At 61.1% G+C, this 57,671-nt stretch carries 47 protein-coding genes (2 of these 47 cut by a window edge); 24 read left to right on the top strand and 23 right to left on the bottom strand.

Annotated features, from left to right (window positions below):
• The 6 genes in view from J3P93_RS00260 to J3P93_RS00285 are tightly spaced (at most 3 nt apart) and all read right to left on the bottom strand, a layout consistent with a single transcriptional unit that may run on beyond the window.
• On the bottom strand, positions 1-600 hold the start of the coding sequence (locus J3P93_RS00260; RefSeq protein WP_434594089.1) for a glycosyltransferase family 4 protein. The gene continues 777 nt to the left of window position 1, outside the view; only the first 600 of its 1,377 coding nucleotides appear in the window; it begins with the start codon at positions 598-600; its stop codon lies off the left edge, out of view.
• A complete protein-coding gene (locus tag J3P93_RS00265) occupies positions 597-1,862 on the bottom strand; it encodes an ABC transporter ATP-binding protein (RefSeq protein WP_434594092.1) in 1,266 nt (421 codons plus the stop codon). The genes J3P93_RS00260 and J3P93_RS00265 overlap by 4 nt, the downstream gene beginning before the upstream one ends.
• Entirely contained in the window at positions 1,862-2,659 is a 798-nt protein-coding gene (locus tag J3P93_RS00270) for an ABC transporter permease (RefSeq protein ID WP_434594095.1), read from the bottom strand. Before J3P93_RS00270 ends, J3P93_RS00265 begins: the two co-directional genes overlap by 1 nt.
• Entirely contained in the window at positions 2,660-4,102 is a 1,443-nt protein-coding gene (locus J3P93_RS00275) for a mannose-1-phosphate guanylyltransferase/mannose-6-phosphate isomerase (protein WP_434594098.1), read from the bottom strand. It abuts the gene before it with no gap.
• A 3-nt stretch (positions 4,103-4,105) separates the two neighbouring features.
• The gene (gene gmd, locus J3P93_RS00280) at positions 4,106-5,077 is read right to left on the bottom strand and encodes a GDP-mannose 4,6-dehydratase (RefSeq protein WP_434594101.1); all 972 of its coding nucleotides are present in this window, start codon (positions 5,075-5,077) and stop codon (positions 4,106-4,108) included.
• A complete protein-coding gene (locus J3P93_RS00285; RefSeq protein WP_206414406.1) occupies positions 5,074-5,988 on the bottom strand; it encodes a GDP-mannose 4,6-dehydratase in 915 nt (304 codons plus the stop codon). Before J3P93_RS00285 ends, gmd begins: the two co-directional genes overlap by 4 nt.
• A 427-nt stretch (positions 5,989-6,415) precedes the next feature.
• Between J3P93_RS00285 and J3P93_RS00290 the strand changes: the two genes are divergently transcribed.
• Genes J3P93_RS00290 through J3P93_RS00320 form a run of 7 tightly spaced genes read left to right on the top strand, consistent with a single transcriptional unit; the run spans position 6,416 to position 15,561 of the window.
• The gene (locus J3P93_RS00290; protein WP_434594105.1) at positions 6,416-8,050 is read left to right on the top strand and encodes a glycosyltransferase; all 1,635 of its coding nucleotides are present in this window, start codon (positions 6,416-6,418) and stop codon (positions 8,048-8,050) included.
• Entirely contained in the window at positions 8,044-9,348 is a 1,305-nt protein-coding gene (locus J3P93_RS00295) for a glycosyltransferase (protein WP_434594107.1), read from the top strand. Before J3P93_RS00290 ends, J3P93_RS00295 begins: the two co-directional genes overlap by 7 nt.
• Entirely contained in the window at positions 9,345-10,220 is an 876-nt protein-coding gene (locus J3P93_RS00300; protein WP_434594110.1) for a class I SAM-dependent methyltransferase, read from the top strand. Before J3P93_RS00295 ends, J3P93_RS00300 begins: the two co-directional genes overlap by 4 nt.
• Positions 10,217-11,371, top strand: coding sequence for an acyltransferase family protein (locus tag J3P93_RS00305; RefSeq protein WP_434594113.1), 1,155 nt, complete (start codon positions 10,217-10,219; stop codon positions 11,369-11,371). The genes J3P93_RS00300 and J3P93_RS00305 overlap by 4 nt, the downstream gene beginning before the upstream one ends.
• Positions 11,365-12,192, top strand: a complete 828-nt coding sequence (locus J3P93_RS00310; protein WP_434594116.1) for a class I SAM-dependent methyltransferase — start codon at positions 11,365-11,367, stop codon at positions 12,190-12,192. Before J3P93_RS00305 ends, J3P93_RS00310 begins: the two co-directional genes overlap by 7 nt.
• Before the next feature lie 59 nt (positions 12,193-12,251).
• Entirely contained in the window at positions 12,252-13,436 is a 1,185-nt protein-coding gene (locus J3P93_RS00315; protein ID WP_434594119.1) for a DUF3142 domain-containing protein, read from the top strand.
• The gene (locus J3P93_RS00320; protein ID WP_434594122.1) at positions 13,423-15,561 is read left to right on the top strand and encodes a hypothetical protein; all 2,139 of its coding nucleotides are present in this window, start codon (positions 13,423-13,425) and stop codon (positions 15,559-15,561) included. The genes J3P93_RS00315 and J3P93_RS00320 overlap by 14 nt, the downstream gene beginning before the upstream one ends.
• Here J3P93_RS00320 and J3P93_RS00325 read toward each other — a convergent pair.
• Positions 15,558-16,187 (bottom strand): LysE family translocator, encoded by a 630-nt coding sequence (locus tag J3P93_RS00325; protein WP_434594125.1) that lies wholly within the window; start codon positions 16,185-16,187, stop codon positions 15,558-15,560. The genes J3P93_RS00320 and J3P93_RS00325 overlap by 4 nt on opposite strands.
• A 146-nt stretch (positions 16,188-16,333) precedes the next feature.
• Here J3P93_RS00325 and J3P93_RS00330 point away from each other — a divergent pair, with 146 nt between their 5' ends.
• Positions 16,334-16,807 carry an Lrp/AsnC family transcriptional regulator gene (locus J3P93_RS00330; protein ID WP_090287752.1) on the top strand — a complete coding sequence of 158 codons (474 nt, stop codon included), beginning with the start codon at positions 16,334-16,336 and terminating at the stop codon, positions 16,805-16,807.
• A gap of 127 nt (positions 16,808-16,934) precedes the next feature.
• Here the strand turns inward: J3P93_RS00330 and lpdA are convergent, their stop codons facing one another.
• On the bottom strand, positions 16,935-18,335 hold the full coding sequence (gene lpdA, locus J3P93_RS00335) for a dihydrolipoyl dehydrogenase (protein ID WP_434594129.1): 1,401 nt from the start codon (positions 18,333-18,335) through the stop codon (positions 16,935-16,937).
• Between the two features lie 210 nt (positions 18,336-18,545).
• Here lpdA and hflK (J3P93_RS00340) point away from each other — a divergent pair, with 210 nt between their 5' ends.
• The 5 genes from hflK (J3P93_RS00340) (at position 18,546) to cfaB (ending at position 25,897) form a co-directional block, all read left to right on the top strand.
• A complete protein-coding gene (gene hflK, locus J3P93_RS00340; RefSeq protein WP_434594132.1) occupies positions 18,546-20,507 on the top strand; it encodes a protease modulator HflK in 1,962 nt (653 codons plus the stop codon).
• The gene (gene hflC / locus J3P93_RS00345) at positions 20,504-21,550 is read left to right on the top strand and encodes a protease modulator HflC (protein ID WP_434594135.1); all 1,047 of its coding nucleotides are present in this window, start codon (positions 20,504-20,506) and stop codon (positions 21,548-21,550) included. Before hflK (J3P93_RS00340) ends, hflC begins: the two co-directional genes overlap by 4 nt.
• Entirely contained in the window at positions 21,547-22,596 is a 1,050-nt protein-coding gene (gene hflK / locus J3P93_RS00350; protein WP_434594138.1) for a protease modulator HflK, read from the top strand. Before hflC ends, hflK (J3P93_RS00350) begins: the two co-directional genes overlap by 4 nt.
• Positions 22,593-24,500, top strand: a complete 1,908-nt coding sequence (locus J3P93_RS00355; RefSeq protein ID WP_434594141.1) for a cation-translocating P-type ATPase — start codon at positions 22,593-22,595, stop codon at positions 24,498-24,500. The genes hflK (J3P93_RS00350) and J3P93_RS00355 overlap by 4 nt, the downstream gene beginning before the upstream one ends.
• A 209-nt stretch (positions 24,501-24,709) precedes the next feature.
• Positions 24,710-25,897, top strand: coding sequence for a C17 cyclopropane fatty acid synthase CfaB (gene cfaB / locus J3P93_RS00360; protein WP_434594144.1), 1,188 nt, complete (start codon positions 24,710-24,712; stop codon positions 25,895-25,897).
• Positions 25,898-25,923: 26 nt separating this feature from the next.
• Here the strand turns inward: cfaB and cls are convergent, their stop codons facing one another.
• Complete coding sequence (gene cls, locus J3P93_RS00365; RefSeq protein WP_434594146.1) at positions 25,924-27,363, bottom strand: cardiolipin synthase; 1,440 nt, start codon at positions 27,361-27,363, stop codon at positions 25,924-25,926.
• 131 nt (positions 27,364-27,494) lie between these two features.
• Between cls and J3P93_RS00370 the strand changes: the two genes are divergently transcribed.
• Positions 27,495-28,013, top strand: coding sequence for a DUF3617 domain-containing protein (locus tag J3P93_RS00370; RefSeq protein ID WP_042608032.1), 519 nt, complete (start codon positions 27,495-27,497; stop codon positions 28,011-28,013).
• Positions 28,014-28,022: 9 nt separating this feature from the next.
• Here J3P93_RS00370 and J3P93_RS00375 read toward each other — a convergent pair whose 3' ends face one another.
• The 5 genes from J3P93_RS00375 to J3P93_RS00395 form a co-directional block, all read right to left on the bottom strand.
• Entirely contained in the window at positions 28,023-28,898 is an 876-nt protein-coding gene (locus J3P93_RS00375; protein ID WP_434594148.1) for a metal ABC transporter substrate-binding protein, read from the bottom strand.
• Between the two features lie 11 nt (positions 28,899-28,909).
• Positions 28,910-29,776, bottom strand: coding sequence for a metal ABC transporter permease (locus J3P93_RS00380; RefSeq protein WP_434594151.1), 867 nt, complete (start codon positions 29,774-29,776; stop codon positions 28,910-28,912).
• Positions 29,776-30,444, bottom strand: a complete 669-nt coding sequence (locus tag J3P93_RS00385) for a metal ABC transporter ATP-binding protein (RefSeq protein WP_434594154.1) — start codon at positions 30,442-30,444, stop codon at positions 29,776-29,778. The genes J3P93_RS00380 and J3P93_RS00385 overlap by 1 nt, the downstream gene beginning before the upstream one ends.
• Positions 30,441-31,337 (bottom strand): GTP cyclohydrolase FolE2, encoded by an 897-nt coding sequence (gene folE2, locus J3P93_RS00390; protein WP_434594156.1) that lies wholly within the window; start codon positions 31,335-31,337, stop codon positions 30,441-30,443. Before folE2 ends, J3P93_RS00385 begins: the two co-directional genes overlap by 4 nt.
• Before the next feature lie 105 nt (positions 31,338-31,442).
• On the bottom strand, positions 31,443-31,796 hold the full coding sequence (locus J3P93_RS00395) for a glutamine synthetase (RefSeq protein WP_434598511.1): 354 nt from the start codon (positions 31,794-31,796) through the stop codon (positions 31,443-31,445).
• Between the two features lie 222 nt (positions 31,797-32,018).
• On the opposite strand from J3P93_RS00395, the gene zigA reads away from it, so the two are divergent.
• Both zigA and J3P93_RS00405 read left to right on the top strand, forming a co-directional pair.
• Complete coding sequence (gene zigA, locus J3P93_RS00400; protein ID WP_434594159.1) at positions 32,019-33,224, top strand: zinc metallochaperone GTPase ZigA; 1,206 nt, start codon at positions 32,019-32,021, stop codon at positions 33,222-33,224.
• Positions 33,224-33,868, top strand: coding sequence for a DUF1826 domain-containing protein (locus J3P93_RS00405; RefSeq protein WP_434594162.1), 645 nt, complete (start codon positions 33,224-33,226; stop codon positions 33,866-33,868). Before zigA ends, J3P93_RS00405 begins: the two co-directional genes overlap by 1 nt.
• Positions 33,869-33,872: 4 nt before the next feature.
• On the opposite strand, the gene J3P93_RS00410 is transcribed toward J3P93_RS00405, so the two are convergent.
• Positions 33,873-34,229, bottom strand: coding sequence for an NADH:ubiquinone oxidoreductase (locus tag J3P93_RS00410; protein ID WP_434594165.1), 357 nt, complete (start codon positions 34,227-34,229; stop codon positions 33,873-33,875).
• A 27-nt stretch (positions 34,230-34,256) separates the two neighbouring features.
• Here J3P93_RS00410 and J3P93_RS00415 point away from each other — a divergent pair, with 27 nt between their 5' ends.
• Positions 34,257-35,222, top strand: coding sequence for a CobW family GTP-binding protein (locus J3P93_RS00415; protein ID WP_434594167.1), 966 nt, complete (start codon positions 34,257-34,259; stop codon positions 35,220-35,222).
• 6 nt (positions 35,223-35,228) lie between these two features.
• On the opposite strand, the gene J3P93_RS00420 is transcribed toward J3P93_RS00415, so the two are convergent.
• Positions 35,229-35,642, bottom strand: coding sequence for a DUF3301 domain-containing protein (locus J3P93_RS00420; protein WP_434598513.1), 414 nt, complete (start codon positions 35,640-35,642; stop codon positions 35,229-35,231).
• 117 nt (positions 35,643-35,759) lie between these two features.
• Here J3P93_RS00420 and pdxY point away from each other — a divergent pair, with 117 nt between their 5' ends.
• Positions 35,760-36,632: a pyridoxal kinase PdxY gene (gene pdxY / locus J3P93_RS00425; RefSeq protein WP_434594170.1), complete on the top strand. Its 873-nt coding sequence runs from the start codon at positions 35,760-35,762 to the stop codon at positions 36,630-36,632.
• 103 nt (positions 36,633-36,735) lie between these two features.
• On the opposite strand, the gene J3P93_RS00430 is transcribed toward pdxY, so the two are convergent.
• Complete coding sequence (locus J3P93_RS00430) at positions 36,736-37,218, bottom strand: acyl-CoA thioesterase (RefSeq protein WP_016772447.1); 483 nt, start codon at positions 37,216-37,218, stop codon at positions 36,736-36,738.
• Positions 37,219-37,495: 277 nt separating this feature from the next.
• Here J3P93_RS00430 and J3P93_RS00435 point away from each other — a divergent pair, with 277 nt between their 5' ends.
• Positions 37,496-39,259 carry a cation:proton antiporter gene (locus J3P93_RS00435; protein WP_090287714.1) on the top strand — a complete coding sequence of 588 codons (1,764 nt, stop codon included), beginning with the start codon at positions 37,496-37,498 and terminating at the stop codon, positions 39,257-39,259.
• Positions 39,260-39,280: 21 nt separating this feature from the next.
• Here the strand turns inward: J3P93_RS00435 and J3P93_RS00440 are convergent, their stop codons facing one another.
• From J3P93_RS00440 to uvrD, 3 genes are all read right to left on the bottom strand, one after another.
• On the bottom strand, positions 39,281-39,688 hold the full coding sequence (locus J3P93_RS00440; RefSeq protein WP_003187120.1) for an SMI1/KNR4 family protein: 408 nt from the start codon (positions 39,686-39,688) through the stop codon (positions 39,281-39,283).
• Between the two features lie 141 nt (positions 39,689-39,829).
• Entirely contained in the window at positions 39,830-40,705 is an 876-nt protein-coding gene (locus J3P93_RS00445; protein ID WP_203420076.1) for a Tim44 domain-containing protein, read from the bottom strand.
• A 289-nt stretch (positions 40,706-40,994) separates the two neighbouring features.
• Positions 40,995-43,178: a DNA helicase II gene (gene uvrD / locus J3P93_RS00450; RefSeq protein ID WP_434594174.1), complete on the bottom strand. Its 2,184-nt coding sequence runs from the start codon at positions 43,176-43,178 to the stop codon at positions 40,995-40,997.
• Positions 43,179-43,434: 256 nt separating this feature from the next.
• Here uvrD and J3P93_RS00455 point away from each other — a divergent pair, with 256 nt between their 5' ends.
• The 3 genes from J3P93_RS00455 to J3P93_RS00465 all read left to right on the top strand — a co-directional run bounded on the left by J3P93_RS00455 (position 43,435) and on the right by J3P93_RS00465 (position 47,741).
• A complete protein-coding gene (locus J3P93_RS00455) occupies positions 43,435-46,305 on the top strand; it encodes a putative bifunctional diguanylate cyclase/phosphodiesterase (RefSeq protein WP_434594177.1) in 2,871 nt (956 codons plus the stop codon).
• A gap of 127 nt (positions 46,306-46,432) precedes the next feature.
• Positions 46,433-47,299: a transcriptional regulator HexR gene (hexR, locus tag J3P93_RS00460; RefSeq protein WP_007962240.1), complete on the top strand. Its 867-nt coding sequence runs from the start codon at positions 46,433-46,435 to the stop codon at positions 47,297-47,299.
• Between the two features lie 238 nt (positions 47,300-47,537).
• Positions 47,538-47,741 carry a PA3496 family putative envelope integrity protein gene (locus J3P93_RS00465; protein ID WP_203420073.1) on the top strand — a complete coding sequence of 68 codons (204 nt, stop codon included), beginning with the start codon at positions 47,538-47,540 and terminating at the stop codon, positions 47,739-47,741.
• Here J3P93_RS00465 and J3P93_RS00470 read toward each other — a convergent pair.
• Entirely contained in the window at positions 47,683-48,645 is a 963-nt protein-coding gene (locus J3P93_RS00470) for a LysR family transcriptional regulator (protein ID WP_258451118.1), read from the bottom strand. The two genes, J3P93_RS00465 and J3P93_RS00470, sit on opposite strands and share 59 nt — an antisense overlap.
• Before the next feature lie 189 nt (positions 48,646-48,834).
• Between J3P93_RS00470 and J3P93_RS00475 the strand changes: the two genes are divergently transcribed.
• Positions 48,835-50,250 (top strand): acetyl-CoA carboxylase biotin carboxylase subunit, encoded by a 1,416-nt coding sequence (locus tag J3P93_RS00475; RefSeq protein WP_203420071.1) that lies wholly within the window; start codon positions 48,835-48,837, stop codon positions 50,248-50,250.
• A gap of 101 nt (positions 50,251-50,351) precedes the next feature.
• The gene (gene oadA, locus J3P93_RS00480; protein WP_434594183.1) at positions 50,352-52,160 is read left to right on the top strand and encodes a sodium-extruding oxaloacetate decarboxylase subunit alpha; all 1,809 of its coding nucleotides are present in this window, start codon (positions 50,352-50,354) and stop codon (positions 52,158-52,160) included.
• A 658-nt stretch (positions 52,161-52,818) separates the two neighbouring features.
• Here oadA and J3P93_RS00485 read toward each other — a convergent pair.
• Entirely contained in the window at positions 52,819-55,017 is a 2,199-nt protein-coding gene (locus tag J3P93_RS00485) for an autotransporter outer membrane beta-barrel domain-containing protein (protein ID WP_434594186.1), read from the bottom strand.
• Between the two features lie 206 nt (positions 55,018-55,223).
• Positions 55,224-57,671, bottom strand: the 3' portion of a protein-coding gene (locus tag J3P93_RS00490; RefSeq protein ID WP_434594189.1) for an autotransporter outer membrane beta-barrel domain-containing protein. Its footprint extends 507 nt past the window's final position; 2,448 of the gene's 2,955 nt are visible here — the last part of the coding sequence; the start codon falls outside the window, past its right edge; its stop codon occupies positions 55,224-55,226.

The following is a 57,671-nucleotide window of genomic DNA, read 5'->3' on the forward strand; positions in this document are numbered from 1 at the left end:
GAACCAGTCGTTGAACACTTTGACCAGCCCGGCGTCGCAAAACTGCGGATGGGTCAGCGGAATCAGGTCGTAGATCACCGAAACGATACCCACGCCGTCACGCTTGAGTTGTTCGGCGAGGGGAAAGAAATTGGCGTGCCATGAGGAGTCGAGCAGCACCAATTGATCGCCAGCGCGGTGGGCCAGCGGCACGCAGCGCTCGGGTATGTGTTTGCCCTTCAGCGCGCGTTCCAGCAGGCGCATCGGCAGACTGAGACAGGCGAATGCCGTGAGCCGGCAGCCAACATAGAGCACCCTGCGGGTGAAATGCCAACGGTTGAACGGCCAGCGCCGTTCCACCGCACGATGACGCAGCCAGAACGCATTGGCCCATTGCTCCAGTTTCACCCGCAGGCCGATCAAGTCGAGCTTGAGTGATTTCAGCGGCGCCAGGCTTTTCACTTCATAGAGCCCGCCGTCGATCATCACCACCGGGATGCATTCAATGTTTTCGTCAGCAGCCGGCAGTTGCTGAATGACGTTGCGCACCACCCGTTGAATCCCCGAATTGGCGTCCGGGTGTTCAAAAACGTAGGTGCACTCGACCAACAGGCGGGTCATCGCGAGCTCTCCGTGTCAGGCAACTGGACGAGGTTTTCGCTGCATCGGGTGATGTCGGTCTGCGCCTGCAACCAGGCGCAGCCGACGAAGTCCTCCTGGCGGTTGTTGATCACATGGAAGATCAAGCCGTAGTCGCGCCATTCGAAGTTGCGGTCCAGATGTGAGTCCAGCCGGGACAGGCTCAGGGCCACCGAATAGTTACCTTTGCCCAGGCGCATGTCGAAGGCGAAACGGAACGTCACGCGCTCGCCGGCGCTTAAATCGGTGACGGCTTTATCCAGCCGATGGGTGTTGATGCCATAGATCGCCTGACCGAGGCGATCCTTGATCATGAAGCCGAGAATCAACCGTTCGATGTCTTCGCGGATTTCGGTCTGCACCTCCAGCACCACCGGTTGACCGACCTCGGCGACCTCGAGGCTGCGCCCCTGTGCATCGAGCAGGCGCACGCTGAGAATGCCCGCCTCGCCGGTACCGGAAATGGTTTGCACCTGACCGTTGGCGAGCATCTCCTGACGCACGATCTGGCCTTCGCGCTGGGCGAGCATGGCGTTGTAGTAGTCCATGACTTCTTCGGGTTTGCCGCGCATCGCCAGCCGGCCGTGTTCCAGCAGGATCGCGGTGTCGCAGATCGACTGGATGGCCGAGCGGTCATGGGACACGATCAGCAGGGTGGTGCCGGCCTTGCGGAAGCTGCGGATGCGCTCGAAGCTCTTGTGCTGGAAATAGGCGTCACCCACCGACAGCGCTTCGTCGACGATCAGAATGTCCGGACGCCGCGCCGTTGCGACGCTGAACGCCAGGCGCATCTGCATGCCGCTGGAATAGGTGCGCACCGGGTGATCGATGGCCTCGCCGATTTCGGCAAAACTCTCGATCTGCGGCATCAGCGCGGCGATCTCTTCGACCTGCATGCCCAGCAGTTGCCCAGCCATCACGGCGTTCTGCCGCCCGGTGAAGTCCGGGTGAAAGCCCATGCCCAGCTCCAGCAGCGCGGCCACGCGGCCCTGCAGATGGATCTGCCCGCAGGTCGGTTGGGTGGTGCCGGTGATCATCTTCAGCAGGGTGCTCTTGCCCGCACCGTTGACGCCGACGATGCCCACGGCTTCACCGGGCTGGATCTCGAAGTCGACGTCGCGCAGTACCCAGTGCAGGTTATGTCGAGCGCCGGAGAACGGCACCAGCCATTCCAGCAGGCGGCTCCAGCGGTTCGGGTATTGCTTGTAGGCTTTGGCCAGGCCAGTGACGCGTAGGTGTCCCATCAGAGTTCGTCCACCATTTCACCGACACGCTGGCGGAACAGGCGCAGCGCCATGGCGCAGAGCAGCAGTCCGATGACCAGTAACGGCAGCAGGGCAGGCCAGTGCGGCCATTGGTTGTAGAGGAAGATGTTCTGATAGCTGTTCATCAGCGCGGTCATCGGGTTGAGACTGATGATGTGCTGAATGCCCGGTGGCAGGATCGACAACGGATAGACGATGGGCGTCAGCCAGAACCAGAACTGCAGACAGATGCCGAACATTTGCCCGACATCGCGAAAGAACACATTGAGCATGCCCAGCAGCATCCCCAGTCCGGCGGCGAAAATCACTTGCACGATGAGCAGCGGTATCAACGCCAGCAGAGCCATACCGGGCAGGCGCCCGCTGATCAGCAGGAAGCCGAAGAACAGGCCGAGAATGATCGCGAAGTTGATCCCTGCGTTGAGCAGGGTAATCACCGGCAGGCAGATGCGCGGGAAGCTGATTTTCTTCAGCAGGTTGGCGTTTTCCAGAAACATGCTCTGGCTGCGCGTGGTGATTTCGGCGAACAGGCCCCAGGTCAACAGGCCGGCGCACAGATAAACGCTGTACGCCAGACCATCCTCCACCCCCGGCAAGCGCGCGCGCATGATCTGCGAAAAGATCACCGTGTAGACCACGATCATCGACAGCGGATTGAGCACCGTCCACAGGGCGCCGAACAGCGAGTTGCGATAGCGCGACTGAAACTCGCGCTTGACGCTGCCGAGGATGAATCCACGGTAGCTGCGCATCGAGCGGTACAGGGAAAGCAGCATTCAAACGGTCCTGCCGTATTGGTCTTCGAAGCGGACGATATCGTCCTCGCCCAGGTACTCGCCGCTTTGCACCTCGATGATGACCAGATCGATCACCCCCGGGTTTTCCAGGCGATGGCGGTGGCCGGCAGCGATGAACGTCGATTCGTTTTTCGCCACCAGATGGGTGCCCGTACCGTTGTTGGTGACCTTGGCCATACCTTCGACCACCACCCAGTGCTCGTTGCGGTGATGGTGCATCTGCAATGACAACTTGCCGCCGGGTTTGACCACGATGCGCTTGATCTTGAAGCGCGGGCCTTCCTCGAGCACGGTGTAGGTGCCCCACGGCCGGCTGACGGTGCGGTGCAGGCGATAAGCTTCGTGGGCTTTGTCTTTCAACTGCCTGGCCACGCGCCGCACATCCTGCGCGCGGTCGGCGTGGGCGATCAGCACAGCATCGGCGGTATCGACGACGATCAGGTTATCCACACCGACGGCCGCTACCAGCCGACCCTCGCTGTGGACAAAGTTGTTGTGGCTGTCGACGAAGATCGCTTCGCCGCGGGCGCGGTTGTTGTCGGCATCGGCCGGAATCAGCGCAGCGACGGCGCTCCACGAACCGATGTCGCTCCAGTCGAAACCGGCCGGTACAACCGCGACTTTTTCCGAGCGCTCCATCAGCGCGTAATCGATAGAAATGTCCGTGATCTCGGCGAACAGTGCTGGCGACAATTCCTGTTGCAGGCAGCCGACGGTTTCCACCGGGGCGCTGGCGGCCATGCAGGCGCGAGTCTGTTCCAGCAACTCAGGTGCGTGCAGCTGCAATTCGGCAATCACCGCGGCGGTGGTGAAACAGAACATGCCTGAATTCCAGAGGAAATTGCCGCTTTGCAGATAACCGGTGGCAGTCTGCAAATCAGGTTTTTCGACGAAACGCTGCACCCTGGCGGCGCCCTTGGCGTCCAGCGGTGCGCCGGTTTCGATATAGCCGAAGCCGGTTTCCGGTGCGGTCGGCACCACGCCGAAGGTCACCAGATAGCCATCCTTCGCCAGGTTCACGGCGTGCTCGACCGCGCTTTTCAGTGCGTCCTGATTGACGATCAGATGGTCGGCGGGCATCACCACCATGATCGCCTCGTCACCGTGCAGTGCTTGCAGGGCCAGTGCGGCAGCGGCGATGGCCGGCGCCGTGTTGCGCCCGCTCGGCTCCAGCAGGAAATGCCCGCGATGGCGCGACGCCTGCGCGGCGCAATAGTGATCCTTGCTCTGGAAGTAGTATTCGCGGTTGGTCACCGTGACGATGTCGCCCCAGCCGTCCAGCAACGCGGCCGCACGCTGATAGGTCTTGCCCAGCAGCGACTGGCCGTCGGGCAGGGTCATGAACGGCTTCGGATGGCCCTCGCGGGACACCGGCCACAAACGGGTGCCGGCACCGCCGGACAGAATCACGGGGATCAGCATGGCCTACTCCTTGGCGACGCGTTTCATGTCCGCATCCATCATCATGCGGATCAAGCCATCCAGATCGGTTTTCGGCTTCCAGCCCAGCACCCGCTGAGCCTTGGCCGGGTTGCCGAGCAGCACTTCGACTTCGGCCGGGCGGAAGAACGCCGGGTCGATCTTCACAAAATCGCGGTAGTCGAGGCCGACGTGATCGAAGGCGATCCGGCACATTTCCCGCACCGTGGTGGTGACGCCGGTGGCGACCACGAAATCGTCGGGTTTTTCCTGTTGCAGCATCAGCCACATGGCTTCGACGTAATCACCGGCAAAGCCCCAATCGCGTTTCGCATCGATGTTGCCCAGAGCCAGCTCCTGCTGTTTGCCCTGCTTGATGCGTGCTGCGGCGTCAGTGACCTTGCGCGTCACGAATTCGATGCCGCGCAGCGGTGATTCGTGATTGAACAGAATGCCGCTGCTGGCGTGCAGGTTGAAACTTTCGCGGTAGTTGACGGTGATCCAGTGGCCGTAGAGCTTGGCCACGCCATACGGGCTGCGCGGGTAGAACGGGGTGTTTTCGTCCTGCTGCTCCGCCTGGATCAAGCCGAACATTTCGCTGGTCGAGGCCTGATAAAAGCGCGTGTGCGGACTGAACTGGCGGATCGCTTCGAGCAGATGGGTGACACCCAGACCGTCGACGATGCCGGTCGTGACCGGTTGATTCCACGAGGCGGCGACGAAGCTTTGCGCGGCGAGGTTATAGATTTCGTCGGGTTTGGCTTGAATGACTGCACGCTGTACCGAGCACGCATCGGCCATGTCACCGTCCAGATAGACGATGTCGGCTTCGACGCCCATTTCGCGCAGACGCCAGCGTGAGTCGCTGCTGCGTCGGGCGACGAAGCCGTAAACCGTGTAGCCCTTGTCGAGCAACAATTTGGCCAGATACGCGCCGTCCTGGCCGGTGATCCCTGTGATCAGTGCACTTTTGGTCATTCTTGTCGTACTCGCGTCTCCCAGTCGGACAGGATCGTCCGCAGGGATTGTTGTGTGGTAATGGCCGGCGCCCATCCGGTGGCTGCGGCCAGTTTTGCGTGGTTGCCGCAAACGCGACGCTGATCGGCACGGCGCATCCGCGCCGGGTCCTGAACCAGTTGCAACTCGACCTCGGCAAGGTCGCCCAGCTGTTCGATCAGGCTGCGAATGCTTTGCTCGCGGCCCGAACAAATGTTGTAGACCTGCCCGGGCGTACCGCTTTCAAGCAGCGCCAGATAGGCCGAGATGACATCGCCAACATCGAGAAAATCACGGGTCACGTCGATGTCGCCGACTTCCAGTTGCGGCCCTTGCAGACCGAGTTTGATGCGGTTTATCTGGCGCGCGGCACTGGCGATGACAAAGCTGTCTTTCTGCCCGCTGCCAATGTGATTGAACGGCCGCGCGACCAGTACCGGCCAGCCTTCGCTCAGGCCCCATTGCAGGCTGAGAAACTCGGCGGACAATTTGCTCACGGCATACGGGTTGCGCGGGCAGGGCGGGTGCTGTTCGGTGATCGGCAGAGCGCTTTCGCCGACCTGTCCGTAGACATCGCCGGAGCTGACATACAGAAAGGTGCCAGTGAAGCCCCGGGCCTTGAGCGCCTGCAACAGATTGAGGGTGCCGAACAGATTGATGGCGAGGGTGCGTGCCGGATCGCGGAAGGCTTCAGGAACGAAGGTTTGTCCGGCCAGATGAATCACCGCGTCGGGCATTTGCGGCCAGAGGTCACTGAGGCTCTCGGCGTCCGTCAGGTCATAGGGCGCTGCGGCAGGCAGCAACTCCCATGTCGAATCAGGCGAGGCCAGACGAGACTGAAGATGTTGTCCCACGAAGCCGGTCAGGCCCGTGACGAACAGACGTTTTTTCAAGCAGCGACCCCTTGGTCTTGAACTTGCGCACTTTCCCACAGAGTTTAAGGAGAGGTCTGTCAGACCGATGGAAAAACCGGCTGAAAGACGGGCGAAGTCCGTTGTTGTAGTTGTTTGTGCCCAATCTGTGCCAATTACGCGGCAATTTCAACAGGGCAAACCGTGACCGGTCAGTTCTCGTCAGCGTAGCCGGATTTATTCTCGGCGGGCGGTTCCCGGAGCTGCGATGGATGTGTTTAGAATGGCCCTCGTCGCCATTCCCCAGGTTCGCTGCGGGTATTGCGCAACAGGGTGAAACCGACCACTAAAACAAGAACGAAGACGTGTCTGAGGTAGTTGGGGATCAGCAGCGGCAATGCCGGCTGAAACCCGTGCCCGGCCGTCACAGCATGAGGTTGCCGGGACGGCTGCTTCATCGTGGGATGCCATGAATTTCATTCTTTACTCGGACGTCAACGATCGCTCCATCAGTCAAAGTCTGGGGCGGCCGGAATACAGTTACTACTTCGTGCTCAAGGCCTATCGCCCGGTGCTGGAAAGCCTTGGCCAGGTGCATGTGGTGGCCTCGCCTGACGACGTCGATCCGTTGTATCTGCAATTGCGTCAGGGCGGTGAAGACTGCCTGTTCCTGTCGTTTGCGCCGCCACACAAAACCCCGACCGGGCTGCAATGCCCGATGGTCTGCGTGATTGCCTGGGAGTACGACTCGATCCCCAGCGAATTCGCCGCCGGCGATGAACGCCAGGACTGGCGCCCGATGCTCGCACGCCATGGCCGGGTAATCACCTTGTCCACCCACACCGCGCAGGCCATTCGCCGCAGCCTCGGTGCAGATTTCCCGGTACTGGTATTGCCCACGCCGCTATGGGAGCGCTTCGCTCAAGTGCGCCAGGACTACCCCAGTGTCCCGGTAAACCCCGGCAGTACCTTGCAGATCAAGGGCTGCATCATCGACAGCCGCGCATTGGGCCTGTCGGCCGATGGCTTGATCGCACCGATTCACAATGAACAGGAGCTGGAGATCCGGGGCCTCGCGGAACCAGCCGATGAGCCGCCGCCCGAGCCGGAACCCCCGCCCGAGCTGACCCTGCGGCGAAGGCTTTTGATCAGCAAGCATTATTTGCGTGAGGGCTACCGGGCGCTGACGACGCCTTCCGAGCACAGACCGCTGTTTCTGCTCAAGCACAACCTGTTGCAGTGGTATCGCGAGGCGCTCAGTGATCTATTCACCGGGGCTGACCCGCAGGCGCTCGCCGCTGCGCCCGCACCTGCTGTCGATTGCTTGCCCGTCACGGTGGAACAAGCACAAGCGCAAGAGCAGACCGAACACCCGCAAGCCGTACTGCCCGACACCAACGCTCAGGTGCAGATCGACGTCAGCGGTGTGGTGTATGTCAGCGTGTTCAATCCAGAGGACGGGCGCAAGAACTGGCATCACTTGATCACGGCGTTCTGCTGGGCCATGCGCGATGTCGAAGACGCCACGCTGGTGCTGAAAATCACCCAGAACGACCTGTCGAGTTACTACGTTCATCTGATCACGTTGCTCTCGCAACTGTCGCCGTTTGCCTGCCGGGTGGTGGTGATGCACGGCTATCTGGAGAACGAGGAGTTTGCCCGCCTGTATGGCGCCGCCAGTTTTTACGTCAACGCATCGCGCTGCGAAGGGTTGTGCCTGCCGTTGATGGAATTCATGTCCTGCGCGCGACCGGTAATCGCGCCTGACCACACCGCCATGGGCGATTACATCGACGAACGTGTCGGCTTCATCGTCAAATCGAGCCGCGAGCCGACCATCTGGCCGGAAGACGTGCGCATCCTCTATCGCACCCTGCGCCATCGTCCTGACTGGGGCTCATTGAAAGCCGCTTATGAAAACAGCTACGCCATGGCCAAACACCGTCCAGAGGCTTATCAGGCGATGGCGGCCGCGGCCAGTGAACGCATGCGTGAATATTGCGGTTTCGCTCCGGTGCAGCAGCGCGTAAAGACATTTTTCGACCAGCAGGCGACAAGTGAAATTACGCCCGTAGCAATCAAGAGCGGGGCGGCCTCATGCTGATCATCATTCATTCGGAAACCAACAAGAGCAACATCCAGCAGAACCTCGGACGGCCCGAGTACAGCTATTACTTTGTGCTCAAGGAGTTCCGCCCGGTGCTGGAGCGCATCGGTCAGGTGATCGAAGTCAGCAATCCTGACGAACTGGTCGACCGCTTGTATTTCGACTGCCAGAGCCGCGGCGAGGACTGCGTTTTTCTGTCGTTCTCGCCACCGCATCGCACGCCGATTCATTACGCATGCCCGACCATTCCAGTGTTCGCCTGGGAGTTCAGCACCATCCCCACCGAGAGCTGGCAGGGTGAACCACGGCATGACTGGAGGGTGGTCTTGCAAGCGTGCGGTCGGGCGATCACCCATTCGACGTTCACCGTCAACGCGGTGCGCGATGTGATGGGGGCCGACTATCCGGTGTGCGCGATTCCCGCACCGGTGTGGGACCGTTTTGCCGCGCGCGGTGAAGCATTGCTCAAGCGCCCGGTGGTGGAGGGCGTGACGCTCAATCTGCGTGGTTTGCTGATCGACAGTCGCGAGACGGATCTGCGTCCATATGGCCCGCCGGGGTTGTGCGAGGGCACGCCCATATCCTTTGACGCCCCGGCGCAGGATTGCCCGTTGCAGTTGGACGGCGTGGTCTACACCTCGGTGTTCAACCCTTACGACGGACGCAAGAACTGGCAGGACATGATCAGTGCGTTCTGCACCACGTTTCGCGAGGTCAGCGATGCGACCCTGGTACTGAAACTGACTCACCACGACATCGCCAATGCACTGACCGACATGCTCCATCACTTGTACAAAAACCAGTTCTACAAATGCCGGATCGTGCTGATCCACGGCTATCTGGCCGACGCCGACTACGAAGCGCTGGTGCAGGCCACCAGTTACGTGGTCAACAGTTCCTATGGCGAAGGCCAATGCTTGCCGTTGATGGAGTTCATGTCCTGCGGCAAACCGGCGATTGCCCCGGTCAACACGGCGATGGCCGATTACATCAGCGGCGACAACGCCTTTCTGGTCGATTTCACTGAAGAACTCACGGCTTGGCCGCATGACCCGCGCGCGGCCTACCGCACCCTGCGTTACATGACGGACTGGGATTCATTGTGCGTGGCCTATCGCGACAGCTACGCGGTGGCGAAAAACGATCCGCAGCGTTACGCCGCCATGTCCGCCGCAGCGGTGCAAAGCCTGCAACGCTTCTGCAGCCAGGCCAGCACCGAGCAACGCTTGCGCGCCTTCCTCGAGTCGCCGTTGCCCGCCGTCGCGCCGTTGCCTGCACAAGCTTCGCTCGCATGATCCGGCGCCTGCTCGCGCGATGGCTGCCGACACGCGCCGCGCAACCTGTGGCGGAACCGCCGGCAACGCTGTCGCCGCGCGATGTCGGTTTGCACGACGCGGTGCTCGACGGCTGGTTCCTCAACGACAGCGGCGAGTTGCTCAAGGGCTTTGCGATCACTGCCGACGACAGTGTGCTTGACGTCGGTTGCGGCGAGGGCGTGGCAACGCTGTTCGCCGTGCGTCAGGGGGCTTCGGTGATCTTCACCGACAGCGAACACGACAAGGTGCGTGACCTTGCGCAGCAGGTCGAGGCACACGGCGCAAAAGCCAGTCTTGGTCTGGTCAGTAACAGTTTGCCGTTGCCGCTGGCGGACGGCTGCGCGAGCAAGGTGGTGTGCATGGAAGTGCTGGAACACATCGCCGAACCCGAGCCGTTCATGGCCGAGCTGGTGCGCATGGGACGTCCCGGCGCGCAGTATCTGCTCAGCGTCCCGGCACCGGCCGGTGAACATCTGCAGAAAGGCATCGCCCCGGCCAGCTACTTCCAGTCACCCAACCATGTGCAGATTTTCAGCGCAGAGCGCTTCGCCGCGCTGGTGCAGGAGGCGGGTCTGGTGATCGAGCATCGTCAGGCCAGCGGCTTTTTCTGGGTAATGGGCATGATCTTTTTCTGGGCCGGCGAACGCGCCGCCGGGCGTGATCCGGGTGGTGCGGTGCGAGACCGCATCCAGCCGCCGTTCATGCCATTGATGGAAAGCTGGGCGCGAACCTGGCAGGACTTGCTCACGCAGCCTGGCGGACTGGCGATCAAACAGACCCTTGACAGCTTCTTGCCCAAGAGCCAGGTGATCATTGCTCGAAAGCCACTCGATGTCGGGGATGCGCCATGAGCGGCAAACGCATCATGGACATCGAAGTGCTGCGCGCCATCGCGGTATTGGGTGTGCTGTTTCACCACTTGCAGGACAGTCTGTTCACCGATGTGGTGCCGCTGCTGGCCAAGATTCATGTATGGGCGCAGCCGTGGTGGGGCGTCGACCTGTTTTTCGCCATCTCCGGTTTTGTCATCGCGCGCAGCCTGATCCCGGCCTTGCAAGGCTGCACCAGTCGCCAGCAATACTGGCAGCAGACGCGCAATTTCTGGCTGCGCCGGGCCTTTCGCTTGTTGCCGTCGGCCTGGCTATGGCTGGCGCTGATGTTGCTGGCGTGCCTGTTCGTCAACCGTTCGGGAGCGTTCGGTACGCTGTCAGCCAACTTGCAGGCGAGCCTCGCCGGGGTCTTTCAATACGCCAACTTTCGCTTCGCCGACAGCTTCTTCCGTTACGAATACGGCAGCAGTTTCGTCTACTGGAGTCTGGCGCTGGAGGAGCAGTTCTACCTGCTGTTTCCGCTGCTGATCGTGCTGTTTCGCAAGCGTCTGGTGTGGGTGTTGCTGGCGCTGGTCGCGGTGCAGATTTTTACGCTGCGCACGCCGTTGCTGATGGTGGTGCGTACCGACGCGCTGGCCCTCGGCGTGCTGCTGGCGATGTGGAGCGTGCAGCCAGGCTATCAGCGCTGCCGACCGGACATTCTGCGCCGGCCGTGGCTGGGGATTGGTGCGTTGATCGTGATCGCTGCGTTGCTGAGTTTCATGGCCGCCGACCGCTTCACCTTCGCCTGGTATCGCATCGGTTCCATCGCCGTTCTCAGCGCGGTTCTGGTGTGGATCGCCTCGTATGATCGTGACTATCTGATGCCAGCCGGTGCGGTGCAGCGCCTGCTGGGATGGATCGGCAGCCGTTCCTACGGCATCTATCTGATCCACATACCTGCCTATCAACTGGTGCGAGAGTTGATCTTTCGTTTGCAAAGCGCCGGTCTGCCCAGCCCTGCCGGCCACCCGATCCTGACGCTGCTGATCGCCTTCGGCCTGATCGTGCTGCTCAGTGAGCTGAATTACCGTCTGGTCGAAATGCCCATGCGCAACCGCGGTGCCGCACTGCTGCGACGCCTCGGTACCGCGCGATCCGCCGTCCCTGCCACTGGAGCCACCTCATGTTGAGCCTGTTGAAAAAACTCACGGCGGCGACGCCAGCCCCGGCGTCGACGCAACCGGTTGCGCCAGCCGCCAGCAAAGTCGATCCGTACATGCTCGGCTTGTACGATGCCAAGCTCAGTGGCTGGTTCAACCAGGAAACCAACGAGCTGTTCAAAGGCTTCATGGTGTCTGCCGACGACACCTTGCTCGATGTCGGTTGTGGCGACGGCGGCAACGTGCATTTCTGCGGCATGCGCGGGGCGAAAATCATCATCGCTGACATTGATGCTGCCAAGGTCGAGGCGACCCGTCAGCGCCTGAGCGATACCCCGGCGCGGGATGTCGAATGCCATGTCACCGATTGCAACCCGCTGCCAATTGCCGATGCGACGGCCACGCGCGTGGTATCCACCGAGGTGATCGAACACGTCGACGACCCGGCGCAGTTTCTCGCCGAGCTGGTGCGCGTCGGTAAACCGGGTGCGTTGTACCTGTTGAGCGTGCCGCATCCCAGCTCTGAAGATCTGCAAAAAGACATCGCCGCGGCCGAGTATTTCCAGAAGCCCAACCACATCCGCATCCTCAGCGAAGAGCAGTTCAAGACGCTGGTCAGCGACGCCGGGCTGGAGATCATCAGTCACAGCCAGTACGGTTTTTACTGGTCGATGTGGATGCTGCTGTTCTGGGAAGCCAAAGTCGATTTCAGCAATCCGGACCATCCGTTGCTCAATCACTGGGCCGAAACCTGGCAAGCGCTGCTGGACTCGCCGCGCGGCGCACAGATCAAGCAGGCACTGGATGCGGTCGTAGCGAAAAGCCAGGTGATCATCGCGCGCAAGCCCTGACACATCCCTACACGGGTTTTGTGTAACCTTGCGGCCTCGTTCTCCAGGATCTGCAAGGTATGCGGCGTCCCGTCGGCCTATGTATTTTGATGCTGCTGTGTGCCTGCAAACCGCAGGATGCGCCGCCCCTCGACCAGCAACTGTATGTCTGGCAACGCCAGTGGACACCTGCCCACGAGGTAGCGTTGCGCAACAGCCACGCTGATTTTTCGACGCTGCGGGTGCTGGCACTGCAAGCCTTTCCGAACGCGGGCTGGAGCCGGGCGCGGATCGATGCGCCGTTGCTGAAGGCCGATGGCCGGGCGTTGATCGCGGTGATACGGCTCGACGGCCAACTCAAGGCGCTGGATCAGCAACGGGTTACGGGGCAGATTCTGCAAGTGCTCGCCGATTGGCAGGCGCAAGGCTTGGCAGTGAGCGGCATCGAGATCGACCACGATGCCGGTAGCGCGCGTTTGCCGGCCTACGCTGAATTCCTCCAACAGCTGCGCTCGGCATTGCCGGCGACGTTACCGCTGAGCATCACCGCGCTGCCGGCCTGGCTCGACAGTCCGCAACTACCTGTGCTGCTGCAAACTGTCGACAGCAGCGTGCTGCAAGTGCATGCGGTCAGCGATCCTCGGCGCGGTCTGTTCGATCCCGAGCAGGCGTTGAAGTGGTCCAGGGCCTGGGCCCGCATCACTGACAAGCCGTTCTATCTGGCGTTGCCGGCCTATGGCGTGGCGTTGTTGCCGGATGACGGTGGTGCACCGGTGGTGGAAAGCGAAGTGCAACTGGAGCGGGGCGGTCAGCGTCGGGAACTGCTTGCCGATCCGCTGCAATTGAGCCGGCTCGGCCAAACATTACGTGATGATCCGCCGAAGCATCTTGCGGGGCTGATCTGGTTTCGCCTGCCGCTGGCCAATGATCGCCGCGCCTGGAGCCTGACCACGCTGGCGGCGGTTGCCCGTGGCGATCAACTGACCAGTCGGCTCGGCGTGACGCTCAGCGAACACGCCGGCCTCTACGACATCCAGCTCGTCAACACGGGCAATCTCGACAGCACCTGGCCTGCGCAAATTACCCTGAAGGCAAAAAACTGCGAGGGCGCCGATGCGCTCGCCGGTTACTCGTTGCAACAAAGTGCCGATCTGCTTACCTTCACCCGCCTGCGCGACGGCCGCTTGCCGGCGGGCGGACGACGCGCCATCGGTTGGGCGCGTTGCGCCAATATTGATCAAGGAGGTTCGCATGTTGTCCCGTAACTGGTCGCGTCATCTGCTTTGCGTGAGCCTCAGCCTGCCGCTGGGTTCGGCGCTGGCCTGCGGGCCGGATTTTCCGATGCGCCTGCTCGACGATCGCGGTCAGACCCTGGCCGATCTGCCTGAAGGCAATTTCAATTTCGAGCTCAGTCGTCTGGTTAAAACCATCGCCGGGCTGAAGAACGCAACCGCCGTCACGCACAATCCCAACGATCTGTACGGCGAAGAAAACGCTGCCGCCATCGCTCGGGAGCAAGCCGAGCAGGCAGGCCTGAGCGCCGAGCAGCAAGCCTTGGTCAAACGACTGCGCGGGCTGACCGATGCGCATCAGGTCGAAGCGCAGGGCGCCAGTCTGCCCGAGGAAATCCGATGGTATGTTGCCGGCGCCGTAGCCTTTGCGACCGGTGATCATCAACAGGCAATCGAATACTTCAACAAAGTGCTAGCGCTGCCGGCCGATCAGCGTCCGCTGCGCAGCACTTGGGCGGCGTATTCGCTGGGCCGCACATGGCTGGCGGCGAGCGCCGAGGTCACTGATGCGATCTCCGCACTGGAGCAGGCACGCGCAGCGTACCGCCAGACACGGCAGCTGAGCGTCGATGGCTTCAGTGATCCGCTGGAGCTGGGCGTGGCCAGCCTCGGCGAGGAAGCGCGGGTGTTGCGCAGCGCCGGTGACTGGAGCGGCGCCATCGGATTGTATGAGGCGCAGAACCTGCACGGCTCGGCGGTGGGTTACACCTCGCTGAAACAATTGATGAATGAACTGGCGGAGCTGCCCGAGGCTGAGCTGGCGAAACTGCTTGAGCATAAAGCGGTGCAGCAACTGGTCACGGCGTCGCTGGTCAGCCGCCAGGGCTGGTCATTCGGTGATCAGCCGCCGAACGAAAAGAAACTGGTGAAGCTGCTGCAAAACAGCACCCGTGGCAGCCTCGACAATGCTGATCGTCTGGCGGCGATCAGTTATCAACAGGGGGATTACGCGAGCGCCAAAGCCTTTCTGAAAAATGCTGGAGACGGCGGACTGGCCTGGTGGTTGCGGGCCAAACTGGCCGTGCGTGACGGCGACAAGAATGCCGCTGCGGCGGCGTATTCGAAAGCCGCGCAAGCCTTTCCGCAGACTGAGGACTGGGGTTACCGACGCACACCGGACTGGGCCTATGAAACCGTGCAGCCGAAGTGCCGGGTCGAGGGCGAGAGCGCGATTCTCGCCTTGCAACGCGGTGAGTACCTGCAAGCGTTCGTGCAGTTGTATCGCAGCAACAACGTCTATTGGTTTGACGCCGCGACCGTGGCCGAGCGCGTGCTGACGGTCGATGAGCTAAAACGCTACGTCGACGAAAACGTCCCTGCGCCGCCAGCGCTGACCCCGCAGGAGCGCGACAACTATGTGCCGCTGCCGGTGGCGGCCAGCTTGCGCAATCTGCTCGGTCGGCGCCTGCTGCGCGAAGGCCATTACCAGGAAGCGGTGGCTTATTTCGACAACCCGGACCTGCAGAACAAGGCGCGCCTCTACGGCGAACAACGCCTGAAGGCTGACGCCGCGTGGTGGCCGACCAAGCGCGCGAGTGCCTTGTACAACGCCGCGTGGACGGCCCGCGAATGGGGCATGGACATTCTCGGCTACGAAATGGCCCCGGATTACGCCACGTTCGGCGGCAATTACAGCCTGGAAAGCGCCGAGCTGAAAGTCGGACAGCTGGTGTCCGAGGCGGAAGTGCAACGCCAGCAGGCCAGCGCCGCGAAGCCGGATCAGCGTTACCACTATCGGTTTGTCGCTACCGAACTGGCCGGTCGCGCCGCCGATAACCTGCCGCATACCAGTCAGGCCTTTGCCGCGGTGTTGTGCAATGCGGCCGGCTGGAACAGCAGCCTGCAAGACCAGAGCGCGCTGTATCAGCGTTACGTCAAGCAAGGCCCGTACGTGCCATGGGCGGTGGATTTCGGCAACCAGTGTCCGTACCCGGATTTCGAAAACGCCGACAAGCGTTACGTGACGCAGGTCACCGATGCCGTGCGCGCGTCGCTGCGGCCGTACAAGTGGCCGGTGCAGATCGGCGCGCTGGCGCTGCTGGTCGCTGCGGCGTTGTTGTTGATCAGTCGTCGCCGACACAAGGCGGGCAAAGGCTAGGCCTGCTGGACAAAGGTCAGGCGCACGGCGAAGCCGATCAACAGGCTGCCAAACAACCACTGCTGCACGCGCTGGGCCGTTGGATGATGCTGCAGCCAACGGCCCAGCGCGGCCCCGGTCAGGGCATAAGCGCTGTCGAACATAAAGCCGATGCCGACCAGCAATCCGCCGAGCACGGCAAACTGGCTGAGCACCGGCGTGCCGTCGTTGACGATGAACTGTGGCAACAGCACCGAGCAGAACAGCAAGGCCTTGGGGTTGAGCAGGTTGGTCAGCAGACCTCGGCGAATGGCCGTGCGCCATTGCCTGTGGCTGTTGCTGACGGCTTCAGCGTTCAGCGGCGGCAACAATGTGCTGCGCAGGCAGTGCAGGCCGATCCATAGCAGATACGCCGCGCCGGCCAGGCGCACCGCCTCGAAGGTCCACGGTGCTGCCTTGAACAGCGCCGCCAGTCCCAATGCGGCGAGCGCTACATGGCAAGCGCGAGCGACGCCCAAACCAATGGCGGTGGCCAGTGCCGGGCCGCGACCCTGACGGGCTCCAGTCTGCAGCAGCAGGATCATGTCCGGGCCGGGCAATAAAAGCACCACGGCCAATGCGAGGAAAAACAGCCAGAAATTGGTCATGTTTGCAGCCCTTGTGCAGCGGATTCGGTGGGCCAATTCTAGGGCCGAAGGCGGGCGCAGGTGCTTGCGTAGTCAGCTTCAAAAGCGCTCGATTTTGGCATAACCTACTGGCTTTCCACGTCCAGACCATCGGAATCATGCCAACCATGAAACTCGACGCTTTCGATCGCAAGATTCTCGCCGCGCTGCAACGCAACGGCCGCTTGAGCAATGTCGAGTTGGCGGAGGAAATCGGCCTGTCGGCCTCGCCGTGCCTGCGCCGCGTGCGCATGCTGGAAGAGGCGGGGGTGATTCGCGGTTATCAGGCCAATCTCGATCGCGATGAAGTCGGACTGGGGCTGACGGTGTTTGTCGGGGTCAAGGTCGAGCGGCACAACGAAGAACGGGCCAATGCGTTCTACGCCGCCGTTACCGCATTGCCGGAGGTGATTTCAGCGTTTCTGGTGTCGGGCGAGTCGGATTTCCTGCTGCAAGTGGTGGTGCCGGACCTGCGTGCCTATGACCGTTTTGTCAGCAGTCATCTGCTGAAACTGCCGGGAGTCAGCGACATTCGCAGCAACTTCGCCATTCACACGGTGAAGACGCCCGGGCCTTTGCCGCTGGGGCATCTGCCGGCTTGAAAATGGGGTGCCTTCATCGCTAGCAGGGCTAGCTCCCACAGGGTTTCGGTCAACCACAAAATGGCTGTTCGCTTGATAACCACTGTGGGAGCCAGCCTGCTGGCGATGGCGACAGCCCGTTCAACGCTTACATCTGTGTCGCCATCCCCTCAACATTCATTGCCGCCTGGCGTAGCGCCTCGGAACGGGTCGGATGCGGGTGACAGGTCAGGGCAATGTCTTCAGCCGAGGCGCTGAATTCCATCGCCACGCAAAACTCGCCAATCATCTCGCTGACACTCGGCCCGACCAGATGCACGCCGAGCACTTCATCGGTGCGCTCATCGGCGAGGACTTTGGCAAAGCCCTCGGTTTCGTGATTGATCTTCGCCCGGCTGTTGGCGGTGAAGGGAAATTTGCCCACCTTGTAGGCGCGACCTTCAGCTTTCAGTTGCTCTTCAGTCTTGCCGACGCTGGCCAGTTCCGGTTTGGTATAGATCACGTTGGGGATCAGGTCGTAATTGACCTCGCCGGCCTTGCCGTGGATTTGCTCGACACAGGCCATGGCTTCGTCCTCGGCCTTGTGCGCGAGCATCGGTCCGGACGTCACGTCGCCGATTACCCAGATACCGGGGGCTTCGGTGCGGTGTTGTTCGTTGGCAAGCATGCCGCGCTTGTCAGTACTCAGTCCGACATTTTCCAGCCCCAGACCTGCGGTGTAGGGACGGCGACCGATGGCCACCAGCACGTAATCGGCCTCCATTAACTCGGCGCTGCCGCCCGCGGCGGGCTCGATGTTGAGCTGCACGCCACTGGAAGAGGACGTGGCGCTGGTGACTTTCGAGCTCAGTTTGAAGTTGATGCCCTGTTTGCCTAGCGCGCGCTGCAAGGTTTTACCGGCCTCAGCGTCGACACCGGGGCAGATGCGGTCGAGGTATTCGATCACCGTCACCTGCGCGCCTAGCCGTCGCCAGACTGAGCCAAGCTCCAGCCCGATCACGCCGGCACCGATGACCACCAGATGGCGGGGCACTTCACTCAGGGACAGCGCACCGGTGGAATCGAGGATGCGCTGGTTGTCGATTTCGACGCCGGGCAGGGGAGTGGGCTCTGAACCGGTGGCGATGATGATGTCTTTCGCGGCCAGTTCGACCTTGTTGCCCTGAGTGTCGGTCACGCTGACTTTGCCGGGGCCATCGATGTGGCCCCAGCCCTTGATCCAATCGACTTTGTTTTTGCGAAAGAGAAACTCGATGCCCTTGGTCAGGCCAGCGACGCTTTCGTCTTTCTGTTTCATCATCTGCGTCAGATTCAGCGTCGGTTTGACCTCGATGCCGAGGTTGGCGAATTCCGTACCCATCGCAGCGTCGTACAGTTCCGAGGCATGCAGCAAGGCTTTGGAGGGCATGCAGCCGACATTCAGGCAAGTGCCGCCGAGCGTTGCGCGCCCTTCCACGCAAGCAGCCTTGAGGCCCAACTGACCGGCGCGGATCGCGGCGTTATAGCCACCGGGGCCGCCGCCTAGAATCACCACGTCATAGTTGCTCATGCGCTTGCTCCTGCTCGATGGATGCGGATCGTTGACGTTAGTCATCAATTAAAATTACGTACGTAATATGTGCGCATTCGGACATTTCGGTCAAGGCTTCAGGCAAGCGACAGGTCTGGCATCTTTGAATAAGCGCAATTGTGGACGAATATTTCACGCTTTTCGTTATATCGTAACGACACGAACGCGGGCCAATCAGTTTGGGGTGATATGCAAGTCGATCTGCAGGTTGAGGGCACGCAAGTGGCCGGACTGCCACGGTTCCAGCAGGCAGCCGTACAGGGCCGGCGGCTACGACGTTGGGCGTTGGGTCTTGGCGGGTTGGCAGGGGCGGGCGTGGTGCTGGCGCTGTTTGTCGGGTTGTTCGCACCGCAGTCCTTGTGGCAACCGTTATTGCTCAATCAAAGTGCCGCGTTGCTGGTGTTGGTCGCGGGGTTGCAATCGGCGTGGTGGCTGACGCAATGGCGAGCACGAGCGATCAATCCAACGCCCTCGACTGCGCTTGCAGACGAAGAAGTTTCACCAGCAGATGGCTGGTACGAACGATTGCTCGATCGCCTGAGCCAGCGCGGCCTGCATCTGCTCGGCCAGATTGGCGCAGCGACGTTGTGGCTGGCCAGCTGGGCGTTGCTGACGCTGCTCAGCGTTGAACAAGCGTGGAACCTGACATTGCCGAGCGCGGCGATGGGCCTGTCCGCCACCGTGGCAGCAGCGCTGGGGTTGCTGTTGGCGTTCGGTTTGCTGGTGTTCGAACGGCAACTGGCCCAGGAGAACCCGGCACTATGGCCGGAAGCGGGATCGGTGGCGCAACTGACGCGGGTGGCGATCATCACGCTGATATTGAGCGCGCTGTGTTTGTTGTTCGCGGGCGAAAATGCGGTCTGGCCGGTGCGTGTCGCCGTGCTGAGCGGGCTCTTGCCGGGCCTGGTCGCGGTGGAATTTTTATTGCGTGCCATGCTTTCGCTGTTCAGCCCGCGCCGCGAGCAGCTCGAACCGACGCTGCTGGCGCGCAGCTTTGTCGCCGACATGCTGCGCTGGCCACCGCAACCCTTGCTCGCCTTGCAGCACGAATTGCACAACCGTTTTGGCATCGATCTGCGGCAAATCTGGGCGTTCAGTTTTATGCGCCGGGCATTGTTGCCGGTGTTGGCGCTGGTGGCGGTGATGGGTTGGCTGCTCACCGGCATTCATGAAATTCCCTTACAGGGCCGGGGTATCTACGAACGTTTCGGCAAACCGGTGCAGGTGTTCGGCCCCGGTTTACAGGTGGGGTTGCCTTGGCCGCTGGGGCGCGTGTTGAGCGTTGAAAACGGCGTGGTGCATGAACTGGCAACCAGCGTCGGCGAGAACCCGGCACCGCTGCAAGCCGATCCTGCCGAAGGTCCGGCACCGGCGACAGCCAACCGCTTGTGGGACGCCAGTCACGTCAATGACAAGTCGCAAGTCATCGCCAGCCGTCGCGGTGAGCAGCAGAGCTTCCAGATCGTCAACATGGACGTGCGTTTCGTCTATCGCATCGGCCTGAGCGATCAGGCCGCGTTGGCCGCTACCTATAACAGTGCCGATGTGCCGACGCTGATTCGCAGCACCGCCAGCCGGATTCTGGTGCACGATTTCGCCTCGCGTACGCTGGACGGTTTGCTCGGAGAGGACCGCGTCGACCTGGCCGAGGAGATCGGTCGCGCGGTGCAAAGCGATCTGGATTCACTCAACAGCGGCGTAGAAATTCTCGCCACGGTGGTCGAAGCGATTCATCCGCCGGCCGGTGCAGCCAATGCCTATCACCGCGTGCAAGCCGCACAGATCGGCGCGCAGGCGTTGATTGCCCGCGAGCGGGGTGCCGCCGCCGAAGCAAGCAATCAGGCGCAATTGCAGGCCAGTCTGGCGCGCGATCTAGCTATCGCCAACGCGCGGGAAACCAGTGCCACAGCGCAGGCAGCGGATTCGAAATTCAGCGCCGAACAAAAGGCCTTCGCGAATGCCGGTCAAGCCTTTGTGCTCGAGCAATATCTCGGTCAGCTCAGCCAAGGCTTGAGCAAAGCGCGGCTGCTGATCCTTGATCACCGACTGGGCGGCACCACCAACGCGCCGACCATCGACCTGCGAAATTTCACGCTGCCGGCTGACCTGACGCCCGCGCGCACCAACGCTCAACCAGGAGTTGCCCATTGAGCCAGTCGCCTACTCACGATTCGCATGACCACAGCGGCCACGATCACGGCCATGGCGGGCATCACCACCCTCACGGGCATCACCATCACCACCACGGTGCGCCGCAAGAGGCTGGACCGTTTCCGTGGCGACGCATGGGCTGGGCTGCGTTGCTGGTTGCATTTGCGGTTGCAGCGGCGAGCCTGGTGCAAGTGCGCTCCGGCGAAGCCACAGTGATCACACGCTTCGGCAATCCAGCGCGAGTGTTGCTGGATCCGGGCCTGAGCTGGCGCTGGCCGGCGCCATTCGAGGCGGCCATTCCGGTGGATCTGCGTTTGCGTACCACCTCCAGCGGTTTGCAGGATGTCGGTACCCGCGACGGCTTGCGCATCATTGTCCAGGCTTACGTGGCGTGGCAGGTGCAGGGCGACGCGGACAATGTGCAGCGTTTCATGCGCGCCGTGCAAAATCAGCCGGACGAAGCAGCGCGGCAGATTCGTACCTTTGTCGGCTCGGCGCTGGAGACCACGGCAAGCAGTTTTGACCTGGCAAGTCTGGTTAACACCGATGCCAGCCAGGTGCGCATCGCCGATTTCGAGGCGCAGTTGCGCCAACAGATCGATCAGCAGCTACTTGCTACTTATGGCGTACGCGTCGTGCAAGTCGGCATCGAGCGTCTGACCTTGCCGTCGGTCACGCTCACGGCCACCGTCGATCGCATGCGTGCGGAACGTGAAACGATTGCCACCGAACGCACGGCGATCGGTAAACGTGAAGCCGCGCAGATCCGTTCCGCTGCCGAACGCGACGCACGCATCGTGCAAGCTGACGCGACGGTAAAAGCTGCCGACATCGAAGCGCAATCCCGCGTCGAAGCAGCGCAGATTTATGGCCGCGCCTACGCCAGTTCACCACAGCTCTATAACTTGCTGCGCTCGCTCGACACCCTTGGCACGATCGTCACGCCAGAAACCAAACTGATTTTGCGGACCGATGCGGCGCCGTTTCGCGTGTTAATCGACGGGCCGCCGGCACTCGACAATAAAGCCGGATTACAGCCATGACTGATGACGTTCCACGTGGAACACAAACATTGAACAGTCCATGGATTCAGGCTGGACGCCTGGCATTTCTTGCCTTGTACGCGGTGACGGTGCTGGCCGCGCTGGCTTGGGCGTTTTCCAATGTGCGGCAGATCGATCCGCAAGATCGCGCAGTGGTTTTGCATTTCGGTGCGCTGGATCGCATTCAGAACGCCGGCCTGCTCATGGCCTGGCCACAGCCGTTTGAACAAGTGATCCTGCTGCCGGCAGCGGATCGGGTGATCGAACGGCGCGTGGAGAACCTGTTGCGCAGCGATGAGGCGTTAAGGGCAGATCGGGTCGCTTCGTTTGCCACGCCGTTGAGTGATGCGCTGGCGGGCTCTGGTTATTTATTGACCGGGGATGCCGGTGTCGTGCAATTGGACGTGCGAGTGTTTTACAAAGTCAGCGACCCGTACGATTTCGTTGTGCAAGGCAATCATGTCTTGCCGGCACTGGATCGACTGGTGACTCGTAGTGCGTTGGCACTGAGCGCCGCGCGCGACCTGGACACCATTCTGGTTGCACGTCCGGAGCTGATCGGTGCGGACAGTCAGGCCGCCGAGCGCCGTGAGCGGTTGCGCGGTGATCTGGTCAGAGCGATCAATCAGCGCCTGGCTGAACTGAAAGCGGGCGGGCAGGGCATTGGTGTCGAAGTGGCGCGGGTCGATGTGCAATCGAGTCTGCCTGAGCCTGCGGTGAGCGCTTTTAACGCAGTCCTGACCGCCAGCCAGCAAGCCGATAAAGCTGTCGCCAACGCGCGCACCGAGGCGGAAAAACTCACCCAGACCGCCAACGAACAAGCCGACCGTACGCTGCAGATTGCCCACGCCCAGGCCGGCGAGCGCTTGGCCAAAGCGTCGGCAGATACCGCCACGGTTGCGAGTCTGGCCAAGGGTGCCGACCCGCAGTTGCTCTTGCGTCTGTACCGCGAGCGCATGCCGAAGATTCTCGGCCAGGCCGGTTCGGTGACCACGGTCAATCCGAAAGACGATTCCCGCCTGATCATTCAGGGAGCCAGCCAATGACTACGACCGCCGCCACGCCGAGCCTGTTGTCCTCGGCCGAACAACGCCGCGCCGCACGGCAACTGACCCTGGCCATGCTTGCGCTCGGTTTGCTCGGGCTCGGCCTGGTCTGGCGTTGGTGGCTGCCGGAGCAAACCGGGGTCAGCCAATTGCTGCTGGGCTTTGCCTCGTTAATGGTCGGGGTGTCGGTGATGCGCTCGGCGTGGTACAGCCTGCGCTATCCGAGCCTGCATGGCATTACCGATCAATTGATTGCGCTGGCCATGCTTGGCGCTTGGGCAACCGGCGATCTGCTCACCGCAGCGTTGCTGCCGATCATCATGATTTTCGGCCATGTGCTGGAGGAACGCAGTGTCATCGGTTCGCAGGAAGCGATTCACGCCCTCGGGCAACTGACACGTAGCCATGCGCGAAAAATCCAGGCGGATGGCTCGGTCATCGAAGTCGACAACGGCATCCTCAAGCCCGGCGATACCGTCGAGGTGCGGGCCGGTGATCGGGTGCCAGCGGATGGTCGGGTTCTCTCCGGTCAGGGCAGTCTCGATACCGCGTCGATCACTGGCGAATCAGTGCCGGTCGAGGCGGGCGTCGGCATGACTGTGTTTGGCGGTGCGATCAACCTCGACGGCTTACTGCGTATCGAAGTGACGCGCACCGGTGACGAGTCGACCCTGGGCAAAGTCATCGCACTGATGCAAAACGCCGAACGCTCGAAACCGCCGATCACCCGACTGCTCGAACGTTACGCCGGCAGCTACATGATCCTGGTATTGCTGCTGGCAGCCGTGACCTGGTTCATCACCAACGACGCACAAGCGATGCTTGCAGTGCTGGTTGCCGCTTGCCCCTGCGCGCTGGTGTTGTCGGCACCCGCCACAGCGATTGCCGGTGTGGCAGTCGCGGCGCGTCACGGCATATTGATCCGCAGCTCGGCGTTCCTTGAGGAACTGGCTGATCTGACGTCCCTGGTGGTCGACAAGACCGGAACGCTGACCTACGGCACCTTGCGTCTGCAATCTATCACCGGCGCAGCAGCGGATCACGCGGCGGCGAAGACCTTGGCGGCCAGCCTCGGCGCAGCCAGCAGTCATCCGGTCAGCAGCGCCTTGGCCGGCCTCGTCACTGCGCAAGACTATCTGCCTTTGAGCGGGATTCAGGAGCGGCAGGGGCTCGGCGTTGTTGCTACGACCGCGCAGGGCGAAGCGGCACTCGGACGCCCGGAGCTGTTCGCGCAGTTGGGCATCAGCACCACACCCGTCCCAGACCACGATGGGCCGATTGCCGGGCTGGCCTCGAACGGTGAGTTTCTGGCCTGGCTGCTGTTGGCCGACAGCGTCAAACCGGAGGCTCGCTTTGCCCTCAGTGAATTGCGTGAGTTGGGTCTCGGCCGGCAGCTGTTGTTGACCGGCGATCGTCAGAGCGTCGCGAACTCGCTGGCACAGGAGGTCGGCTTGCACGAGGTCGAGGCGCAAGCCTTGCCGGAAGACAAGCTCAATCGCGTACTCAATGAAATCGACAGCGGCTTCCGGCCAATGGTGGTTGGCGACGGTATCAACGACTCGCTCGCACTCAAGGCTGGCGTAGTTGGCGTGGCGATGGGCGCGGGCGGCGCGGACATCGCGCTGGCCTCGGCCGATATCGTGCTGATCGGCAGCGACCTGCGCCGGCTCGGCACTTGTGTGCGCCTCAGCCGTCAGTGCCGCAGGACATTGCAGGTCAACGTGATCATCGGCTTGGGCTGGACGCTGGCAATCGTCGTCTTCGCGGCATTTGGCTGGCTTGGTGCAGCCGGGGCGATGATTGCTGCACTGCTGCACAACCTCAGCACCTTGCTGGTCCTTGGTAATGCCGGTCGCTTGCTGCGGTTTCAGGAACCGTTGTCGAAAATGGATGATGAGCTTTGAAACGATTTGTAACGAACTGCTGGCCAAGTTAGCAGTCATTGGAAAAGAGGGCGCTCCATTTCAAGCCGTCATCGGTTGGAAGTCGTGGGTGCAGGATGGCCTGTTGGAGCGTCTGCGACGATAGCTTCGGTTAATCAATTCGATAGCCTGCTATTTTTCCGCGATGGTCTACCCTCAGATCTGACGTCTGAAACAAGGGGGGAATTTCCATGCTCGCGCAACTTCCACCGGCCTTACAGAACCTGCAGCTTCCGCTTCGCCTGCGACTCTGGGACGGCCATGAATTCAATCTGGGGCCGACGCCCAGCGTCACCATCGTGGTCAAGGACCCACAGATGGTCACCCAGTTCACCCATCCAAGCCTCGATGCGCTGGGAGCGGCTTTCGTTGAAGGTAAACTTGAACTGGAGGGCTCGATCAGCGAGGTCATCCGCGTCTGCGATGAACTGAGCAGCGCCTTGCTCGACGAAGACGAAGGCAGTCAGCCGGTGCGTGCAGTGCACGACAAGGAAACCGACGCCAAGGCCATCTCGTACCATTACGACCTTTCCAATGCCTTCTACCAGCTGTGGCTCGACAGCGACATGGTCTATTCCTGCGCGTATTTCGAGACCGGCAGCGAAACCCTCGAGCAGGCGCAACAAGCCAAATTTCGCCATCTGTGCCGCAAGCTGCGCTTGCAGCCGGGCGAGTATCTGCTGGATGTCGGCTGCGGCTGGGGTGGGTTGGCGCGATTCGCCGCACGGGAATTCGGCGCCAGAGTCTTCGGCATCACGCTGAGTCAGGAGCAACTGAAGCTGGCACGCGAGCGGGTCAAGGCTGAGGGGCTGGAAGATCAGATCGAACTGCAATTGCTCGACTACCGCGATCTGCCTCAGGACGGTCGTTTCGACAAGGTCGTGAGTGTCGGCATGTTCGAACACGTCGGCCATGCCAATCTCGCCGAATACTGCAAAACCCTGTTTGGTGCGGTGAAGGAGGGTGGCCTGGTGATGAACCACGGCATCACCGCCAAGCACACCGATGGCCGGCCGGTTGGGCGCGGCGCGGGCGATTTCATTGAGAAATACGTGTTCCCCAACGGCGAGCTACCGCACCTGTCCATGATTTCGGCGCAGATCAGTGAAGCCGGGCTGGAGATTGTCGACGTGGAAAGCCTGCGCCTGCATTACGCGCGTACGCTGGACCATTGGAGCGAGCGACTGGAAGACAACCTCGAAGCCGCTGGCAAACTGGTACCGGAACAGGCGTTGCGTATCTGGCGCCTGTATCTGGCCGGCTGCGCTTACGCGTTTGCCCGTGGCTGGATCAATCTGCACCAGATCCTCGCAGTGAAAGCGCATGCCGACGGCAGCCATGAACTGCCCTGGACCCGCGACGACATTTATCACCCGTGAGGTCGAAGGCGTCTTCTCCAGACGCCTTACAGGATCGGTGATATCAGCCGGGCGATCCGCATGCCGACTTGTTGCAGGCGGTGGATCTCCCGGCTTTCTTCCTTGGCGACTTCGTAGGCCTGGGCAAAGTCCGCTTCGAGCATGTGTTCCACACTGGCGGCGAAGGCGCTGTCGACGGCCAGCAGCATGACCTCGAAATTCAAACGGAACGAGCGGTTATCCAGGTTGGCGCTGCCGATCGCGCTGATCTCGCTGTCGATCAACACCACTTTCTGATGCAGGAAACCGGGCTCGTACCGAAACACCCGCACGCCGGCGCGCACTGCTTCAAACGCATAAAGACTTGAGGCTGCGTAAACGATGCGATGGTCCGCGCGCGACGGCAGCAGCAGGCGCACATCGACGCCGCGCAGCACGGCCAGTCGCAGTGCGGCGAACACCGCTTCATCCGGAATGAAATACGGGCTGGTGATCCACACCCGCTCGGTGGCGGCGTGAATCGCCTCGACGAAAAACAGCGAGCAGGTTTCATAGGCATCCGCGGGGCCGCTGGCGAGCAACTGGCAGAGCACACCATCCTCCGGATAGGCATCCGGGAGGATCAGCGGCGGCAGCGATCGTGCGGCCCAGAACCAGTCTTCGGCGAAGGATTCCTGCATGCTCGCCACGACCGGTCCGCGGACTTGCACATGGGTATCGCGCCATGGTGCCAGCGGTGGTTTCTCGCCCATGTACTCGTCGCCGACGTTGTGTCCGCCGACAAACCCGACGATGCCGTCGACCACGACAATCTTGCGGTGGTTACGAAAATTGACCTGAAAGCGGTTGAGCCAGCCACTGCGCGTGGCGAATGCTTTCACCGCAACGCCGCCGTCGCGCAATGCCTGCACGTAACTATGGGGCAGGGCGTGGCTGCCGATGCGGTCGTAGAGCAGATGTATCGTCACGCCTTCGGCGGCTTTCTTCAGCAGCAGATCGCGCAAGCGTTGCCCGAGCCGATCGTCGTGGATGATGAAGAACTGCACCAGCACGGCTTCTTTGGCTTGTTCGATCGCACTGAAGATTGCCTCGAACGTGGCTGCACCGTTTATCAACAGCCGCACTTCATTGTTGGCCAGGCACGGCATGCGCCCGAGTTTGGGCATCGCACGCAACGAGGCATAGGCGTTGGAAGCACGCGCGGCGAGGGCTTCCTCGACCCACGGGCGCCAGTTCAGCTCGGAGATGGCCACGCGCATCTGTTCGTTGGCCTGGCGCCGCGCCTTGATGTAACCGTCGAAGGTGCTACGGCCGAAGACCAGATAGGGAATCAGCGTGAGGTAGGGAATGAAGATCAGCGACAATGCCCAGGCAATCGAACCCTGCGCAGTGCGCACGGTGAGTACCGCATGTATCGCGGCGATCGATCCGAGGGTGTGAATCAGCGCGATCAGATAACCGAAAATGTGCGGTCCAAAATAATCCATGGGGCAGCCTTGCTCCGGAAGATGCAATGCTTAACAGACCATGTTCGGCGGCGAATGTCGCTATTTAATTGGTCCATGAACCGAAGCAAGCGGCCGGCGTCTAACGGCCACTACTGATCAGGAGTTTGTCGATGAACGTTCGTCTGCTGGGTTTGGCACTGGGCCTGGGTTTGGCATTGCCGGTGGTTGCGCAAGCGCAGATGCTGCAGCCGGGGCTGTGGGAAATGACCTCGAGCAATTTGAAAGTCGACGATCAAGCGATGGATGTGCAGTCGATCCTTGGGCAGATTCAAGGCCAGATCACGCCGCAACAGCGTGCGGCACTGGAGAAGAACGGCATTAACATCGGCGGCAAAGGCATCCGCGCCTGCCTCACGCCGCAGCAAGTGGCGACCAACGATATCCCGCTGGCCGATCCACAATCGGGCTGCAAACAGCAGATCACCGAGCGCACCGGCAACCAGTGGAAATTCCGTTTCAGTTGCCCGAAAGCGCAGGGCACCGGGGTCGCGACCTTCCTCAGTGATCGCGAATTCACCACCGTCGCCAACGGCACGTTCAACGCCATCGGGATCAATCAGAAGGGTAGTCTGGAAACCCGCGCGGTGTGGTTGGGTCAGGATTGCGGGACGGTGAAGCCCCGCGCTTGATGCTTCACGTCATGGCTGGCTCAACGCCTTGTACAGCGTGTTGAGGTTGTACTCGAACAGGCCGGTGAACGTGCTCGCCGGCCCGCTCGCGGCGAGCGCGTCCGAGTACAACGTGCCGCCGATATGCGCGCCGCTCTCATCGGCGATCTGCTTGAGCAGGCGCGCGTCCTTGATGTTTTCCATGAACACCGCTTTGACCTTGGCCTGACGGATCTGGGTAATCAGCGCGGCAACTTCAGCGGCTGACGGCTCGCGCTCTGTAGACAAACCCTGGGGCGCGATGAAGTCGATGCCGTAGGCCTGACCGAGATAACCGAACGCATCGTGACTGGTGACGATCTTACGGTTGCCCGCTGGCAGTGAGCCCAGTTTGCTTTTGGCCTCGGCGAGCAGGGCGTAGATCTGCTTCAGATAGGTTTGGCTGTTGCGCTCGTAGTCGGTCTTGTTAGCCGGATCAGCCGCAATCAATGCCTTGGTGATATTGGCGACGTACAACTCCGCGTTCGCCAGGTTGTGCCAGGCATGCGGATCAGGCACGGTTTCGCCATCCTCGTCCAGAGATCGCGGAATCACCCCGCGGCTGGCATTGATCACTGTTGCCTGAGTGGCGGTGCTGCTGACCAGGCGATCCAGCCATGGCTCAAAACCCAAGCCGTTTTTAATGATCAGTCTGGCTTTGAGCAGGGCTTTGGCATCGGCCGGCGTTGGCTCGTAAGTGTGCGCGTCGGCATCCGGACCGACCATGCTGGTGACCTGCACGTGCTCGCCGCCAATCTGGTGAACCATGTCGGCGAGGATGCTGAAGCTGGTGACCACCGGCATTTTTTCCGCCGCCGACAATGACATTGACAGCAACAAGCTGAACAGCACGAGTAGAGCGCGCATCGGGAAACACCTCATTGGGATGTGAGCAAAGGCGGGCGGCGCAGCAGACCATGGACCGGCCCGACGATCACCGACAACAGATAACCGGCGCCGGCGACCAGCACGATTGCCGGACCGCTGGGCAGCGAGTAATAGAACGACAGCAACAACCCCAGCCACACCGACAGGCAACCGATCACAGCCGCAACGGCAATCAGCACCGGAAGACGTCGGCTCCAGAACCGCGAAGCTGCAGCGGGCAGCATCATCAGGCCGACGACCATCAAGGCGCCGATGGCCTGGAAACCGATGACCAGATTGAGCACCACCAAGGTCAGGAAAACACCGTGGGCCAGCGGGCCGAGACGGGTGACGGTTCGCAGGAACAGTGGATCGAGGGTGTCGAGCACCAGCGGTTTATAGATCAGCACCATGGCGATCAGGCTGCACACCGAGACCCACAGCATGCCTTGCAAGGTGGGTCCGTCGACGGCCAAGGCTGAACCGAACAGCAGATGCAGAAGGTCCAGGCGCTTTCCGGCGATACCCAGAATCAGCACGCCGATGGCCAGCGAGATCGGGTAGATCGCGGCGAGGCTGGCGTCCTCGCGCAGGCCTGTGCGTCGAGTAATCCAGGCCGCCAGTCCGGCCATGCCCAGACCTGCACCAAGGCCGCCGAAAGTCAGTGCCGGCAAACTGAGCCCGGCAAACCAGAAGCCCAGTGCCGCGCCGGGCAGGATTCCATGAGCGACCGCATCGCCGATCAGGCTCATACGCCGCAGGATCAAAAACACCCCGAGCGGCGCCGTACTGCAGGCCAGCACCAAACCGCCGAACAAGGCGCGACGCATGAACATGAATTCGTTAAACGGCTGCCAGAGTTGGCTGATTGCGAGCATCAGGCCACCTGGGTATAGGGCGTTTGCTGAATCAGCTCTGCACTCGCCGCCAAGCGGCACTCGCGATGCTTGATCAGCAAGGTGCTGGGAATGTGCTGGCGTACCGCAGCGAGGTCATGACACACCACAACGAGTGTCCGGCCTTCGCCGTGCCATGTATGGATATGCTGCCAGAGCAGTTGTTGACCGAGTTCATCGAGTGCCGCGTGGGGTTCATCGAGCAGCAGCACGGGCGCGTCGGTCAGGCTCAAACGGGCAAGCAGAGCGCGCTGCAACTCGCCGCCGGACAGCGCCATCAAAGGGCGCTGTTCGAGTCCGTGCAAGTGCCAGTTCTCCAGCGCGGCTTGCAACCGTTGCACGCGCAGTTGCGTTGATAACCGGCGCCCCCAGAATCCCGCGGCAACCAGCTCTTGCAGGTTGATCGGAAACTGCCGATCGAGATGCTGCTGCTGCGGGAGGAAGGACAATCCGCTTTGCCGTGGAACACCGAGCGAGACTTTGCCAGCCAGTGGCTTTTGTAGGCCGGCAATGACTTTCAGCAAACTGCTCTTGCCGCAGCCATTGGCACCGATGATTGCTGTGAGTGAGCCGCTGTCGAGTTGCAGGTTCAGCGGCGAAGTCAGCGGTTGGCCCGGGGCTCCCCAGCTCAAGGATTGGCAACGAATCATGCCGACTCCCGCTGCCATTGGCTTTCGGCAACAGCGTCGTGAGCGTGCAGGCTTTCGGCGTGAACAACGCGCAGGCGGAAAGCGCTGACCCCAGGGATGCGGCGCAGCGCCAGATTCAAGCGGCGTGCAGCGTCTTCACAAAACATCAGATTCTGCCCATTGGCGAGTGCGAAGGCTTGCTCGTCGGCGCGCTTCACGGCGGTCTGCACGGCTGTGCCGAGCGCAGCTTCGGCAGCGTTGATGAGCGTATTCAGCGGTAACTCGTCGATGGATTCATCTAGATGAAAATGCAGTTGTGCAGTACTGCGCTGGCTATGAGGCGTGGCGACGATGCCGCGAGGAGAGCCGAGCCATGCCAGCACATCGGCGTGTTGCAACGTTTGGTTGGCGAAGTCATTGATGAATTGTTGCTGGATCAGTTGTCTGGCTAGCGCCGCTGAGCAAGGGCAGGTCGAGGAATAGGGCAATTCAAGTTTTAGTTCCACGTGGAACATTTGCCTTATCAGCGTGGCCGAAATGCACACTGGATAGGCTTTCCAGCCAGCCAAAGGGCTGACCAGCGCGGGGCGTTTCAGCAGTAATTCAGTGTGCAGATTGAGATAAGCGCAGTCAGATAAATCCTCATGGCTATCGAGGAATTGGCGGAGTACATGGCGCAGTAAAAATGGCGAAAGCTCCTCTTGCCCAAGTGCGTCCAACGCCAGGTACAGGCGCGACATATGTATGCCCCGGGATTCGCCATCATCAAGGCTTACACCAGCGTCTGCCTTGGCGCTTAAAGGCTTTCCTTGCAGGAGGATCGGCAAAGCGATGCCCTGCATGCCTACCCATTCAAGCGTCACATTTTCGCGCAGCACCTCTGCGGCAATATCCGGCAGTGTCATTGAGTTCATGGTTGTAACCGTCGATTTGAACGAATCTGATGTTACAGTATAACAATGCGCGCGCCATTGCTTGTTTCATGAATGAATTTTTACCCAAGCAAGAAGCGGGAGCGCTCAGCACCCGGTCATTCGGCTACAGGTGAATTTCGCGCTACCTCCGCCAGAGCTCGAAAAACGGTTGATCGTGGTCCAGCCCACCCGACGGGTGTAACCCACCCAAGCCTCTCCGTCCGAAGCGATCCCCGTGAAAAAGGTGAGCTGACCGAAGCGGCTGTTGGTTTGCGCCCAATAGCGATGCCCGTCTTTTTCGAAGCCGCGCAAATAAAGCGTGTTGCCCACGGTGTTCACGCTGTAGCTATTGCCGTCAGCGTCCGCGCAAGCGAGAAGATTCGCACTCCGCGTGCAAGTAGCAGGTGGCCCCGGCTGCGCCAGAGTGCTTACGGCGGGCAGCAGTGCACAGCTCAGCACAACCCCGCGCAGGGCGTTTTTCGTCTTGGACCGTTTCAAGCGAGCACCTCAGGGCGAAACAAAAGCTGGTTTGTTTTTATGGTTATAACATAACATAAAAGCAACCCGTCCTCAGCCTCCATGATTTTGATTTTTTCAGATACCTACGCTGATTCAATGCAGCGATGGGATGTATGGCACTGAGGAATTCGCCCATTGCTGGCCCAAAGACAGGATTATCCAATGTCAGAAAAATTGCCCGTTACCGTGCTTTCAGGATTTCTCGGCGCCGGGAAAAGTACGCTTTTGAATTACGTACTACGTAATCGAAGCGGAATGCGCGTAGCTGTAATTGTAAATGATATGAGCGAGATCAATATCGATGGCAGCGAAGTCCAGCGTGATGTCAGCCTTAGCCGCGCCGAAGAAAAAATAGTCGAAATGAGCAACGGCTGTATCTGCTGTACGTTACGCGAGGACCTGCTTGAAGAAGTCAGCAAACTCGCCCGCGAAGATCGCTTCGATTACCTGCTCATCGAATCCACCGGCATTTCCGAGCCGCTACCCGTCGCGGAAACCTTCACCTTTCGCGATGAACACGGCCAAAGCCTGTGCGATATTGCCCGTCTCGACACCATGGTGACGGTGGTCGACGGCGTGAACTTCCTTCCCGATTACCAAGCGGCAGAAAGCCTGGCCTCTCGCGGTGAAATCCTGGGTGAGGACGACGAACGCGCAATCACCGACCTGTTGATCGAGCAAATCGAATTCGCTGACGTGTTGTTGATCAGCAAGATCGACCTGATCAGCCAGCCAGAACGTGAAGAACTGATCGCCATCCTCAAGCGCCTGAACGCGCAGGCCGAGATCATCCCGATGGTGATGGGCGAGGTGCCGTTGGAAAAACTCCTGAACACCGGCCGTTTTGACTTCGAAAAAGCCGCACAGGCGCCTGGTTGGCTCAAGGAGCTACGGGGGGAGCACATCCCGGAAACCGATGAGTACGGCATCGCCTCGACGGCATACCGCGCGCGGCGGCCCTTTCACCCGCAACGCTTCTTCGACTTCATCAACCGCCCATGGCTGAACGGCAAACTGCTGCGCTCCAAAGGTTTTTTCTGGCTGGCGAGCAAGCCCACCGACGCCGGTAGCTGGTCGCAGGCCGGTGGCTTGATGCGTCACGGTTTCGCCGGGCGCTGGTGGCGGTTCGTACCGAAAGACCAATGGCCACAGGATCAGGAAAGCAGTGCAGCCATCCTGGAAAACTGGAAACCGAGCGTAGGAGATTGCCGCCAGGAATTGGTATTCATTGGCCAAAACATCGATTTCCCACAGCTCATTGCCGAGCTGGACGCCTGCCTGCTCACCGATGATGAAATGGCGCGCGGTGCCAAGGGTTGGCGTTCGCTCGCGGACCCATTCGGTCCTTGGCACGAAGAGGCCGCCTGATGCCTGCACTCCATTTGCCGGCAAACCAAACCCGCCAACAGCATCAAGGCCCGACCCCACAGGCACTGACGCGCATTCTCGAAGACGAGGTGAATCTGGCCGTCTGGCAGCGACAGTTGCCACTGCACATCAGCGAGTTTGCCGATGTGCTGCTATCGCTCAACCAGCCTTTGGCGCAGTCGCTGTGTCTGGAGTTGCCCGAAGAGGACGCCGAGCCGGATCTCACCGGGCTGGCTACGGAGTTTCGCGATGTGCAGGGTTACGAAAGCTTTGTGGCCGACTTGCAATGGCTGGTCAGCGCCTTTGCCTGCTTGCTCGGTGCGCGGCGGATCGGCCTGCGCCTGCGGGTGCTGGACAAAGCCATGTGCCCGCGCTTCCACGTTGATCACGTACCGGTGCGGCTGATCACGACTTACGCCGGCGTCGGCAGTCAATGGCTCGCGGAGGGTGCGATGGACCGCCGTCAACTCGGTCAGGCCAACGCCGAACCCCAAGCGGATGTTCAGCAACTCAGCAGCGGTGACGTTGCGTTGTTGAAGGGCGAGAAATGGCACGGCAACGAAGGCTTTGGCTTGATCCACCGCTCGCCGCAACCGCCAGCGGGCGCGCGTCGCTTGATGCTGACCCTCGACTGGCTCGGCTGATGCCTCAAGGCTTGCGCCAGGACCCGTGGCTCTGAGCTTCACAGTACGGCTTCAGGTACGCCGCATCAGTGCCCACACCGTAATAGTGGATATCCTGGCGATAGGGCATATTGGTAACTTGCGCGTTGCTGCACACGCCAAACGCACCGCTCGGGCATTGATCGACGTATTGCACCTCGACTTTTTGCCCGGCCAGGGTCGGCTGGCAGAAGCCGTCATTGAACAGTTTCTCGGGAATGTTGCGGTTCTGCTGACAGACTCTGACGTCGAGCCGCTCGCCCTGACTGTGCACCACACAGGCCTGGGCCCACGCTTCGCTCGACAGCAGCGCCAACAGCAACGACCATCCCATGCATCGCATCTTCTAATCTCCCAAAAGCTTGCCGCCATGTTGCAGAACATTCCCACCCATGTCATTGCTGGCCCTTTGGGCGCTGGCAAAACCAGTCTGATTCGCCAACTAATGGCCCAGCGTCCCGTTGGCGAACGCTGGGCGGTGTTGATCAATGAATTCGGCCAGATCGGTCTGGATGCCGCGTTGCTGAGCCGCGACGCAGCGGGTACCGACCTGGCTGAAGTCGCCGGCGGCTGCCTGTGTTGCGTCAACGGCGCGCCATTCCAGATTGGCCTCGCCCGGTTGCTGCGCAAAGCGAAGCCGGATCGCTTGTTCATCGAACCGTCCGGACTGGGCCATCCGCTGCAGTTGCTCAAGCAACTGCGCGAGGCGCCTTGGCAGGGCGTGCTGGCGGTGCAGCCGAGTGTGCTGGTGCTCGATGCTCAGGCACTGCACGCGGGAAAAGCATTGCCAGCGGCGCAACAACTGGCGTTGATCAGTGCCGGACTGGTCTTGATGAACAAAGCCGAAGGCCTCGATGAGGAGCAACGGCAGAAAATCGCCGGACAATTTCCGCCGGTCAAGCTGATCTGGACCAGCCAGGCGCAATTGTCCTTGAGTGAATTGCCGGGTTTGGCTGCGCAAGCGATGAGTGGCGCAGAGAATCTGCTCATGCCTCGGGGACCTGCGCAGCTTCCGGCAGTCTGGAGCGATCCGGCAGTGCCGATTTGCCTGAGTCAGGCGCAGGAGGGCGGCTGGAGCATCGGTTGGCGTTGGCATCCCGGCCAGACGTTCGGCAAACAGCCCATCGCCGACTGGCTGCAGGCGCTTCAGTGGAAGCGGGCGAAACTGGTGATCCGCAGTCCGGATGGCTGGGTGTCGGCGAACGCACTGGATGACGCCAGTCTGGAATGGCAGATCAGCGAATGGCGCAAAGACTCGCGAATCGAGCTGATCTTTGCTGAGCCGCAAAACATCGATCAATTGCAGGCAGGACTGGCGCGCTGCCGGTTGCCCTGAGTCAGCTCACGGCTTCCACTTGGTGTGTTCCTGACGCCACTGACTCAGCTCGATCACTTCGGCGCGCGGCTTGCTGACTTCCACGACTGGCGGGGTATCGTCGAACGGCGCGGGGTAGGGCGCCAGTTCGATCTGCGCACTGTGCGCACCGAACTGAGTGATGGTGCCGTTGTGCCGGGTTTCGCCGGTCACGGTGAACTCGAAGTTATAGACCCGCGCCAGGCGTCGGCGACCGCTGGCATCCTTGATCAGGCCGATCTTCTTCAACGCGACGTTGCCGTCGAGCAATTCGACGCCGACATTGGTGCAATGCTGCTTGACCCGCTCCAGCGCGCGCTCGCGCAAGCCGTGGTTATGCCATAACCAGGCGCCGGCAGCGGCGAACAGCATCAGCACGAAGATGTTTTCCAGGGTCAGCATCAACATCGAACTCCAAAAGATGGCGCCAGCTTAACTGCGTCGCCGGTCTGTCGTACAGGCTGCGTTTCGTCGCATACTGCGCGGCTTGAATTTCAATCGTTTTACGGAATGACCCGAATGAAACGTACGCCTCATCTGCTCGCCATCCAGTCCCATGTGGTGTTCGGCCACGCCGGCAACAGCGCCGCGGTTTTTCCGATGCAGCGGGTCGGGGTCAATGTCTGGCCGCTCAACACCGTGCAGTTTTCCAATCACACCCAGTACGGCCAGTGGGCCGGCGAAGTGCTGGCGCCGCAGCAGATTCCCGAGCTGATCGAAGGTATCGCCGCCATTGGTGAGCTGGGCAACTGCGACGCGGTGCTGTCCGGCTACCTCGGCAGCGCCGCGCAGGGGCGAGCGATTCTCAGCGGCGTGGCGCGCATCAAAGCGGTCAATCCGAAGATGCTGTATTTGTGTGACCCGGTGATGGGGCATCCGGAGAAAGGCTGCAGCGTACCGACCGAAGTCAGTGATTTCCTGCTGAATGAGGCGGCAGCGGTGGCAGACATCATGTGCCCGAACCAGTTGGAGCTGGACAGCTTTTCCGGACGCAAGCCGCAATCGCTGTTCGATTGCCTGGCGATGGCCCGGGCATTGCTGGCACGCGGGCCGAAAGCGGTGCTGGTCAAGCATCTGGACTATCCGGGCAAACCGGCCGATGGCTTCGAAATGTTGCTGGTGACGGCTGAGGACAGTTGGCACCTGCGCCGTCCGCTGCTGGCGTTTCCGCGTCAGCCGGTGGGCGTGGGCGATCTGACGTCCGGTCTGTTTCTGGCGCGTTTGCTGCTGGGCGACAGTCTGCTCGCCGCGTTCGAGTTCACCGCGGCGGCGGTGCATGAGGTGCTGCTGGAGACTCAGGCGTGTGCCAGTTACGAGTTGCAACTGGTGCGGGCGCAGGACCGGATTGCGCATCCGCGGGTGAAGTTCGAGGCGACGGCGATCAGTCTGTAGGACTGCGTTGCCCCATTCGCGAGCAGGCTCACTCCTACAGTGAAACGCATTCCATTGTAGGAGTGAGCCTGCTCGCGATAGCGATTTCTTAACGCTACAAGTATCAGGCGTCGCCCTTGATCTCCTGATAACGCTTTTCCAGCTCCTGACGAATCTGCCGACGTTGCTGCGCCTGCATGAAGCGGCGCTTGTCTTCGCTGTTCTGCGGTTGCAGCGGCGGTACCGCGGCGGGTTTGCGCTGGTCGTCCACGGCGACCATGGTGAAGAAACAGCTGTTGGTGTGGCGCACCGAGCGCTCGCGGATGTTCTCGGTGACCACTTTGATACCGACTTCCATCGAGGTATTGCCGGTGTAGTTGACCGACGCGAGGAAGGTCACCAGCTCGCCGACATGGATCGGCTCACGGAAAATCACCTGATCCACCGACAGGGTCACCACGTAGCGGCCGGCATACCGGCTGGCGCAGGCGTAGGCCACTTCGTCGAGGTATTTGAGCAGTGTGCCGCCGTGGACATTGCCAGAGAAGTTGGCCATATCGGGGGTCATCAGTACCGTCATCGACAGCTGGGCGTTTCCGGGTTCCATAACGTTCTCACGGGTCAGGCGGGTGGCTGAAAGCACTTCTGCGGGTGCTTGGTCGCTTATCGAAAGCACCGTTATCGGGACGCCGGGCGCAGGCTCGCCGTCACGCCGGAATCGATCTGTTTCCTTATATTGCACCGGCTTTCAGAAAGAAGTCGCGGTGTTAACCTGCAAAAGCCCTGCCCAAGGGCAATTCCTACAGCCGAAGCGGATTTTTACCTAGCCTGCGCAGACACTTCTGACGTCTGTCCGCGGCCTCGTCATCAAGGAGCCCCACACCATGCATGCCATCAGCTTCATTCAGGATCTGGCAGTGATCATGTTGGTCGCAGGTGTGGTGACCGTGCTCTTTCACCGTTTCAAGCAACCGGTGGTACTCGGCTACATCGTGGCCGGCTTCATCATCGGCCCGCATACGCCACCGTTCGGCCTGATCCACGACGAAGACACCATCAAGACCCTCGCCGAGCTGGGGGTGATCTTCCTGATGTTCTGCCTCGGGCTGGAGTTCAGCCTGCGCAAGCTGTTCAAAGTCGGCGCCACGGCGTTCATCGCGGCGTTTCTGGAAATCATCCTGATGATCTGGATCGGTTACGAAATCGGCCGCTGGTTCGACTGGAACACCATGGACTCGCTGTTCCTCGGCGCGATCCTGGCGATTTCGTCGACCACCATCATCGTCAAAGCGCTCAATGATCTGAAGATGAAGAACGAGCGCTTCGCGCAATTGATCTTCGGCGTACTGATCGTCGAAGACATCCTCGGTATCGGCATCATTGCGCTGCTGTCGAGCATTGCGGTCAGCGGCACGGTGAGCTCGGGTGAGGTGTTTTCTACCGTCGGCAAGCTGTCGCTGTTCATGATCGTTGCGCTGGTCATCGGCATCCTGCTGGTGCCGCGCCTGCTGGCCTACGTGGCGAAATTCGACAGTAACGAGATGCTGCTGATCACCGTGCTGGGCTTGTGTTTCGGCTTCTGCCTGCTGGTGGTCAAACTTGAATACAGCATGGTCCTCGGCGCCTTCCTCATTGGCGCGATCATGGCCGAGTCGCGGCAACTGCTGAAGATCGAACGGCTGGTCGAGCCGGTGCGTGATCTGTTTAGCGCGATTTTCTTCGTTGCCATCGGGCTGATGCTCGACCCGATGATCCTGCTCGAATACGCCTGGCCGATTGCGGTGATTACCGTGGCCGTGGTGCTGGGCAAGATGTTGTCCTGCGGCCTCGGTGCGTTTATCGCCGGCAATGACGGACGTACCTCGCTGCGAGTGGGGATGGGCCTGTCACAGATCGGCGAATTTTCCTTCATCATCGCCGCATTGGGCATGACCCTGCAGGTCACCAGCCATTTCCTCTACCCGGTCGCCGTGGCGGTATCGGTGATCACCACGCTGCTGACGCCGTATCTGATACGCGCGGCCGATCCGCTGTCGATCAAGTTATCCGCGGCCATGCCCAAGCGTCTCGGCCGGGTGCTGGGCATGTACGGTGAATGGCTGCGCAGCATCCAGCCGCAAGGCGAGGGCGCGATGCTGGCGTCGATGATCCGGCGAATACTGTTGCAGGTCGGGGTCAACCTGGCGCTGGTGATTGCGATTTTCATCGCCGGGGCGTATTTCGCCGAACGTCTGTCTGTCTGGCTGCAGGACTGGATCGGCGATCCGAGTTGGCAGAAAGCGTTGATCTGGGGCGGCGCGTTGCTGGTGTCGCTGCCGTTCCTGATCGCGGCTTATCGCAAGCTCAAGGCGCTATCGATGCTGTTGGCGGAAATGGGCGTCAAGCCGGAGATGGCCGGGCGGCACACGCAGCGAGTGCGTCGGGTGATCGCCGAGGTGATCCCGATTCTCTCGCTGCTGGTGATTTTCCTGCTGCTGGCAGCCTTGTCGGCCAGTATCCTGCCGACCAACAAGTTGCTGGTGCTGATCGCCGTGGTGGCGGCCGCGGTGGCGGCGCTGCTCTGGCGCTGGTTCATCCGAGTGCACACGCGGATGCAGGTGGCGCTGCTGGAAACCCTCGACAATCACAAGGAATCGTCAGGGCACTAAGCCGCCGGGGCGGCTGGCCGATCAGCTTTCCAGCCAGACGTCCCGCGCCCAGTGCCACACCGATTCCCAGGTTTCTTCGGCAATCAATTCTTCTTCGGCCTGCCAAAGCACCACGGTGCCGTCTTCTTCGACACAGTAGTAGTCATCGCCGTCCTGACAGATCGGGATCAGGCTGCGATCAACTCCGGCATCCCATGCATTGGCTGCAACATCCGGCAGATAGGTGTGGGATTGCGGGTCGGTGACGGTGACGGGTTCGAGACTGCCATAGACCACATCGCTGACGGTCAGCAAAAACTCCCTGAAGACAAATGGAATGTCGATGAACAATTGTTCTTCGATTTCGACCAGCAGGTCTTCGTCAGGCAATTCCAGGGGAACCGGTACGGGTTCGTTGGCTTCGCGTAGTTGTTCGATGATTTCTTCCACGTCCGGGGATCCTCTTGCTTGAATGGCGCGGTTTATAGGGGCCGGTTTATACAGTAGCTCGCTATAGATGCAACTGCGAAATAGAAAACCCCAGCCGAGGCTGGGGTTTTTTTATTACCGCAAGTCAAGCGCAGCAGGCAATCAGCCGTTCTGGCGGATACCGGCGACCAGCCAAGGCTGGTTGTCGCCCTGCGGACGTTCCATGTTCCAGCTTTCGCTGAACACTTCGCCCTGGTCGAAGCGCGAGGTCTTCGATACGCCGGTGAAGGTCAGGGTGGCGATGGTCTTGTCGGCACGATCATCGACGCCGTCCAGTTGCACTTGCAGGTTGTCGATGTAGGTCGACTGGAAGCCATCACCCAGGTCGGCGCGCTCACGCTTGAGGAATTCAAGCATTTGCGGGGTCACGAACTCGGCGATCTTGTCCATTTCGTTAGCGTCCCAGTGTTGCTGCAACGACTGGAAGTGGCTGCGCGCAGCTTCGAGGAAGCGCTGTTCGTTGAACCAGGCCGGAGCGTTGATCACCGGGCGGGCAGCGGCCGGAGCGGCCGAACCACCGAAGATCGAACCCATGGCAGCAGGCTTCTGTTCGAACACTTCACGCTGCATTGGCGCGCCAGCCGGAGCGAACTGCTCCTGCTGCTTGCGACGACGGGCGGCAATGAAGCGGAAAATCACGAACGCGATCAGCGCCATGATCAGGATGTCGAAGATCTGCATGCCCTGGAAGCCGCCGCCCATGAACATGGAAGCGAGCAGGCCACCGGCGGCGATACCGGCCAGAGGGCCGAGCCACTTGGAAGCACCGCCGGCCTTGGCCGCAGCGCCCGCAGCACCGGCAGCGCCAGCGGTCGCAGCTGCGCCGCCCACGCCTGGAGAAGAAGGAGCCATCTGGCTGGTCTGGTGCGTCGGCGCAGCGCCGGCGCTTTTGCCACCACCAAAGCGCTTGGCGTTGGCGTCGAGGCTCATCGTCAGGCCGATGCACAACGCCATGGCGATGCTAAGAAAACGTTTCATAAAGGGTATTCCCGTTTTGTGGAGACACGCGCGCCATGTTGCACAGCTGAAGTGTTACTGGCTAGCGAGAGAGTGTTTCCGGCTTTTGCCTGACAGGTTGCGTTCAGCTTGGCGAGACAATCAGCCGATGTACTTTTGTGTGTAGGAAAAGGCGATAGGTTCAGCTGGATTTGGGTCTTCTGTAGGAGTGAGCCTGCTCGCGATGAGGGTGTGTCAGTCAACACATTGATGACTGACAGACCGCTATCGCGAGCAGGCTCACTCCTACAGAAAGCAAGCGAAACCAGCGTCAGATGGCTTCGAGCTTGGCGTAACCAAGCATCAGCCACTTGCTGCCTTCGCCGAAGTTCACCTGCACCCGGGCCTGCGCGCCGGAGCCTTCGAAGTTGAGGATCACGCCTTCGCCGAAGATCGAATGGCGCACGGCCTGGCCGAGGACGAAACCGGTCTCCGGTATCTCGCTGCCGCTGAACAGGTTGCTGCCGCTCATCGACTGGTTGCCGCCGAAGGGTCGGCTGACGCTGTTCGACAGACGCACTTCCTGAATCAGGCCTTTCGGCACTTCGCGGACGAAACGCGAAACCTTGTTGTAGGTCTCGCTACCGTACAGGCGGCGAGTTTCCGCGTAAGTCATCACCAGATTCTGCATCGCTCGAGTGATTCCCACATAGGCCAGACGCCGTTCTTCTTCCAGACGCCCCGGTTCTTCGAGGCTCATCTTGTGCGGGAACAGGCCTTCTTCCATGCCCACGAGGAACACGTAAGGGAATTCCAGGCCTTTGGCGCTGTGCAGGGTCATCAACTGAATGCTGTCTTCGTGCTCATCGGCCTGGGTGTCGCCGGCCTCCAGCGAAGCGTGGCCGAGGAACGCCGCCAGTGGCGTCAGCTCTTCGTCTTCTTCGGTGTTTTCGAAGTTGCGCGCGGCGCTGACCAGTTCCTCAAGGTTTTCTACCCGGGCCTGACCTTTTTCGCCTTTTTCCGCTTCGTGGTAGGCGATCAGGCCGGACTGCTCGATGACAGTCTGGGTCATCAAGTGCAACGGCATCTCGGCGCACTTGGCGGCAAGGTTTTCGATCAGCTCGATAAACGCGCCCAGTGCGCTGGCCGCGCGACCGGTCAGGCCTTTGTTGGCGACCAGCAGGCGCATCGCTTCCCACATCGACACATCGCTGTGCCGGGCGTGCTCACGAATCGCTTCGACGGTTTTTTCGCCGATACCGCGGGCCGGCACGTTGATCACCCGCTCCAGTGCCGCATCGTTGCCGCGACCTTCGAGCAAGCGCAGGTAGGCCATGGCGTTCTTGATTTCGGCGCGTTCGAAGAAGCGCTGGCCACCGTAGATACGGTACGGAATGCGCTCGCGCAACAGGGCTTCTTCGAGCACCCGCGACTGGGCGTTGGAGCGGTAGAGGATCGCAATCTCGCTGCGCGCCAGGCCGGTTTTCAGCGCACTCTCGATGGTTTCGACAACGTAGCGTGCTTCGTCGTGTTCGTTGAACGCGGCGTACAGATTGATCGCTTCGCCGTCGCCGCCATCGGTCCACAGCTCTTTGCCCAGACGCCCGGTATTGTTGGCAATCAGCGCGTTGGCCGCCTTGAGGATGCCGGCGGTGGAGCGGTAGTTCTGCTCCAGACGAATGGTCACCGAATCCGGGAAATCGGACGAGTACTGGTGGATGTTCTCGATCTTCGCGCCGCGCCAGCCGTAAATCGACTGGTCGTCGTCGCCGACTACCATCAGGCTGTCGCCGCCCTTGCCGAGCAGGCGCAACCAGGCGTACTGCACGGCGTTGGTATCCTGGAATTCGTCGACCAGAATGTGCCGGAAGCGCTTCTGATAGTGCGCCAGCAGGCCGGGGTGATCGCGCCACAGGTCGAGGGCGCGCAGCAGCAATTCGGAGAAATCGATAACCCCGGCGCGCTGGCACGCCGCCTCGTAGGCCTCGTAAATGCCCCGCATGGTCGCCAGGTACAGATCGCCGCTGGCCTGGATATGTTGCGGCCGCAGGCCTTCGTCTTTCTGCCCATTGATGAACCACTGCGCCTGACGGGCTGGCCAGCGTTGTTCGTCCAGACCCAGCTCGCGGATCACCCGCTTGACCAAGCGCTGCTGGTCGTCGCTGTCGAGAATCTGGAAGGTCTGGCTCAAGCCGGCTTCCTGCCAGTGCGCCCGCAGCAAGCGGTGCGCCAGGCCGTGGAAGGTACCGACCCACATGCCGGCCGGGTTGATGCCCAGCAACTGCTCGATGCGGTGACGCATCTCGGCAGCGGCCTTGTTGGTGAAGGTCACCGACAGAATGGAGTGGGGCGAGGCGTTTTCGACCTGGATCAACCAGGCGATACGGTGCACCAGCACTCGGGTTTTACCGGAGCCGGCACCGGCCAGGACCAACTGACGGCCAACGGGGGCCGCTACGGCCTGGCGTTGGGCATCGTTGAGAGAGTTCAGCAGAAGGGAGAGATCATCGCGCATCAGGGCATTCTAGGGTGCGCCGCAGGCCCGGGCAAACCGCGTGTTGCATTAGCCGATGAAAGTGCTGCCGATGACGACCGGTCGGTCACCGCTGCAGGCTTCGGCCCGTCTCGCTTGAGCGGTTGCGACGGTGCCGGGATACGCGCAAATTTCGCTGCGATTCTGACCTGCAGCAGTTTGGCAACCGGAGCGGCTTGTGTATGCTCCGTCGACGTTTCGGGCGCACGCCCCCCTTATAAGAACAAGAACGTAGCCCATGATCCTCAGCGCCGAACTGTCGGGACCCTCTGTGGAACCCCGGGTCATCCGCAAGCACTATGCCGTCGAAATGGCGGTCGAGCGCACGCGTCTGCTGTATCAGGGCTCGTTGTTGCCGACGCTGTTCATGTTGATCAATGGCCTGGTCTGCGCGGCATTGCTCTGGAGTCCGCAGCGTTACTTCGTGGTCAGCGTCTGGCTGGTGTGGCTGTTGTCGCTGGTGGCGCTGCGGGTGATTCAGGTCGCGGCGTTCGATTCGGCGATACCGGATCGCCAGGCCCAGCCGATCTGGCGGCGCATGTTTCTGCTCGGTTCGACCATGACCGGCCTGACCCTCGCCGGCGCCGGTATCGCGCTGGTGCCCGCCGACAACTTCATGCAACAAGCCTGGGTGTTCGGCCTGATCGGCGCCGCAACCTTGTCGGCCAGCGTCGCCTACGCCGTGAGCCTGCCGGCGTTTCTGTCGTTCACCTTGCCTTGTCTGCTGCCAGCGATCGGCTACCTGTTCTGGGGCGGCGATGAGCAGGCGCGCGGTTGGGGCTGGCTCGGCTTGATTCTGCTCGGCTCGCTGAGCGTGGTCGCCTGGCAGGTCAATCGGTTGATCGATCGCGGTTTGCTGCGGCGCTTCCAGAACCAGCACCTGATCGAACACTTGCAGCAGACCCGACTGCGCGGCGAGCAGCTCAATCAGGAACTGGGCAAAGAGATCGAGCAGCGCCGCTGTGCCGAGGGCAAGCTGCGCGAGGCTCAGGTCGAACTGGAAGACCGCGTCGCCCAGCGCAGCCGCGAACTGGACGCGGCCAACCATGCACTGAGCAAAAGCGAGGCGCGTCTGGCGCTGGCGTTGAAGGCCAGCGAGCTGGGGCTGTGGGACTGGAATCTGCAGACCGATGAAGTCCATCACACGCAGATTCAGGAGTTGTTCGGCCTCGCCCCGGAATACGTCACCGCGCTGCTGCGCGACCTCAAGCCACGCTTGCATCCCGAGGATCTGCCGACGCTCAAGTACGCGTTGATCGAGCATTTGAAAGGGCGCAGCGAGGACTACCAGATTGAATATCGCGTGCGTCACGGCGACGGCCATTGGGTCTGGATTGAAGACCGTGGCCGCGCGGTAGAGCGCAGCGCCAGCGGGCGGGTGATGCGCATGGTCGGCACGCGCCGCGACATCAGCGCCAGCAAAAGTCTGGAAGAACAGCAACGGCTGGCGGCGACGGTGTTCGAAGCGGCCAGTGAAGGCATTGTGATTCTCGACCCGAACTACGCGCTGATCGCGATCAACCAGGCCTTCAGCCGGGTCACCGGTTATGACATCGACGACATGCTCGGGCGCAATGTCGTCGAGTTGCCGTGCAGCCGCGATGCCCGCCGCCATTACGTGGCGATCCGTCACGCGCTGGAACAGCACGGAAGTTGGCAGGGCGAACTGGTGGAAACGCGCAAGAACGGCGAGCTGTATCCGCAATGGCTGCAATTGAATGCGGTGCGCGACAATCGCGGCAATGTCAGCCATATCGTCGGCTTCTTCGCCGATCTGTCGGCGCGGCGCGAATCCGAAGAGCGCATGCGTTATCTGACTCACTACGACGAACTCACCGGCCTGGCCAACCGCTCGCTGTTTCGCGAACGCCTGCACGAAGCGCATCAGCGTTCACGGCAGAGCCGGCGCAGTCTGGCCCTGCTGCACATCAATCTGGACCGTTTCAAGTTGCTCAACGACAGCCTCGGGCATGAGGTGGCGGACCAGTTGCTGCAGAAAATGGCGCGGCGGCTGGTCAACGCCTTGCCGGAAGCCGACACCATTGCGCGCTTGTCCGGTGATGAGTTTGCGGTGCTGTTCGATGCCTACGGCAGCCTGTCGAGCCTGGCCCGCGTTGCTACGCGCTTGTCATCGAAGCTGCGTTTGCCGCTGACGGTGGAAGGGCACGAGCTGGTGGTCAGCGCTTCGATGGGCATCAGTCTGTTGCCGGACAACGCCCGCGAGATTTCCGCGCTGGTCAGCCAATCGAACATGGCCATGCAGCACGCCAAGCATCTGGGCGGCGACAATTTTCAGTTTTACACCGACAGTTTGCAGGCCAGCACGCTGGAGCGCCTGCAGCTGGAAAACCATCTGCGCCGGGCCATCGAAGAGCAGCAGCTGAGTGTTTTCTATCAGCCGAAACTGTGCCTGCAAACCGGCCGCCTGAACGCCGCGGAAGCACTGGTGCGCTGGGAGCATCCGGGCATGGGCCAGGTGCCGCCGGCCGATTTCATCGGACTGGCCGAGGAAACCGGGTTGATCGGGCCGATCGGCGAGTTCGTCCTGCGCCAGGCGTGCTGGCAGGCCTGCGAATGGCAGCGTCAGGGGCTGGCGCCGATTCGCGTGTCGGTGAACCTGTCGGTGCACCAATTGCGCCAAGGCAAACTGGTCAGTCTGGTGCGACAGGTGCTGGAAGAGACGGGACTGGCGCCTGCCTGCCTGGAACTGGAACTCACCGAAAGTCAGTTGCTCGACAGCGTCGAGCACATCATCGCGACATTCCAGCAACTGCGCGATCTGGGCGTGAAACTGGCGATTGACGATTTCGGTACCGGCTATTCGTCGCTGAGTTATCTCAAGCGCATTCCGGTGGATTACGTGAAGATCGATCAAGCGTTCATCCGGGGGTTGGGCGAGGGCAGCGAGGACGCGGCGATTACTCGCGCGATCATTGCCATGGCCCATGGCTTGTCACTGAAAGTCGTCGCCGAGGGCGTCGAGTGCCCGGAACAACTGGAGTTCCTGCGCAGCGAAGGTTGTGACGAAGTGCAGGGTTATCTGATCAGTCGTCCGGTTGACGCCGGCGCGCTGGCCGGGCTGTTGCGCGAACAGGGAAAACCACTTTAAGGGCTACATGCAGGCCATCGCGCCAGATAGCGGGACATCGAGTTACGCATTGAGCAGGCAAAATGCCCATTCATGTAGTATAACTACAAGCTTGCTACATCCTTGCCCACAAGAAGAGTCCAGCCCCTTGAATCTGCTGCAACACATTGCCCAGTCACGTCACCTGTTACGCAAGTCGGAGCTCAAGGTCGCCGACCACGTGCTGCTTGACCCTGCGGCGGTGATGCACAGTTCCATGGCCGATCTGGCTCACAGCGTCGGCATCAGTGAGCCGACGATCGTGCGCTTTTGCCGCGCCATCGGTTGTTCCGGTTTTCAGGATCTGAAACTCAAACTGGCACAAAGCCTGGCTGCCGGTGCCAGCTTCGGTCAGTTCGCGATCCATGAAGACGACTCGGTCGCCGATTACAGCCTGAAGATTTTCGACACCACCCTGCACACGCTGATGGAGGTGCGCGAGAAGCTCGATCCGGTGGAATTGCAGCGCGCGGTCACGTTGATGTCCCAGGCGCAGCGCGTCGAGTTCTATGGCTTTGGCGCGTCCGGTGCAGTGGCGGCGGATGCCCAGCACAAGTTTTTCCGTCTGCTACTGACCGCGGCGGCGTATTCCGACCCGCACATGCAGGCAATGTCGGCGGTGACCCTGAAGCCGACCGATGTGGCGATCTGCATTTCCCAGTCGGGGCGTTCCAAGGATCTGCTGATCACCGCCAACCTCGTTCGCGAAAGCGGCGCCTCGTTGATCACCCTGTGCCCGAGCCAGACACCGCTGGCCGAGCTGTCGACGGTCAATCTGGCGATCGATGTGCACGAAGACACGGAAATCTACACGCCGCTGACCTCACGTATCGCCCATCTGGTGGTGATCGATGTGCTGGCAATGGGCGTGGCCATGGCGCGCGGGCCGAGCCTGGTCAATCATCTCAAGAGCGTGAAGCGCAGTTTGCGCAGCTTGCGCTTGTCGCCCAAAGCCGTGAAAGCCCTGGATGACTGAAGTCGTCCAAGGTCGTTCCGACCTTGATCGCGAGCAGGCTCGCTCCCACATTGGATTTCGGTGCGACGCACGATTTGTGTTGCTGTAGTTCCCTTGTAGGAGTGAGCCTGCTCGCGATGGCGCCCTGAAAAGCACCGCAACCCTGAGCAAGTTTCATCGCACTGTCATCCCCGCGCAGCCAAACCGTCATCCCCCACGCCTATCGTGAAACTCCCGTACTCGCCTTGGGAGAATCGAAATGGCTCAGCCCTACGAAGAACGCAACAGCGCCGCGAAAACCCGTCGTCAGCAGGAAGACCAGCGCCGCATGGAATTCCGTCGCGCCATCGAAGATCGCTTCGAACTTCGCCAGCTTCAAGCCGAGATCGGCGATTTTCCCGAGATCAATCTCTGGCAGGCAGCGCCCGCAGCTTCCCGTCGAAACGCTCAACCAGCGCGCTGATCTGTGCACGCTCGCTGCGGATAAACGCCAGGAAGGCGTGCGCCACCGGTGACAGGCGTTTGGCTTTGGCCTGCACCAGGCACCAGCTACGCAGCAGCGGCAATTCCTCGACCGGCAACTCGACCAGCCCGCCGGTCGCCAGCTCCAGGTTCAGGGCGTGACGCGTCAACAGCGCCACGCCCAGACCCGCCAGCACACATTCGCGCTGAGCCTCGGCCGAGGCCACTTCCTGGGTCTGGGTGAAGTGCACGCGTTTCTCTTTGAAATACTCTTCGCACGCCAGCCGCGTGCCCGAGCCCGGCTCGCGAATCAGCAATGTGTAGGGTTCAAGATCCTGCAGGCGCAACGGGCCCAGGTGTGCCAACGGGTGATCCGGACGCGCCACCGCAACAATCGGATTGTTCAGGAACGGCAGAAATTCGAGGCCCATGTCTTGCGGTACCATCGACATGATCACCAGGTCATCGCGGTTGTCCGACAGCCGTCGAATGACCTGGCCGCGGTTGACCACGGTCAGTTGCAGATTGACCTCGGGGTGCTGGCGCTTGAACGCCGCAAACAAGTGCGGGACGAAATATTTGGCGCTGGATTCCACCGCCAGTTTCAGCTGGCCCTGCAGCGAACCTTGCATGTCCGACAGTTGCATATCGAGGTTTTCCAGGCGCCCGAAAATGTCGCGGCTGGCGCGTTGCAGGGCTTCAGCAGCCTCGGTCATGTAGAGTTTTTTACCGACATAGTCGAACAACGGCTGGCCAATCAGCTCTTCGAGCTGTCGAATCTGTAGGCTAACGGCCGGTTGGGTGAGGGACATTTCATCGGCTGCGCGGCTGTAAGAGCGCAAATCACACACTTCGTTGAAGATCTGTAGTTGGCGTAACGTCATACGCATCAAGGACTTACGCATTTTTCCAGGCTCTGAAGTACGGTCGATGTTTCAACTATAAGTCTTTACTTATGCCTGACCCAATTTTTATTCATTTTTGTTAATCCCTTGCGAGCGCTAGTGTGGACCTGCGACCGAATTGAAACATTTGGTCACGCGTCGACCTGGGTCTAGCAGGTCGTGGTGCCACCGGCTCAAGGGAACCTCCAAGTGATAAAAAAGATCCTGATCGCCAACCGTGGTGAGATTGCCGTACGAATCGTACGAGCCTGCGCCGAGATGGGCATTCGCTCGGTAGCGATTTTTTCCGACGCCGACCGGCATGCCTTGCATGTCAAGCGTGCGGATGAAGCTCACAGCATTGGCGCCGAGCCATTGGCCGGTTACCTCAACCCGCGCAAGCTGGTGAACCTGGCTGTTGAAACCGGCTGCGATGCGCTGCATCCCGGCTACGGCTTCCTCTCGGAAAACGCCGAACTGGCGGAGATCTGCGCCGAACGCGGGATCAAATTCATCGGCCCGTCGGCGGAAGTCATACGCCGCATGGGCGACAAGACCGAAGCGCGCCGCAGCATGATCAAGGCGGGTGTGCCGGTCACGCCGGGCACTGAAGGCAATGTTTCGGGCATTGAAGAAGCCTTGGCCGAAGGTGACCGCATCGGTTACCCGGTGATGCTCAAGGCCACTTCCGGCGGTGGCGGTCGCGGTATCCGTCGTTGCAACAGTCGCGAAGAACTCGAACAGAATTTCCCCCGGGTCATTTCCGAAGCCACCAAGGCCTTCGGCTCGGCGGAAGTGTTTCTGGAAAAATGCATCGTCAATCCCAAACACATCGAAGCGCAGATTCTCGGCGACAGCTTCGGCAACGTCGTGCACCTGTTCGAGCGTGACTGCTCGATCCAGCGCCGTAATCAGAAGCTCATCGAGATCGCGCCAAGCCCGCAACTGACCCCGGAACAGCGCGCCTACATTGGCGACCTGTCGGTGCGCGCGGCCAAGGCGGTGGGTTACGAGAATGCCGGCACCGTGGAGTTCCTGCTCGCCGAGGGCGAGGTGTACTTCATGGAGATGAACACTCGCGTGCAGGTGGAACACACCATCACCGAAGAAATCACCGGCATCGATATCGTTCGCGAGCAGATCCGCATCGCCTCCGGCCTGCCGCTTTCGGTGAAGCAGGAAGACATCCAGCATCGTGGTTTCGCTTTGCAGTTCCGCATCAACGCCGAAGATCCGAAGAACAACTTCCTGCCGAGCTTCGGCAAGATCACCCGTTATTACGCGCCCGGTGGTCCAGGCGTGCGCACCGACACGGCGATCTACACCGGTTACACCATTCCGCCGTTCTACGACTCGATGTGCCTGAAACTGGTGGTCTGGGCATTGACCTGGGAAGAGGCGATGGACCGTGGCTTGCGCGCGCTGGACGACATGCGTCTGCAAGGGGTGAAGACCACTGCTGCCTACTACCAGGAAATCCTGCGCAACCCGGAATTCCGCAGCGGCCAGTTCAATACCAGCTTCGTTGAAAGCCACCCGGAACTGACCAACTACTCGATCAAGCGCAAACCCGAAGAGCTGGCCCTGGCCATCGCCGCCGCCATCGCCGCCCACGCAGGCCTATGAATGAAACAGCTGCGAGCTTTTAGCTGCAAGCGGCAAGTAAAAGCAGATTGGCTTTTTCTTGCAGCTTTTAGCTTGAAGCTTGCCGCTATGAGGAGATACCAATGAGCAAGAAGATCTTCGTTACCGATACCATCCTGCGCGACGCTCACCAATCGCTGCTCGCCACCCGCATGCGCACCGAGGACATGCTGCCGATCTGCGACAAGCTCGACAAAGTCGGCTACTGGTCGCTGGAATGCTGGGGCGGTGCGACGTTCGACGCCTGTGTACGTTTCCTCAAAGAAGACCCGTGGGAGCGTCTGCGCCAACTGCGCGCGGCGCTGCCTAACACGCGTCTGCAAATGCTCTTGCGCGGGCAGAACCTGCTGGGCTACCGCCATTACAGCGACGACGTGGTCCAGGCCTTCGTCGCCAAAGCCGCAGAAAACGGCATCGACGTATTCCGTATCTTCGACGCGATGAACGATGTGCGTAACCTGCGCGTGGCCATCGAAGCGGTGAAGGCTGCCGGCAAACATGCGCAAGGCACCATCGCTTACACCACCAGCCCGGTACACACCATTGAGGCTTTCGTCACCCAGGCCAGGCAAATGGAAGCCATGGGTTGCGACTCGGTGGCGATCAAGGACATGGCCGGTCTGCTGACTCCGTACGCTACCGGTGAACTGGTGCGTGCGTTGAAAGCCGAACAGTCGCTGCCGGTGTTCATCCACTCCCACGACACCGCAGGCCTGGCCGCGATGTGTCAGCTCAAGGCCATCGAAAACGGCGCCGATCACATCGACACCGCGATCTCCAGCTTCGCCTCCGGTACCAGCCACCCGGGCACCGAGTCGATGGTCGCGGCGCTCAAGGGCACCGAGTTCGATACCGGTCTCAACCTTGAACTGCTGCAAGAGATCGGTCTGTACTTCTACGCCGTGCGCAAGAAGTACCACCAGTTTGAAAGCGAATTCACCGCGGTCGATACCCGTGTGCAGGTCAACCAGGTGCCGGGCGGGATGATTTCCAACCTGGCCAACCAGTTGAAAGAGCAGGGCGCCTTGAATCGCATGGGCGAAGTGCTGGCGGAAATTCCGCGGGTGCGTGAAGACCTCGGCTTCCCGCCGCTGGTGACGCCGACTTCGCAGATCGTCGGTACCCAAGCGTTTTTCAACGTGCTGGCTGGCGAGCGTTATAAGACCATCACCAATGAAGTGAAGCTTTATCTGCAAGGCGGTTATGGCAAGGCGCCGGGCGTGGTCAACGAAAAGCTGCGCCGTCAGGCGATCGGCAGTGAAGACGTCATCGACGTACGTCCGGCCGATCTGCTCAAGCCGGAAATGACCAAGCTGCGGGCCGATATCGGCGCTCTGGCGACCTCGGAAGAAGACGTGCTGACTTTTGCCATGTTCCCGGACATTGGTCGCAAATTCCTTGAAGAGCGTGCCGCCGGCACCCTGACGCCGGAAGTGCTGTTGCCGATTCCTGAGGCAGGCGCTGTGGCCTCGGCGGGCGGTGAGGGCGTGCCGACCGAGTTCGTCATTGATGTGCACGGCGAAACCTATCGCGTCGATATCACCGGTGTTGGCGTCAAGGCTGAGGGCAAGCGGCACTTCTATCTGTCGATCGATGGCATGCCGGAAGAGGTGGTGTTCGAGCCGCTCAACGAGTTTGTCAGTGGTGGCAGCAGCAAGCGCAAGCAGGCGTCGGCGCCGGGGCATGTCAGCACGACCATGCCGGGCAATATCGTCGATGTGCTGGTCAAGGAGGGCGACACCGTCAAGGCCGGTCAGGCGGTGTTGATTACCGAGGCGATGAAGATGGAGACCGAGGTTCAGGCGGCGATTGCCGGGAAGGTGGCGGCGATTCATGTGGTCAAGGGCGATCGGGTGAATCCGGGTGAGATTTTGATTGAGATCGAAGGGTGATTTAGCGCTTCGATGTGATGGTTTAAACCTCGGGGGGGCATGTGCTCCCCTTTTTTTTGTGCCGTGGCGGCCTGTGGGCCGACCAGCTCTTGGGGTTTTGGGTGAATATCCGTTGCTTTGGGTGTTGCTTCTGGCGGTTCCGCTTTTACAGCGGGTCACTTTGGCAAACGCCCCAAAGTAACCAAAAGTCTTGCTCCTACGTACGGCCCTCGCAGGCTCGGGTCCCTTCGCTCCGGGATCGATCCGGGCGCAGCGGCTACGGTTTGCTTCGCTGCACCTACGTCCGCTGTTTCTGGCTGCGCCAGACGGTCGCTGCGCTCCCACGCCCGGATCAATCCCTCCGCTCAGCCTTCCGATGTCGCCGGTCAGGCAAGATCAAGATCAAGGGCACGCGAGCTAACGCTCATTGTTGAGTGGTGAGAAGCGGTTGTTCGGCTTGGATTTCGTGGTGGTTTTCCCCTCACCCCAGCCCTCTCCCCCTGGAGAGGGAGCCGATTTTGGTGGGCTTTGAAATATGCATTCGACTCGGTATCGCATGTTGGCATACGTCTTCCAATCACCGCGATCAGTCCCCTCTCCCTTTGGGAGAGGGCTAGGCGGGCGGCGTTCCGATGAGGGGCTTTTTACTGAATCACCGATAAGGGGCTAACAACTCTAATCAAAACGCCATCCGCCACTGCCCCATCACGCCATGAGTCCGGCTGTCATTGCCTGCTTCGGCTGTGAGGCTGACGCCGACGGTGTGGTTGGCGGAGAGGCCGAGGTCGAGTCCGGTGTCGATGGACAGGCTGTTGCGGTCCAGTGCGGCGCCGGCGATTTCGAAGCGGTTGCCACCTTTGATCAGTTGTTGGTGCGTGTGGTTGTCGATTTCACCGTAGGTGTGTTTCCAGCCGACGCTGAAGCGCGGGGTCAGGTGCATGCCGTTGTCGAGGCGGGTGGTGTGGGCGGTGCGCAGGCCGAAGGTGCTGCTGAGGTTGTCGCGGGTTTGTCCGAAGACTTTGAGGGCTGCGTCGCCGCCTTTCTCGCGATAGCTGTCGCGCTGGTAGCGTTGATAGCCGAGGCTGGCGAAGGGTTCGAGGGTGGCGTGGCGGCCGAAGTTGTAGCCGAGTTCGGCGAAGGCTTGTTGGGTATTGGCGTTGTAGTTGCCTTGCAGGCGGTCGCTGAAGCCGTTGAAGGCGACGCGGCGTTTGCTGCTGCCTTCGTGGCTGGCCCAGGTTGCGCCGAGGCGCAGTGCCAAAGGGCCGTCCTGGCGTACGGCGTAGGCGCCGAGGTGCCAGCTGTCGAGGTCGCCGTCGTACTGGCGGGCGTCGAGTCGGGTCTGTGATTTGCCGCCGAGCAGGCCGACATGCCATTGCTCATCGAGCCGCCAGTCGGCGCCCAGGACCAGACCGTTGGTAGCGTGCTTGAGGTTGCTGTCGACAGCGCGATCGACCTTTCCGCCATAGCCGAGAGCCTGAATCCATACCCGGCCGGTGTCGGCTGCGGCGGATGCCTGGCGAGGCGAGTTGGCAGATGTGTACGTCGAGTCCGGATGATTGCTCAGTTGCTGCATCGCCGAGAGCATGCTCGCGCTTACAGGCGTGATGCTGCTGAGGGTGGCTTTGGCGAGGTTGGCGTTGCTGCCGGCGGCGAGTTGTTCGAGGGCGATGGGGGCGGTGGTCTTGTCGCTGGACAGGAGTGCGGCGACTGCGGTGTTTGCCGGTTTGACCAGCGCAGGCACGGGCTGTTCGATAGCTTGCTCTGCCTGTGCGGTGACGGTTTCTTCGTTGATAGCGACGGGCAAGGATTCGGCAATGGGCATTGACACCAAAGCTGAAGCCGCTATCGAGGCCTGTTCCGGTGCAATCGAAGCGGTAGAGGTAGAGATAGAGGCCGGGGTTTGAGTTGGGGTTGCAGAAGGCAATGGCGCGACAGGCTCGACAATGCTCTCGGCGACCGCCCGGCTGTTGTCACTCGTAGCCACCTCTTCCAGCGCCACGTCATTACGGGCATAAGTCAGTCCGACCGATTTCTTGTTGTATTGAGGTGTAGCGGTCATGAACGCAAGGTTGTTGCGAATGCTGCCGAATTCACCTTCCACGGCGCCCGCTTCGATGATCTTGTACTGGCGGCTCTGCGGATATTCCCCCGACGCTGCAACGATATTCAGGGTAGCGCCGGCGAGCGCGGCAGTGCCATCGACCTTGATCGTTTGACTGCCGGAAGGCGTGACTTCATACGCCAGCTCGGCGGTTGGCGTCAGGCGCAGATCGCCTTTGACCCTCGGCGCCCCAAGCAATCCGTTGACGGTGAGCAGGCCGTCGACATGCAGATTGGTCACCGCGCCTTTGCCAGCAAAGCTGCCGCCGTTATCGACATAGACATCGCCTTTGATACTTCCCAGGTTGGTCAGGGCCGTGCCGCCTTGAACCAGCACACCTTCCTTGAAATCACCTTTGGAACTCGACGTCCAGGCGCCATTGGCGACGACCAACCCGTTGAAGTTGCGCGTGTCTTTCAGCGCGCCTCCCTCAGTCGCATCGAGAAACAGGAAATTGTCGCCCTCGCTACCGTCCAGTCGGCCGGTGAAGCTGGCGCCGTCCTTGAGGCGGATCAGATCGTTGACCGCGGTGCCCTTGAAGGTTTTTTCCGCGGTTTCGAAACCGATGGGCACCGTCCCTGGGTCACTGAGAAAGCGCTGAAATCGTTCAGCAACCTTCGCCTTGGCGCTGGCTTCGGTCGGCTGCGGTGCCGCGATGGTTGCAAGCGGTTCAGCGGCCTCAGAGGGTTGCTCGGCGTTGGCAAACTCTACGCAACCGAGTGCCAGGGAAATGGCCAGCGCCAGGTGTTCTGGTTTACATCCGTGTTGAGTACGCATCAAGGAAAGCCTTTTCCAGAAAGTGAAGACTCAACTCTATGGATGCCCTCAAAAATCCGCTGTCGGCTGCGTCCCGTACGCGTGCAGGCGACGTCGGAGCGTATCGGATGAAAAAGTCCGGCAGTTTTGAAACCGGACCTTTTTTACGTGGCTTGATCGGCGCTTTTTCCTACAGCCTGGCCGGGCTGCGATGGCTGTCGAGGTGCTTAAAACCTCATCTGCCACTGCCCGATCAGCCCGTGGTTGCGGCTGTTGCTGCCGATCTCGCCGCTGTAGCCCAAGCTCAGCGAATGCCGTGCCGAGACCCCGACATCAAGCCCGGCTTGCAGCATCAGGCTGTCGCGATCCAGCGCGCTGCCCTCGACATTGAACGCCGTGCCGCCGGTTACAAACGCCTGGCGCGTCGAGCTGCTGACATCGCCATAGGTGTGTTTCCAGCCGAGGGCCAGGCGTGGGGTGACGCTCATGCCGTTGTCCAGGCTGCTCAAATGCGCCAGGCGCAAACCGAGCGTGCTGCTGAAATTGTCTTGGGTCTGACCGTCGACTTGCAGCGCCGCGGCGCCACCTTTTTCCTGATAGCGGTCGCGGTGGTAGCGCTGGTAGCCGAGGCTGGCGAACGGTTCGGCGTTGAGCCGGCCGCTGCCCATGGCGTAGCCGAGTTCGGCGAAGGCTTGTTGGCTGTCGGCGTCGTAGTCGCCTTTCGGACGATCACTGAAACCGTTGAACGCAATGTGGCGCTGGCTCTCGCCTTGATGGGCGCTGTACGCCGCGCCAAGGCGCAGGGCGAGCGGGCCGTTCTGATGCAGCGCATAAACCCCGGCGTGCCAGCTGTCGACCTCGCCATCGACGCCGCTGGCATCCAGATCGGTCTGCGAGTAACCGCCGAGAACGCCCACCCGCCAGGCCGGGTTCAGCGCCCAGTCGGCACCGAGCAAGCTGCCCTTGGTGCGTTGCTCCAGACCACTGCTGCCATGTTCACCATCAAGCTTGCCGTAGCCACCGATGCCTTGCAGCCAGAGCCGGCCGCGAGCGTTCGGATCATTGAGATTGCGCGCTGCCGCCGGCACGCCACTGGCGGCCAGCACCGGCGTGTCGCGCTGATCGAGACCGACCAGCAAACCCGGCCCGGCCATTTGCTGCATCGCTGCGAGCATGCTGCTGCCGACCTGACTGCTGGCACTGAGCGTGGCGCTGGTCAGGTTGGCATTGCTGGTCCCGGCCAGTTGTTCGATTGCCGTACCGGCGCTGTTTTGAGTGGTGTTGAGCAGGGCGTTGTACAGCGCACTGTTTTTGCCGATCGAGGCCAGGCTGTTGGCGGCATTGTTGCCGTTGGCAGTCGTGGCGAACTCGTTGAATGCTATGTCGTTGCGGGTGTAGGTCAGGTCGACCTGAGTCGCGGTGTAGGCGAGGGTTGGCGTCAGGAACGCGTAATCACTGCTGACCTCGCCGAAGGTGCCGTTGACCTGCGCTGCTTGCAGCACGGTGTAGTGACTCTGCCAAGGGTAGGTGCCGCTGCCGGGATTCACCGCGAGCGTCGCGCCATTGAGGTTGGCGACACCGCCGACGACTACCGGCGCGCTGCTGCCGTCGGCGTTGACGCCGTAGGCGAGGGTGGCGGCTTTGCCCATGGTCAAATCATGAACAATGGTCGCACGCCCCAAGCGGGTGTCGGTGCGCAGGGTGCCGTTGACGTTGAGACTGCCCACCGAGCCGCCACCGGCATAGGCGCCGCCGGCATCGACAGTCAGGGTGCCGGCGATGCCGCCGTGGTTGATCAGGGTGGCGCCATTGCGAATTGCGCCGCCATCGCTGAAATCACCGCTGCCGGTCAGGGTCCAGGCGCCTTCGCGGACCTCCAGCCACTCGAAGTTGCGGCTGGCGCCAAAACTGCCACCGAGCGCATCGTCCATGACCAATCGATCCGTGCCGCTGCCGCCATCGACGATGCCGAGGAAGCGGCTGCCGTTGCGCAGCGTCAGGCGGTCATCGCCGCCGCCCAGGTCCAGCGCCAGGCCGTTGCTGCCGCTGATAGTGCCGCCGTTGATTACGCTGTCGGCGAACTCGCCGACGAACTTCACGCCAAAACCGTTCAGACCTTCGATGCGGCCGAAGTTCTCCAGGGCGGTCGCGGCCAGCCCCGAGTTGCCGCTGCCGTCATCGACCAGAATCGCGCTGTCGGCACCGCTGATCAGTGCGCCTGCGGCATTGAGAATGTAGCCGCCACCCAAGGCGATGCCTTCGCTGCCATTGGCGAAACCGGCCTTGTCCACGCCGCCGGCGCCGACGCCTTGAATGGTGCCGTAGTTTTCGATGTGGGCGAGGTTGTCGATGTCCACGCCATCGCCGTCGCCGTTCTCTTGCAGGCCCGAATACGCGCCGGTGATGGTGCCGTGGTTGATCACCGTGCCATCGCCGTCGGAGCCAAACCCGGAACCGTTGCGTCCAGTGACCTGGCCATAGTTGATCAACGTTGCGCCGAGGTCGGTGGTGATGCCGTGACGACCGCCGGAAATCACCCCGTAGTTGCTGATCGACACGCCGCTGGCGGTATCGACGTCGACGCCGTCGAACTTCTGATCGGCATTGTGCGAATCGCCGGTGGAGATCTCACCGTAGTTGGTCAGGGTGGCGTTGGCGCCGGTTTTCATGCCGTC

The sequence above is a fragment of the Pseudomonas sp. R3-57 genome (assembly GCF_051132065.1).
In the GTDB taxonomy this organism is placed as follows: Bacteria; Pseudomonadota; Gammaproteobacteria; order Pseudomonadales; family Pseudomonadaceae; genus Aquipseudomonas.

Excerpts from the sequence above, each read along its gene's own strand:
- J3P93_RS00315 (WP_434594119.1), top strand. The coding sequence starts at position 12,252 with ATGCGGCGTCCCGTCGGCCTATGTATTTTGATGCTGCTGTGTGCCTGC.
- hflK (WP_434594138.1), top strand. The coding sequence starts at position 21,547 with ATGACTGATGACGTTCCACGTGGAACACAAACATTGAACAGTCCATGG.
- J3P93_RS00445 (WP_203420076.1), bottom strand. The coding sequence starts at position 40,705 with ATGAAACGTTTTCTTAGCATCGCCATGGCGTTGTGCATCGGCCTGACG.
- J3P93_RS00355 (WP_434594141.1), top strand. The coding sequence starts at position 22,593 with ATGACTACGACCGCCGCCACGCCGAGCCTGTTGTCCTCGGCCGAACAA.
- J3P93_RS00485 (WP_434594186.1), bottom strand. The coding sequence starts at position 55,017 with ATGCGTACTCAACACGGATGTAAACCAGAACACCTGGCGCTGGCCATT.
- J3P93_RS00300 (WP_434594110.1), top strand. The coding sequence starts at position 9,345 with ATGATCCGGCGCCTGCTCGCGCGATGGCTGCCGACACGCGCCGCGCAA.
- J3P93_RS00455 (WP_434594177.1), top strand. The coding sequence starts at position 43,435 with ATGATCCTCAGCGCCGAACTGTCGGGACCCTCTGTGGAACCCCGGGTC.
- J3P93_RS00410 (WP_434594165.1), bottom strand. The coding sequence starts at position 34,229 with ATGCGATGCATGGGATGGTCGTTGCTGTTGGCGCTGCTGTCGAGCGAA.
- lpdA (WP_434594129.1), bottom strand. The coding sequence starts at position 18,335 with ATGAGCAACTATGACGTGGTGATTCTAGGCGGCGGCCCCGGTGGCTAT.
- cfaB (WP_434594144.1), top strand. The coding sequence starts at position 24,710 with ATGCTCGCGCAACTTCCACCGGCCTTACAGAACCTGCAGCTTCCGCTT.
- cls (WP_434594146.1), bottom strand. The coding sequence starts at position 27,363 with ATGGATTATTTTGGACCGCACATTTTCGGTTATCTGATCGCGCTGATT.
- J3P93_RS00385 (WP_434594154.1), bottom strand. The coding sequence starts at position 30,444 with ATGATTCGTTGCCAATCCTTGAGCTGGGGAGCCCCGGGCCAACCGCTG.
- J3P93_RS00305 (WP_434594113.1), top strand. The coding sequence starts at position 10,217 with ATGAGCGGCAAACGCATCATGGACATCGAAGTGCTGCGCGCCATCGCG.
- J3P93_RS00415 (WP_434594167.1), top strand. The coding sequence starts at position 34,257 with ATGTTGCAGAACATTCCCACCCATGTCATTGCTGGCCCTTTGGGCGCT.
- J3P93_RS00470 (WP_258451118.1), bottom strand. The coding sequence starts at position 48,645 with ATGCGTAAGTCCTTGATGCGTATGACGTTACGCCAACTACAGATCTTC.
- J3P93_RS00405 (WP_434594162.1), top strand. The coding sequence starts at position 33,224 with ATGCCTGCACTCCATTTGCCGGCAAACCAAACCCGCCAACAGCATCAA.
- zigA (WP_434594159.1), top strand. The coding sequence starts at position 32,019 with ATGTCAGAAAAATTGCCCGTTACCGTGCTTTCAGGATTTCTCGGCGCC.
- J3P93_RS00290 (WP_434594105.1), top strand. The coding sequence starts at position 6,416 with ATGAATTTCATTCTTTACTCGGACGTCAACGATCGCTCCATCAGTCAA.
- J3P93_RS00275 (WP_434594098.1), bottom strand. The coding sequence starts at position 4,102 with ATGCTGATCCCCGTGATTCTGTCCGGCGGTGCCGGCACCCGTTTGTGG.
- J3P93_RS00375 (WP_434594148.1), bottom strand. The coding sequence starts at position 28,898 with ATGCGCGCTCTACTCGTGCTGTTCAGCTTGTTGCTGTCAATGTCATTG.
- pdxY (WP_434594170.1), top strand. The coding sequence starts at position 35,760 with ATGAAACGTACGCCTCATCTGCTCGCCATCCAGTCCCATGTGGTGTTC.
- oadA (WP_434594183.1), top strand. The coding sequence starts at position 50,352 with ATGAGCAAGAAGATCTTCGTTACCGATACCATCCTGCGCGACGCTCAC.
- J3P93_RS00380 (WP_434594151.1), bottom strand. The coding sequence starts at position 29,776 with ATGCTCGCAATCAGCCAACTCTGGCAGCCGTTTAACGAATTCATGTTC.
- J3P93_RS00295 (WP_434594107.1), top strand. The coding sequence starts at position 8,044 with ATGCTGATCATCATTCATTCGGAAACCAACAAGAGCAACATCCAGCAG.
- J3P93_RS00370 (WP_042608032.1), top strand. The coding sequence starts at position 27,495 with ATGAACGTTCGTCTGCTGGGTTTGGCACTGGGCCTGGGTTTGGCATTG.
- J3P93_RS00420 (WP_434598513.1), bottom strand. The coding sequence starts at position 35,642 with ATGCTGACCCTGGAAAACATCTTCGTGCTGATGCTGTTCGCCGCTGCC.
- J3P93_RS00330 (WP_090287752.1), top strand. The coding sequence starts at position 16,334 with ATGAAACTCGACGCTTTCGATCGCAAGATTCTCGCCGCGCTGCAACGC.
- J3P93_RS00465 (WP_203420073.1), top strand. The coding sequence starts at position 47,538 with ATGGCTCAGCCCTACGAAGAACGCAACAGCGCCGCGAAAACCCGTCGT.
- J3P93_RS00325 (WP_434594125.1), bottom strand. The coding sequence starts at position 16,187 with ATGACCAATTTCTGGCTGTTTTTCCTCGCATTGGCCGTGGTGCTTTTA.
- hflK (WP_434594132.1), top strand. The coding sequence starts at position 18,546 with ATGCAAGTCGATCTGCAGGTTGAGGGCACGCAAGTGGCCGGACTGCCA.
- uvrD (WP_434594174.1), bottom strand. The coding sequence starts at position 43,178 with ATGCGCGATGATCTCTCCCTTCTGCTGAACTCTCTCAACGATGCCCAA.
- J3P93_RS00430 (WP_016772447.1), bottom strand. The coding sequence starts at position 37,218 with ATGGAACCCGGAAACGCCCAGCTGTCGATGACGGTACTGATGACCCCC.
- folE2 (WP_434594156.1), bottom strand. The coding sequence starts at position 31,337 with ATGAACTCAATGACACTGCCGGATATTGCCGCAGAGGTGCTGCGCGAA.
- gmd (WP_434594101.1), bottom strand. The coding sequence starts at position 5,077 with ATGACCAAAAGTGCACTGATCACAGGGATCACCGGCCAGGACGGCGCG.
- J3P93_RS00310 (WP_434594116.1), top strand. The coding sequence starts at position 11,365 with ATGTTGAGCCTGTTGAAAAAACTCACGGCGGCGACGCCAGCCCCGGCG.
- J3P93_RS00435 (WP_090287714.1), top strand. The coding sequence starts at position 37,496 with ATGCATGCCATCAGCTTCATTCAGGATCTGGCAGTGATCATGTTGGTC.
- J3P93_RS00265 (WP_434594092.1), bottom strand. The coding sequence starts at position 1,862 with ATGGGACACCTACGCGTCACTGGCCTGGCCAAAGCCTACAAGCAATAC.
- J3P93_RS00320 (WP_434594122.1), top strand. The coding sequence starts at position 13,423 with ATGTTGTCCCGTAACTGGTCGCGTCATCTGCTTTGCGTGAGCCTCAGC.
- J3P93_RS00270 (WP_434594095.1), bottom strand. The coding sequence starts at position 2,659 with ATGCTGCTTTCCCTGTACCGCTCGATGCGCAGCTACCGTGGATTCATC.